Here is a 54,538-nt window from a genome sequence, read left to right as displayed (position 1 = left end):
AGCCGCGCTGCAGCGTCTGGAACAGCAGCATGTCGCCCGCGACGTGTTCGTGGATCAGGTCGAGCGCGAGCAATGGGTGGCGCAGATGGTAAAGGACGCCCATGAACACCACGACGTCGAACTTTTCGCCGAGCTCCGCGACGTCGTAGACCGAGAGCTGCCGGAAGCTGACGTCGTCGAAACCGAGGGTCTCGGCCGCGAAGCGCGCCTGGGCGAGATAGCGCTCGTCATAGTCGATGCCGACGACCCGGCCTGCGCCGCGCCGCTTCATCTCGAAGGAGTGGAAGCCGGCGTTGCAGCCGATGTCGAGCACGCTCGCGCCGTTGAGGTCATCGGGAAGCGCGTGGGCGAACCTGTTCCACTTGTCGGTCGGGTGGTTGCCGAGGAAGTGTCCCGGCGCCGTCTGGACGCCCCGGAGATCGAGATTGTGGAACCACGGCCCGAGTTCCTCGATGCGACGGCGGATATCCTCCGCTGAGAGCGGTTCGGCGTCGCTCAGGCTCATGCGTATGTCTCCCTCAGCGGGCATGTCTCGCCGGGCTCCCGGCTCAGGAGGCCGAACTCGCCAGGCCCGATGTCGATCTTCCAATAGTGCCCGAGCGGCATCCCGAGCTCGCTCAGCAGCACGGACTTGATGACGTCGGCATGGCTGACGACCACCACGATGCGCTCATCGTAGCGGGTCGCCAGCCGGCCAAGCCCCTCCAAGGCACGATGCTGAGCCTCCGCCATGGTTTCGCCGCCCGGCGCGCGGGCGTGTTCGCGATCTTCATTCCAGATCCGCCAGCGCGGATCGTGGGCGAGCTCCTCGAACCGCTTGCCCGCCCATTCGCCGACGTCGATCTCGTCGAACGCGCCGCTCACCTCGAGCGGGAGGCCGAGGTCGGCGGCGATCACTGCAGCGGTGTCCTGTGTCCTCTCGCGCGGGCTCGCCACCACCGTGACGGGGCTCCACTGGCCGGCTTCGGCGAAAGCCCTCACCTTCGGCGCGACCCGCCGTGCCTGCGCGCGGCCCTCTTCGTCGATATGGATGCCCGGCGTGCGTCCCAGCAGCCGCTCTCCGAAGCCGGCATGGCGGCCGTGCCGGACGAGGAAGAACAGTGTGGTCATGCCCCGTCCGAGCGACCGTCCACAAAGGCCGCCGCGAGCTCCGCAGCCTCGTGGTCGGTGAACTGCCGCGGCGGCGACTTCATGAACCACGCCGACGGACCCTCGAGAGGCCCTGACACGCCGCGGTCGAGAGCGATCTTGGCGCAACGCACCGCATCGATGACGATGCCGGCCGAATTCGGCGAGTCCCAGACGTCCAGCTTGAGCTCGACGGAAAGCGGCGCGCCGCCGAACGCCGTGCCTTCGAGCCGGATGTAAGCGGTCTTGCGATCGGTCAGCCACGGCACGTGGTCGCTCGGTCCGACGTGCACGTCGGACGCCGGCAGCGGCACGTCGAGCTGGCTCGTCACGGCTTGGGTCTTAGAGACCTTTTTCGACGCCAGGCGAGAGCGCTCCAGCATGTTCTTGAAGTCGGAATTGCCTCCGAAGTTGAGCTGGTAGGTGCGGTCGAGCCTGACGCCACGCTCCCGGAACAGGTTCGCCAGAGTACGGTGCACGATGGTCGCCCCGACCTGGCTCTTGATGTCGTCGCCGATCAGCGGCAGCCCCCGGTCCCTGAAGCGCTGGGCCCATGCGGGATTGGAGGCGATGAAGACCGGGACGCAGTTGACGAAGGCGCAGCCGGCTTCGAGGGCCTGCTCGGCGTAAAACTCCGTCGCGCGCTGCGAGCCGACCGGCAGATAGGAGACCAGCACGTCGGTCGCGCTCTCCCGCAGCGCGTTCGCCACCTGGACCGGCGGCGCCTCCGATTCCGGGACGTCGTCCGTGAGATACTCGCCGATCCCATCAAGCGTGGGGCCGCGCAGCACCACCGGCCCCGGCTCGGGCAGCTCGGCGAACCGCAGCGTATCGTTCGGCGCCGCGAGCAGCGCCTCGCGCAGCGGGCGGCCGACCTTTGCGGCATTGACGTCGAAGGCGGCGGAAATCGAGACGTCGTCGACATGGTAGCCGCCGAGGTCAGCGCTCATCAGGCCCGGTATGGGCTCGTTGCCGCGCGCGTCGCGATAATACGCCAATCCTTGCGCGAACGAGGACGCGCAATTCCCGACGCCCACGATGCCGACCCTAAGCGATGACAAACCCTGTCTCCCGATTCGCCGCACGAGAGCGGCGCGCCCTGAAGCGGACGCTACGTAACTGCGCTAGGTTTAGCGCTCGTCACCCGATCCGCGCTGAAACGCCGCGCGAAAGGACCGTGTTCCCAAAACCCTAGCCGGGGCGAACCTTTTTTCTAATTCCCAGCCTCATCAACGGGAACAAAGCAGCGGAAGCTGCCGTTCCAGCGCCACCCGCCACTGACCCTCGGACGGCTATGAGCTCAGCGCAGACGACCACGGATCACGACGTCATCCGCAGATGGACGGCCGGGCGAGCCGAGCCGCCGCCATCCGGAGCGCGCGAGGCCGGGTCGGCCGGAAACCTGCGCCCGAACTTCGGTCACAAGGAAGAAAGTCTCGAACGGGCCGGCTGCAACGACTTCTTCCGGAACGGGCAGGACTGAAAACATGGCGCAAACTGTTCTGATCACCGGCGGCGCCGGCTTCATCGGGCGCCACGTCGCGTCCGCGTTGATCGCGCGGGGCGACCGCGTCCGCATCCTCGACAGCCTCATCGAGCAGGTCCACGGCGAAGACCCGGCGGTGCCGCTTGCGGACGATTTCATCCGCGGCGACGTCCGCGACGCCTCGGCCATGGCGCGCGCGCTCAAGGGCGTCGACAAGGTGGTGCACCTCGCGGCCGAGGTCGGGGTCGGCCAGAGCATGTACGCAATCGACAAATACGTGGCGGTCAACGACCTCGGCACCGCCGTGCTGTTCCAGGAGCTGATCGATCAGCCGGTGCAGCGCGTCGTGGTGGCGTCCTCGATGAGCGTCTATGGCGAGGGCCTTTATCGCGACGCCGACGGCGCCCTGCTCGAGGAAGTGCAGCGCGTGAAGGGCTCCGCCGGGGCCTGGGACCCGACTGACGCTCAGGGGCGCCCGCTGATCCCGGTGCCCACGCCCGAAACGAAGCGCCCGAATGTCGGCTCGGTCTACGCTCTGACCAAATACGTCCAGGAGCGGCTGACGCTGAACGTCACCGCGGCGTACGGCATGGAAGGCGCGGCGCTGCGCCTGTTCAACGTCTATGGCCCGGGCCAGGCGCTCTCAAACCCCTATACGGGCGTCCTGGCGATCTTCGCCTCGCGCATCCTCAACGGTCAGGCGCCGCTTGTGTTCGAGGATGGCGAGCAGCGTCGCGACTTCGTGAACGTCGACGACATTTCGCGCGCGTTCCTGACCGTCCTCGACAGGCCGGAGGCCAATGGCGAGGTGTTCAATGTCGCGAGCGGCCGCGACCGCTCGATCAAGGACGTGGCCGTGTCGCTGGCGCGCGTCATGGGCCGCGAGGATCTCCAGCCGGAGATCGCCGAGAAGGCGCGCTCGGGCGATATTCGCCACTGCATCGCTGACGTCTCGAAGATCGAGCGGACCCTTGGCTTCCGGGCCGAGCGCGATTTCGAGAACTCGCTGGGCGATCTCGTCGAATGGGTCAGTCAGCAGACGCCCGTGGACCGCGTGGGCGACGCCCGGCTCGAGCTTGAGAGGCGGGGGCTGATGCGATGAGCGTCGGGTCCCGCGGCGGCGGCTCGTCCCGCGCCCCAGCGCTCGTGACCGGCGGCGCAGGCTTCATCGGATCCAATCTGGTCGATCGCATCGCGCGCGACGGCGGGCCCGTGCGCGTGCTCGACTCGCTTGCGCGGCCTGGCGTCGAGATGAATGTCGAGTGGCTGCGCCGCCGCCACCCCGAACGGGTGGAGGTGGTGATCGCCGACGTCCGCGACATGAGCGCTGTGACGGCGGCGATGCGAGACGTGACCACCGTCTACCATCTCGCTGGCCAGACCGCGGTGACGACCAGCCTCGTCGACCCGCGCGCGGATTTCGAAGTCAACGCACTGGGCACGATCAACGTGCTGGAGGCCGCGCGGCAGAACGCGCGGCGACCGGCTGTGATCTTCGCCAGCACCAACAAGGTTTATGGCGATCTGGGCGACGTCGAGCTCGTGCAGGAGCAGGACGGGTACGCGCCGGTCGACGCCGCGCTGCGGCGCTACGGCGTCGGAGAGAGCCGACCGGTCGATTTCCACACGCCCTATGGCTGCTCTAAAGGCGCGGCGGACCAGTACGTCCTGGACTATTCGCGCAGCTTCGGCCTGCCGACGGCGGTGCTGCGGATGAGCTGCATCTACGGACCCCGCCAGCTCGGCACCGAGGACCAGGGCTGGGTCGCGCATTTCGCGCGCTCGGCGCTCGAAGGCTCGCCGCTGACGATCTATGGCGACGGGTTGCAGGTGCGCGACGTTCTGCATGTCAGCGACGCGGTCGAGGCCTATGTGGCCGCCGCCGAGCGGATCGAGGCGATCTCAGGCCGCGCCTTCAATCTCGGCGGCGGTCCTGAAAACGTCGTGAGCCTCAGGGCCGTCATGGCGGCGATCATCGAGCTGACCGGCCGACCCATCGCGTCCGAACTCGCGCCGTGGCGAGCCGGCGACCAGCGCTACTACGTGTCCGACACGCGCCGCGCCGCTCAGGAGCTCGAACTGCCGCGGCCGCGCCACTGGCGCGACGGGCTTGGCGATCTCATCGAGTGGCTGTCCTCGATGCGCCGCGAAGCGCCCGCGCTCGCCGTGGCGGGAGGCGCGGCGTGACGAAGCCGCTCGCCGCCCGCCGGCTATCGGGGGCGGACCGCTGATGAGCGAAGCCTCGGAGCTCCGCCTTCTGCTGACCGCCGACGCGGTCGGGGGAGTCTGGACCCACGCGGTCGAGCTCGCCGCCGGGCTGTCGTCGGCCGGCGTCGCGACGACGCTTGCGACGCTTGGTCCGGCGCCGACCCCACGCCAGATCGCAGCCGCGGAAGTCTACCCGGGCGTGACCGTCGCGCCCACCGGCCTGCCGCTGGACTGGCTGGCGCGCTCTGCCGGCGAGATCAGCGATGCGGCCGAGGCGCTCGCCGCCTTTGCACGGGCGGCCTCAGCCGACGTCGTGCACCTCCATAGCGCAGCCTACGCCCTGGCCGATTACGGCGTTCCGGTCATCGTCAGCTGCCACTCCTGCCTTGCGACCTGGTGGGAGACGATGCGCGACGGCCCACCGGCCGCCGACTTCGAGTGGCGCGTCGCCGCGACGGCGCACGGCCATGTCGCCGCTGACCGTCTGGTCGCTCCGACCGCCGCCTTCGCCAGAGCGACCCGCGCGGCCTACGGGCTGGCGCATGAGCCGGTCGTGGTGCCGAACGGTATCGGCGCCGCGCCGCGCGACGAGCCCGTCTCTCCCGGAGCTGCGAGCGTCTTCACCGTCGGCCGGCTCTGGGACGAGGCCAAGGACGTCGCGACGCTGGACCTGGCGGCGGCGCGCATCGCCGTCCCGTTCGAGGCCGCCGGCGCGCTGGCTTCCCCGGACGGCGCTGCGGCGATCCGGCTTCAGACCATACAAGCGCTCGGCCAGCTCAGCGCGGACGAGGTCCGGGCGCGGCTCGCCCGCCGCCCTGTGTTCGCCTCGGCCGCGCGCTACGAGCCCTTCGGTCTGGCCGCGCTGGAGGCGGCGCGCGCAGGTTGCCCGCTCGTGCTCTCCGACATCCCGACGCTGCGCGAGCTCTGGAACGGAGCGGCGCTATTCGCGGCGCCGGGCGACGCCGACGGCTTCGCCGATCACATCGCCCGCCTGCTTGATGCGCCCAATGAGCGGGCCCATTTCGGCGCCCTCGCCCGGCAGCGCTCGCGCCGCTTCACCCGGGACGCGATGACCGCCGGCATGCTCCGGCTCTACCGCGAGGCGCTCTCTGCTCCCGATCACGTCGGAGCAGCGGCATGAGGATCGTCTACTTCACCCATTCGCTGCGATCCTGCTGGAACCACGGCAACGCGCATTTCGTCCGTGGCGTGCTCCGCGAACTCGCGCAAGCCGGCCATGAGGTGTCTGCGCTTGAGCCGGAAAACCCCTGGAGCGTGCAGAACCTCGTCGCGGACCATGGCGAAGCCGGCTTCGCGCCGTTCCTATCCGCCTATCCGGAGCTGTCCTTCGAAACCTATGGGGATGAACCTGACCTCGCCGCCCTCACGGAGGGGGCGGATCTCGTGCTCGTCCACGAGTGGAACGAGCCGGCGCTGGTGAACGCGCTCGGCCGCCTTCGCGCGCAGGGGGCCCGGTTCACGCTGCTGTTCCACGACACGCATCACCGGATGGCGAGCGAGCCGGATGCGATGGGCCGCTACCGACTCGACGACTATGACGGCGTGCTGGCCTTCGGGGCGAGCCTCGCGGATGCCTATCGGAGACTCGGTTGGGGCCGCCGCGCCTTCGTCTGGCATGAGGCCGCGGACACCCGCCTGTTCCACCCGCCGGCCATTGAGGGCGAGCGCGACGGGCTCGTGTGGATCGGAAACTGGGGCGATGACGAGCGCAGCGACGAGCTCCGCCGCTTTCTGCTCCGCCCTGCGGCCGCGGCCGGCCTGCGGCTGGACATCTACGGGGTCCGCTATCCCGGCGAAGCGCTGAAGGAGCTCGCCCGCCATGGCGCGAGCTATCATGGCTGGCTCGCCAACCCCCGTGCGCCGGACGTCTACGCCCGCCATCTCGCGACAGTGCACGTTCCCCGCCGGCTTTACGTGCAGAGCCTGCCGGGCATCCCCACCATCCGGGTGTTCGAGGCGCTCGCCTGCGGCGTTCCGCTGCTGTCGGCGCCCTGGGCGGACAGCGAGCGCCTGTTCGAGCCCGGTCGCGACTTTCTAGTCGCGAACGATGAAGCCGAGATGACGACCCACATGCGCGCCACGCGGAACGATCCGGAGCTTCGTCAGGAGCTCGCGCGCAATGGCCTCGCGGCCATTCGCGCCCGTCACACCTGCCGGCATCGCGCCGAGGAGCTCCTCGGCTTCGTCTCGGAACTGCGCGCGTCACAGATCGAGAGCGCCACGGTATGAAGATCGCGTTTTACGGATCGAGCCTGCTGTCGTCCTACTGGAACGGGGCGGCGACCTACTACCGGGGGGTGCTGTCCGCGCTCGCCCGCCGCGGGCACGAGATCGTTTTCTATGAGCCCGACGCGTTCGACCGGCAGTCGCATCGCGACATCGAGCCGCCGGACTGGGCGAAGGTCGTGGTATGGCCGGCGACCGAGGATGGCCTGCGCAGCGTGGTGGCGGAGGCGCCGGACGCGGACGTGGTGGTCAAGGCGAGCGGCGTCGGCGTTTTCGACGACGAACTCGTGGCGCAGACCATGCGCGCCGCCCGGCCGGACGCGCTGCGCATCTTCTGGGACGTGGACGCGCCGGCGACGCTCGCCGAAATCCGCGGCCGTCCAGGCCACCCGATCTCCGACGCGTTCGGCCAGATCGACATGGTGCTGACCTATGGCGGCGGCGACCCGGTGGTGAACGCCTATGAGGGGCTCGGCGCGCGTCGTTGCGTGCCGGTCTACAATGCGCTCGACCCGGAGAGCCATCATCCAGTCGCGCCGGATCAGCGCTTCGCCTGCGACCTCGCCTTTTTGGGCAACCGCCTGCCCGACCGTGAGGCGCGGGTAGAGACCTTCTTCCTCGAGCCCGCGGCGCGCCTTCCCGAGCGCTCGTTCCTCCTCGGTGGTTCGGGCTGGGAACATCGTGCGCTGCCGGAGAACGTGCGCCATCTCGGCCACGTCTACACACGCGACCACAACGCCTTCAACGTGACGCCCCGCGCGGTGCTCAACATCGCCCGCGACAGCATGGCGGCGACCGGCTTCTCGCCCGCGACGCGCGTGTTCGAGGCCGCCGGCGCCGGCGCCTGCCTGATCACGGACGCCTGGGAAGGGCTCGAGCTGTTCCTGACGCCGGACGAGGAGGTGCTGGTGGCCCGTGACGGAACCGACGTCGCCGAGCACATCGCCGGCCTCACGCGCGAGCGCGCCGAGGCGATCGGCCAGCGCGCGCTGCGTCGGGTGCTGGCCGAACACACCTATGAGCGCCGCGGCGACCAGGTCGACGCGCTGCTCAGGCGGGAGATCGCCGCCAAGCGGGAGAAAAACGCCGCATGAGCTCGCGTCCGCTCGACATTGTGGTGCTCGGGCTTAGCCTCTCCTCCTCCTGGGGCAATGGCCACGCCACCACGTTCCGCGCCCTGTTGAAGGCGCTCGCCGCGCGCGGCCACCGCATCCTTTTCCTCGAGCGGGACCAGCCCTGGTATGCGAGCCACCGCGACCTGACGGACCCGGATTATTGCGAGCTAGCGCTCTACGACAGCGTCGCCGAGCTCGACCGCTGGCGGGAGCGGATCGCCAACGCCGACGCCGTGATGGTCGGCTCCTACGTGCCGGACGGGACCGAGGTCGCGCGACGGGTCCGCGGCTTCGTCCGCGACGGCGCCTATCTGTTCTACGACATCGACACGCCCGTCACGCTGGCTGCGGTCGACCAGGCGCGCTGCGCCTACCTCACGCCGGACGTCATCCGGCTGTTCGACGTCTATCTGTCGTTCACCGGCGGGCCGACGCTGCGGCGGCTTGAGACCGATTACGGCGCGCGCGCGGCGCGCCCGTTCTACTGCTCGGTCGACCCGGAGGCCTTCGCGCCGCAGGACCTGCCGAAGCGATGGGACCTCAGCTATCTCGGAACCTACAGCCCCGACCGACAGCCGAAGCTGGAAAGCCTTCTTCTGGAGGTCGCGCGTCGCGCCCCGGACCTGCGGTTTGCGGTCGCCGGGTCAGGCTACCCGGCGGATCTCGCCTGGCCGGCGAACGTCGAGTGGATCCCGCACCTGGCGCCGCCGGAGCTGCCCGGCTTCTACGCGGCGAGCCGCTTCACGCTCAACCTGACGCGCGCCGACATGACGGCCGCCGGCTACAGCCCGAGCGTGCGGCTGTTCGAGGCCGCGGCGACCGGGTGCCCGGTCGTCTCCGACAATTGGGCAGGGCTCGACGAGCTTTTCCGGCCAGACCAGGAGATCGTCATCGCCGGGGACGCCGACGACGTGCTGCGCGCGGTGCGGGAGTGGCCTGCGGAACGCGTCGCCCGGCTTGCGGGCGCTGCGCGCGCCAAGGTGCTCGGCGGCCATACCGCGAGCCATCGCGCGCGGCAATTCGAGACCTATGTGCACGAGGTGCAGGCGGGTTCTGGCGAGACCGGAGTCGGCGAGGAGGCTTCGAGGGGCCTCGCGGTGGGAGCGTGACGATGTCGGAGATGCGATCGGGCGGAAAGACGGCGGTCGTCGCCGGAGGTGCGGGGTTCCTGGGCTCTCACCTCTGCGACCGGCTGATCGCGGACGGCGCCCGCGTGATCTGCATCGATAATCTGCTCACCGGCCGGATCGAGAACCTGCGCCAGTTCGAGCGCGAGCCGCGCTTCACCCTGATCGAGGCCGACGTCATCGATCCCCTGCCCCAGCGCATCGCCTCGGGCCGCGATCGGATCGACGAGATCTACAATCTCGCCTGCGCGGCGTCGCCGCCGCACTATCAGGCGGACCCTGAGCACACGATGCTGACGAGCGTCATTGGCACGCACCAGCTGCTCGGCCTCGCAGCCGGCAAGGGCGCGCGCTTCATGCTGGCATCGACCAGCGAGGTCTATGGCGACCCGGACGTCCATCCCCAGCCCGAAACCTATCGCGGCAACGTCAACCCGATCGGCCCGCGCGCCTGCTACGACGAGGGCAAGCGGGCGGCCGAGTGCCTCGCCTCGGACGCGCTGAGGGCCCGACGCGTCGACGCCCGCATCGCCCGCATCTTCAACACCTACGGCCCCAGAATGCAGCCGGACGACGGCCGCGTCGTCTCGAACGTCATCTGCCAGGCGCTCAGCGGGCGGGACATCACCGTCTATGGCTCGGGCGAGCAGACGCGCTCGTTCTGCTACGTCTCGGATCTCGTCGAGGGCTTCATCCGTCTGATGGCCTGCGACAAGGATCTGCCGGGGCCGATCAACCTCGGCAATCCGCAGGAGCTCACGGTCAACGAGCTCGTCCGCCTCGTGCTGGCCCATCTGGGCGCCGACTGCGTCGTCGTGACGAAGCCGCTTCCGGTGGACGACCCGCGCCGGCGGCGCCCGGACATCAGCCGCGCCAAGAGCTATCTGGGCTGGGCGCCGCAGGTGACGCTGGAGGCTGGGCTCGCGGAGACCTGCGCCTATTTCGCGGAACGCGCCGCCGAGTTCCGGCAGCGCCCGGCGGAGGCGGTCGTCAACGGCGCGGACGCCGTCGAAGCGGGCCTTCTCTAGAGAGAGAAAACGCGCTCGAGGAGGATGTCGCGATGTTGAAGCCGGTCTACTTCTCCGAACCGAAAGACGGCGCCCAGGTGGGCTGGTGGGCCGTGGACGAGCACGGAACGCCGGTGTTCGGCCCCTACCCGACCCGGGAAGCCGTGCTTGTGCATATCGCCGAGAAGCGCGGCGCCGATCAGATCGCGGACGACGGCCAGGGCTGACCGGCGCCGGAACGATTTCCGGCCTCGCGAATTCCTCCTCCGAAGGCGCTTGAGCGCTCAATGGAGGAGGCTGCAAATGGCCGAACAGACAAACTCGAATGAGACGCATCGCCCGCAGGTCGCCGATCTGCGAAAGACCGTGGACGATCTCACGCGCCGCGTGAGCCGCATCAACGGCCGGCCGCGGCACATGTCGCACCGCCTGTTCGAAGAGGATGACGATCTCGCCACGACGGTGCGCGCAGGCGCAACGCGGGCGCGCGACACCCTCGTTCAGCACCCCGGCCTCGCTGCGCTCGGTCTTGCGGCCGCGGCCGGCGCTGTGATCGCCATGACGATCTGCTCGAGCGACCGCCGGCGGGCCTCGGACCGCTGGTGGGGCTGATCGGCAGGAGGAAGAGCCATGCCTGCGAAATCGAAGTCGCAGCAGAAGGCCGCCGGCGCGGCCCTGTCCGCGAAGCGCGGCGACACCAAGAAGAGCGACCTGAAGGGCGCGTCGCGCTCGATGGCTGATTCGATGACGGAAAAGGAGCTCCACGAGCTCGCCTCCGGCGGCCGAAAGGGCAAGCCGGAGCACGTTTCGAAATCAGAGTAGTCGACGTCGCGCCGGCAGCGCGCCGCGTCAGCTGGACTTCAGCCTAAGGTCCCGGGAACAAATTCCCTGCTCAAGAGTTCCTCTTGTGCCTAAAAACTGGAGAGGAACCATGCCCATGCTGAAGCGCATCACGCTCGCCGCCGCCGCCACCGCCCTCATGCTTGGCGGCGCTTACGCGCAGTCCAATGACATGAAGCACGACGGTACGTCGTCCATGGACAAGGGCTCTGCGAGCGGCGACCAGAAGACCTCCCCCGGCACCACCGGCGCGATGAACGACGTCGCTCCGAACGTGCAGAAGAACCCGGACGAGGTGCAGAAGCAGCAGGCCGACCAGGACGCCCGGCGCGGCGGCGGGGCCGAGACGCCGAAGTCGTCCGACCAGCCGAAGTGATCAGAAGCGGCGCGCTCTTCGGGCGCGCCGGCCGGCAGGCGTACAAGGCGGCGGCTTCGGCGCGCCGCCTTTTTTACGTCAGGCGAATACGCCCGTGATCCAGTAGCTAGCGGCGGCGATCAGGGCGGCCGCCGGGAGCGTCAGAACCCAGGCGATGACGATGTTGCTGGCCACCGCCCAGCGCACGGCGGAGGTGCGTTTCGCCGCGCCGACGCCGACGATCGCGCCGGTGATCGTGTGAGTCGTCGACACCGGCACGCCGAGCCACGTCGCAATGAACAGCGTCAGCGCGCCGCCGGTCTCGGCGCAGAATCCCTGCATCGGAACCAGCCGGGTGATGCGCGAACCCATGGTGTGGACGATGCGCCAGCCGCCGCAGAGCGTCCCGAGCGCCATCGCGGCCTGACAGCTCAGCACCACCCAGAGCGGAATGTGGAACTCGCCGCCGAGATGGCCCTGCGAGTAGAGCAGCACCGCGATGATGCCCATGGTCTTCTGGGCGTCGTTGCCGCCATGGCCGAGCGAATAGAGCGAGGCCGAGACGAACTGCAGCCGGCGGAACTCGCGGTCCACTCCGAAGGGCGTCTGCCGCACCACCGCCCATGAGACCACCAGCACCAGCAGCAGGGCCAGCAGGAAGCCGACGAGCGGCGACAGCACGATCGCCGCGACGGTTTTGCCGAGGCCGGTCCAGACGATGACGCTGAAGCCCGCCTTCGCCAGCGCGGCCCCGACCAGCCCGCCGATCAGGGCGTGCGAGCTGCTGGACGGAATTCCAAGAATCCAGGTCAGGACGTTCCATACGATTGCGCCGATCAGGGCGCAGAAGATCACCCTGGGATCGACGATAGCGGCGTCCACGATGCCGGTGCCGATCGTCTGCGCGACATGCAGCCCGAAGAACAGGAAGGCGATGAAGTTGAAGAAGGCCGCCCAAAACACCGCGTAGCGCGGGCTCAGGACCCGAGTCGAGACGATGGTGGCGATCGAGTTGGCCGCGTCGTGCAGGCCGTTCAGGAAGTCGAAGAGCAGCGCTACTCCGATCAGTCCGATCAGGAGCGGCAGGGCGAGCGTCGCGGCCTCCGTCATCGGTCGCTCAGACGTTTTCGATCATGATGCCGCTGATCTCGTTCGCGACGTCCTCGAAGCGGTCCACGACGTCCTCGAGATGCCGATAGATCTCGCTGCCGACGAAATACTCCATCGCGTTGTCGCGGCCGGCCGACTGGAAGAGCTTTTTCAGCCCTTGGTCGTGCAGATCGTCCGAGCGCCCTTCGACGCGGGTGACCTGCTCGGTGATCTCGCTGATCCGGGTGGCGTGCTTGGCGATCGCGCTGAGCAGCGGAACCGCTTCGGCGGTCAGATTCGCGGCCTCGACGACCGTCACGCCCATCTCGCGCATCAGCGGGTCGAAGCTGCGCAGCTCATAAAGCGTGATGACCTTGGCGGTCTTGTTCATCTGGTCGATGGCGTCATCCATGGACTGGATGAGGTCCTTGATGTCGCCGCGATCGAAAGGGGTGATGAAGCTGCGCCGCACGGTCTGCAGCACCTCGCGCGCGATATCGTCCGCCTCATGCTCCCAGCGGACGATCTCGGCGCAGTAGCGGGGCACCTCGTCGCCGCCTTCCAGCAGCTTCTGCAGCGCGTGCGCGCCGGCGACCAGCGTGCGCGAATGCCGTTCAAACAGGTCGAAGAACCTGTCCTCGCGCGGCATCAGTTTCCGGAATGCGCTCAGCATCACCTTTGGCCTCTCGTCGCGTCGCCGCCAGGGCGAGAGTTGCGGATCCGGACGCCCGGCTCCGCTTGGCAGGTGAAGGAAAATGTAGGCGCTGTCCAGTGGCGGCCCAGCGCGCCGGGCGGGAAGCGTCACATTGCCGTCATGCGCTGTGGCGCCGTTACGACGGGCGGAGCGACTCAGGCGGCCGGGGCGCGCTCCCAATAGCCGACCACCATGTGGCGGTCGCGCGCCAGCTTCCACGCCGAGCGAAGATGGGCGCGGATCTCCTTCGCGGCGCCGTACTCGCAGGCGACCCAGGCGTAAGCGTCGTCGGCTTCAGGCCGGAGCGCTGACGCCACCGCCTGCGCAAGCGGCGAACCGCCGTCGGCCGGCGCGGCGGAGCGGTGCAGCCAGCGAATCTCGAAGCCGTCCGGCGCCTCCAGTCGAACCTCCTCGCTGGGCCCGCCGACCTCGATCAGGGCGGTCCCGCGGGCCCGCGCGGGCATCAGCTCCAGCGTTCGGGCGATCGCCGGCAGGGCGGTCTCGTCGCCCGCAAGCAACGTCCAGCCGGACTGCGGCGCCATCTTGCCGACAGGCCCCGCCATGCCGCACACCGCGCCCGGTTCGGCGCGGACGGCGAAGCTGGCGCCCGGCCCCGGATCGTCGTGCAGCACGAAGTCGATGTCGATCTCGCCCGCTTCGGGCCGCACGCAGCGCACGGTGTAGTAGCGAACGGCGGGCTTGCGCTCCTCCGGCGGCCAGACGATCTGCCCGTCAGCCCCCACCCGCGGCCATTCCGGCTGCGCCACTCCGTCTGGCGGGAAATACAGCCGGACGTGGATGCCCTCGCGGGAGTCGAAGCGGGCGAGATCCTCGCCCGAGAAGGTCAGGCGGCGCATCTTCGGCGTGAGCTCGACTGCCGACTTGAGGGTGAGCTCGCGAAAGTCGGCGATCCGGTCGGACGCCGCGACATTGCCGCGCCACGCGATTGTCGGCGTAAAGCCCTCACAGAACTCCTCGACATGCTCGGCCACGAAGGCGCGCAGCAGCTCGAGCGATCCCATGTCCTGCGCGGTGAGCTCCACCTTGAGGGCCGTCGCCGTGACCTCGATCGCCCCGCTGCCGACCCCGAGGTCGACAAGGGTCCGCCCGTCGACAAGCTCGCAGAGCACGTCGTGCTCCTGCATGTGCTCGATCAGCAGCGACGCCACGCGATGCGGGTCCGGCAACGTCACTTCGGTGCGTGAGATCAGAGACGCCACTATGCCCTCCGCGCTGCGTCGCGCTGACCGCGCGACAGGCCGACATCTATGACGCAAGGCGGCGACGGGGCAATCAATTCCAGCTTGATCGACTTATTCTAATTTCAGCCTGAACATAAACTTGAACTGACTGCGCCGCATGCCATGACTTGCAGGATCGCCTCTGCTTCATCGTTCGCGGCAAAGGCCGCCGAAGCCGCCCATGTCGCGATCGGCGCCCCCGGCGACTGATGCGGAAGCCGCATCGCTTCGCGTTTTCCCCGCTGTTGTCCACAGCGCTCCAAGGCGGCGCTGGCGGTCCCGAAGCTGAGGGGAATCAGCCTCCTCAGCGATCACCGCAAGCGGCCATCAACGTTTGATTCACTTCTGCCGGAACACTATATCTTGTGGCGGAAGGCCGGGCGTTCACGAGAGCTAGCGTGGATAACCCCATTTCCGACTCGACCCGTCGGCGAGACTCGCTTTAGGTTTGTCCCTCTCAGCGGGGTCGTCCAAAGGCCCCGGCGAGAGTCAGACCATCTCGGAATTCGACGGGCAGAGGCGGGCAGCCTCCCCGGACGCCGTCGCGCAAACCTTTGCGCGGGATCGCCCCCTCATGCGTTGAGCATGACGGGCCAAATGCTGCGCCGCGCGAGCGGCCCGGACGCGTCGCGGGGGCGCATCCGGTCTGAATTGGAGCTTCGGACGTCATGCGCATCGAACGTCGCTACACCAAGGCCGGCCAGTCTCCTTACGCCGAGGTTCCGTTCCGCAAGGCGACGAGCGAGATCCGCAATCCGGACGGCTCGACCGTGTTCCGCGCGGCTGACATCGACGTGCCGGAGGCGTGGAGCCAGGTCGCCGTCGACATCCTGGCGCAGAAGTATTTTCGCAAGGCGGGCGTGCCGGCGAAGCTGAAGGCGGTCGAGGAGAACACCGTCCCGTCCTGGCTGTGGCGCTCCGTCGCCGACGAGGCTGCGCTCGACGCGCTGGCGGAGTCCGAGCGGTTCGGCCCGGAGCGCGACGCCCGGCAGGTGTTCGACCGGCTCGCCGGGACCTGGACCTATTGGGGCTGGACGCACGACTATTTCGACACCGAAGAGGACGCCCGCGCCTTCTTCGACGAGCTCGCCTACATGCTGGCGACGCAGAAGGCCGCGCCGAACTCCCCGCAATGGTTCAACACCGGGCTCTACTGGGCTTACGGGGTCGACGGGCCGAGCCAGGGCCATTTCTACGCCGACCACAAGACCGGCGAGGTGCGCCCCTCCGCCTCGTCCTATGAGCGGCCGCAGCCGCACGCCTGCTTCATCCAGGGCGTCTCGGACGACCTCGTGAACGAGGGCGGCATCATGGATCTGTGGGTGCGCGAGGCGCGCCTGTTCAAATACGGCTCCGGCACCGGCTCGAACTTCTCGGGCCTGCGCGGCGAGGGCGAGCGGCTGTCCGGCGGCGGCAAGTCGTCCGGCCTGATGTCCTTCCTCAAGATCGGCGACCGCGCGGCGGGCGCGATCAAGTCCGGCGGCACCACGCGCCGCGCGGCCAAGATGGTCGTGGTCGACGCCGACCACCCCGACATTGAGAACTACGTCTCCTGGAAGGTGAAGGAGGAGCAGAAGGTCGCGGCGCTCGTCACCGGCTCGCGGATCGTCAAGAAGCACGTCCGCGCGATCCTCAAGGCCTGCGTGAACTGCGAGGGCGAGGGCGACGACTGCTTCCTGCCCGAGAAGAACCCGGCGCTGAAGCGCGAGGTGAAGCTCGCCCGCAAGGCCCAGGTCTCCGACAACATGATCCGCCGGGTGATCCAGCTCGCCCGCCAGGGCGAGACCGAGATCGACCTCGAGACCTTCACGACCGACTGGGACGGCGAGGCCTACCTCACGGTCTCGGGCCAGAACTCGAACAACTCGGTGCGCGTCACCGACGATTTCCTGCGCGCCGTGGAGAATGACGGCGACTGGACGCTGACCGCCCGCACCACCGGCAAGCCGGTGAAGACGCTGAAGGCGCGCAAGCTGTGGGACCAGATCTCCTACGCGGCCTGGGCGTGCGCAGACCCTGGCGTGCAGTTCCACACCACGGTGAACGACTGGCACACCTGCCCGGCCTCCGGGCCGATCCGGGCGTCCAATCCGTGCTCGGAATACATGTTCCTCGACGACACGGCCTGCAATCTCGCCTCGCTCAACCTGCTGCAGTTCCGCCGGGCGGATAAGTCGTTCGACGTCGAATCCTACGCCCACGCCTGCCGGCTGTGGACGGTCGTGCTCGAGATTTCGGTGCTGATGGCGCAGTTCCCGTCGCGCCAGATCGCGGAGCTGTCCTGGCGCTACCGCACGCTCGGCCTCGGCTACGCCAATATCGGCGGCCTGCTGATGTCGTCCGGCATCGGCTATGACTCTCCGCAGGCCCGCGCGCTGTGCGGCGCGCTGTCCGCGCTGATGACCGGCGTCGCCTATGCGACCTCCGCCGAGATGGCGGGCGAGCTCGGCGCCTTCGAGGGCTTCGCGCCGAACCGCGAGCACATGCTGCGCGTCATCCGCAACCACGCCCGCGCCGCCCGCGGCGAGGCGCAGGGCTATGAGGGCCTCTCCACCCTCCCCGTCCCGCTCGACATTGCCTCCTGCCCGGAAGCCGCCGTGGTGAAGGCCGCGCAGGACGCCTGGGAGCGCGCGCTCAAGCTCGGCGCCGCCCACGGCTTCCGCAACGCGCAGGTCTCGGTTGTCGCCCCGACCGGCACGATCGGCCTGGTGATGGACTGCGACACCACCGGCATCGAACCCGACTTCGCGCTGGTGAAGTTCAAGAAGCTGGCCGGCGGCGGCTACTTCAAGATCATCAACCGCGCCGTGCCGGAGGCGCTGCGCGCGCTCGGCTATTCGGAAGCCGACATCGCCGAGATCGAGGTTTACGCCGTCGGCCACGCCTCGATGCGCCAGGCGCCCGCCATCAACCCCGTGACGCTGCGCGCCAAGGGCTTTCCGGACGAGCTGATCGACACGCTGGAGGCGGCCTGCAAATCGGCCTTCGACGTCAAGTTCATCTTCAACAAGTGGACGCTCGGCGAGGACTTCCTGACCGGCGCCATGAAGGTCCCGGCCGAGAAGCTCGACGATCCGAGCTTCGACCTGCTCGCCCACCTCGGCTTCTCCAAGGCCGAGGTCGAGGCCGCCAACACGCATATCTGCGGGGCCATGACGGTCGAGGGCGCGCCGCATCTTAAGCCGGAGCACTATCCGGTGTTCGACTGCGCGAACCCGTGCGGCCGCACCGGCAAGCGCTTCCTCTCGGTCGAAAGCCACATCCGCATGATGGCGGCGGCGCAGCCCTTCATCTCGGGCGCGATCTCCAAGACCATCAACATGCCGAACGACGCGACCGTCGAGGATTGCGCCAAGGCCTATGAGCTTTCCTGGAAGCTCGCGCTGAAGGCCAACGCGCTCTACCGCGACGGCTCGAAGCTCAGCCAGCCTCTGTCGGCGCAGCTGATCGCCGACGACGAGGAGGATACCGACGAGGCCGTCGAGGCGCTGGTGGCCCAGCCGCAGGCGGCGCGCACCGCGCAGGTTATCGAGAAGATCGTCGAGCGCGTGCAGATCGTGCGCGAGCGCGAGAAGCTGCCGGGCCGCCGCAAGGGCTACGCCCAGAAGGCCATCGTGGGCGGACACAAGGTGTACCTGCACACGGGCGAGTATGACGACGGCCGCCTCGGTGAGATCTTCATCGACATGCACAAGGAAGGCGCGGCCTTCCGCTCGGTGATGAACAACTTCGCCATCGCGGTCTCGCTCGGCCTGCAGTACGGCGTGCCGCTCGAGGAGTATGTCGAGGCCTTCACCTTCACCCGCTTCGAGCCGGCCGGCTTCGTGCAGGGCAACGACACGATCAAGAACGCGACGTCGATCCTCGACTACGTGTTCCGCGAGCTCGCGGTGTCCTACCTGTCGCGCTACGACCTCGCCCATGTCGACCCGTCGGAGATCACTCCGGACTCGATCGGCAGCGGCGTCAGCCAGGACAAGGCCCCGGCGCCCGCCCCTGTCTCCAAGGGGCTCCTGCGCGGTCGGCAGCTGACGGCGGTCGTGACGCCTGCTCCTTCGGGCGAGCCGCGCGGCTCGGCCGCGGCCTCCAACGTCACCGCCATCGGCGGCAGGCCGGCTGCGACCGCGATCTCCGGCCAGACCGCGACCGCGCTCAAGCGCGAGCCGGCGCCCGAGGAGGCTCTCGGCCACCTCGCCTGGGAAGCCCCCTCGCCGGCCCCGGCCGCCAAGACCGCCGACGCCCGCCGCATGGAGGCCCGCCTCAAGGGCTACGAGGGCGAAAGCTGCTCGGAATGCGGCAACTTCACCATGGTGCGCAACGGCACCTGCCTGAAGTGCGACACGTGCGGCTCAACGAGCGGGTGCAGCTGAAAGGAACGCTGCGTAAGAACAAGATTCTGCATTCTACTTGCGCAAATCAAAAGAGGGGAGCGATGATAGTGATTCGACTATAGGAGGTCGCTATGCGCGGCTTTACTGACGAGGAAATTGAAGGTCAGACGCGCCTTGCGCGTCAGGTAGCTGGAATAGATAACCAGCTACAGCCGGATCTAATGACCGTTATCACCGCCTACAAACGCGCCGGCTCGCGGCCCTTTAATTATCAGAGATGCGGATATGACGATCTGCCCGAGGCAGAAGCGGCCTGGGACGCTAGCAAATCTATCCTCATGATGCGTCACGACGTATTTGGCCGAATGAACTCTAATGAGCCCCGCGCGCGATTTACGATTTCACACGAGTTGGGACACTTTTGGCTCAAGCACTCCGGCATACGAAATCGTTCAATCACGCCCTCGATAGCCGAGCGGTTAGTCTCCCAAATTCGTCGGGAAGAACGGGAGGCAATGCGGTTTGCACCGGCTTTCTTAGCGCCAGCTCATTTGATCGACCCCTTCGCGTCAATTGAGGAGATCATGGAGACCTTCTTGCTCAGCAAAGAGGCCGCCACAATCAGAAGCCAAGAACTACAAAGGTTATATCGGCGCAAGAACAGGATTGAGCGCCCTCTTCCTGCTTCAATTGAGGAATTTATAAGAACTACTAAATGGTAAAACAGCTGAGTATTCTGGCGATAGATAAATTAGCCTGCCCTTCCAACTAGACATAAGCATGATCAATCGGCAGCGATTTACTGATAACGCCGCCGGCAGACATGTTCGCTCATCATCGCCGGGCTTGACCCGGCGATCCATCGGGCGCGGACGCGCCCGGCATGATGGATGCCCGGGTCAAGCCCGGGCATGACGGCGTCCAACGGCCGCGCGCCCAGCATAATCTGCTCCACTCCCTAGCCCGCCACATCGACGCACCTCCTCGGAACCAATCCCCCCGCAGCCCGTTGGCGGAGTCAACGAGTCAAGGGCTGTGCATGTTGGATGTTGCGTCGCCTCACCGCGCGGTGAGGCAGTTTCGGGACTTTGTCGAGAACAGTGAGTTCCCCTGCGTCGGCGCCAAATCTGCGCTGAAGCGCGATCAGACCCGCTTCTGGCTCGGGAAAGACATCCTGAGCGGGGATGATGACGCGGATCTGCTGCGCGAGCTCTACGACTTCATCGACTGGTATGGCGAAGAAGCCCCGATGTTCGCAACCTTCGTGGCGAGCTTTGATGGTCCGCTCGGCCTGTCCGAGAAGGCGTTCGAGACGGCGCTGTGGGCGCGGCTGAACGCCCTGCACCGGCTGGACGCCAGGCGTTACGCCTGGGACAGCCGGGTGTCGAAGGATCCGAGCTCGTCCGCCTTCGCCTTCAGCCTGAAACAGGAGGCCTGCTTCGTCATCGGCCTGCATGACGGCGCGAGCCGCGCGGCGCGCCGGTTCGAGCGGCCGACGCTGGTGTTCAACCTCCACGACCAGTTCCGCAAGCTGCGCGAAGAGGGGCGCTACGACGCTTTGCAGGCCGCGATCCGCAAGCGCGATGCCGCGCTCGACGGCGGCCCGAACCCGATGCTCGCGGATTTCGGCGACAGCAGCGAGGCGCGCCAGTACAGCGGCCGCAAGGTCGGCGGCGCGTGGCGCTGCCCGTTCCATCCCGCGGCGGACAAGGACGCGGCGTGAGCATCCAGATCATCCCGCCCCGCTCCGGCGCCGCCTTCGAGCTGGCCCACGGACAGACGCTCACCGTGATCGATCCGGAAGGCGAGCAGGTCTCCGACCTCGTCGCCTTCGCGCGCGAAGATCTCGACGAGGCGATCTCCTCCGGCCGCTCGCTGGACTACGCCTCGCGGATCTTCCTCACGACGGGAGATCCGCTCTACTCCAACCGCAGCAACGTCATGTTGCGGATCGAGGAGGACACGGTCGGTCGCCATGATTTCCTGTTGACGCCGTGCAGCGCCGACACGTTCCGCATCATCTACGGTCACGAGCACCCTCACCGCGGCTGCCACGGCAATCTGGTCGCGGCGCTCGCGCCCTGGGGGATCGGCCCGGACCGCATCCCGATCGCGTTCAACGTCTTCATGCATGTCGACGTGAACGGCACGACCGGCGAACTGAAGGTGCTGCCGCCGAAAAGCAAGGCCGGCGACCGGATCGTCTTCCGGGCCGAGATGGACCTCGTCGTGGGCCTGACCGCCTGCTCGGCCGAGCAGTCCAACAACTACGCCTTCAAGCCGATCCACTACGAGATCGGCGGCTAGCCGCGCGGACGAGCGGCCTCGACGCGGACGCAGTTCGCGGCTCCTTGACCCCGCACGGTTTCTCGACCTAAGCGGTCGGACGCCGCCGCCGTATTCCCGGCCCGGCGGAACGCACCCAGCCGCAAGACGCCCATGATCCCCTGGATTCACCTGGACAGCGCGAAGGCGCCGGGCGGCGGCGAGCTCAAGCTCTCCCGGAGAGGCGACGAGTTCTCGATCAAGATCGGCGCCGCCGAGCTGATGAACAGCCGCCTCAGCGGCTCCGAGAAGGCGCTCGCAACCCTCGCTTGCGAGCGGATCAGGGATCGAGCACGACCGCGCCTGCTGATCGGCGGCCTCGGCATGGGTTTTACGCTCCGCGCGGCGCTGGAGGCGCTGCCCCCCGGCGCCTCCGTCGTGGTGGCCGAGCTGGTTCCGGCGGTCGTCGCCTGGGCCCGCGGGCCGATGGCCGAGCTGTTCGGCGACAGCCTCGACGACCCCCGGGTGACGATCGTCGAAGAGGATGTCGGCGCCGTGATCCGCGTGGCGCGCGGCGACTATGACGCCATCCTGCTCGACGTCGACAACGGGCCGGAGGCCATGACCAGCGCGGCGAATGACGGGCTGTACGGCCCCGAAGGGCTCGGGGACGCCCGTGGGGCGCTGAAAGGCGGGGGCGTGCTCGCCGTGTGGTCGCAGGGGCCGGACAGAGCGTTCGGCGGGCGGCTGTTCAAGTCGGGTTTCTCGATCGAGGAGCTCCGCGTCCGCGCCCACCGCCCCGGAAAGGGCGCGCGCCATGTGATCTGGCTCGCGACCAAGGCCCCCGAGGGCCGCGCGGGGAAGCCGAAGCCCCGGCGACGCCCGCCGCCGCGCCTCTAGGGCCGCGCGCGCTCCGCGAAGGCGGAGAGCAGGTCGCCGAACCGGTCGCCCTGCACCACCACATGGGCGCGCAGCCGGGCGCGGGCGGCCTCCTCGTCGCCAGCGAGGATAGCCTTCACGATCTGCTCGTGCTCGTCGAACGACGCCCTCAGGCGGTTCTGCACGCGCAGCTGCAGGCGGCGATAGGGGCGCAGGCGGCGGTGCAGCGCGCCGCATTGCTCGGCCAGGAAGCCGCTGTGGCTCGCCGCGTAGATCGCGTGGTGGAACTCCTCATTGTCGTAATAATAGGCGTCCGTCCCGCCGGCCTCGGCCGAGGCGCGGCAGCGCTCATGGGCTGCGCTCAGCGCCGCCCGGTCGGAAGCGGTGCAGCGGCGGGCGGCGAGCGCGCCGGCCAGCCCCTCGAGCTCAGCCATCACCTCGAACATCTCGTAGACGCGCTGCGGGCTGTGATCGACCACGACCGCCCCGCGGCGCGGCCGGAGCTCGACCGCGCCGGTGGCGCTGAGCTGCATCAGCGCCTCGCGCACCGGCGTGCGCGACACTCCGAAACGTTTGGACAGCATGACCTCGTCGAGCCGTTCGCCGGGCGCGAATTCGCCCGCCACGATGCCGTTCTCGATTTCGTCGCGCACCTTGCGCACCGCATTCTCGGCCATGCCCGGCTCCCGAATTCTCCCGCCTTGTATACACGATTGGCCATTCCTGCGCGCAAAGCGATTTGACATCGTCGACGATCGAGGGGCAGCTTTGCTCTCGAACGGTCAGAAAACATGGCCGGCGACGAGGAGGGAACGATGGGAAGAGCAGGCCTCACTCTGCTGGCCGGCGCATGCGCGGCCGCATTCATCTCGCTCGCCGCGCCGGCGGCGCTGGCCGAGACGACGCTCAAGGCGTCGCACCAGTTTCCCGGCGGCAAGGGCGACGTCCGCGACGAGATGGTCCAGATCATCGCCCGCGAGGTCGAAGCCGCGAATGTCGGCCTGAAGATCCAGATCTTCCCGGGTTCGTCGCTCTACAAGCCGAACGACCAGTGGAACGCGCTGTCGCGCGGCCTGCTCGACATGTCGTCCTTCCCGCTCGACTACGCCTCCGGCAAGGTCCCGCAGTTCTCCGCGACCCTGATGCCGGGCCTCGTCGGCAATCTCGACCGGGCGAAGCGGCTCAACGACTCCCCCTTCATGGCCGACATCAAGAAGCTGATCTCGGACAACGGCGTGGTGGTGATCGCCGACGCGTGGCTGTCCGGCGGCTTTGTCTCCAAGAAGGGCTGCATCACCTCGCCCGACAGCATCAAGGGCCAGGTGGTGCGGGCCGCCGGCCCCGCCTTCGAGCAGATGCTGGTCGCGGCCGGCGCGTCGATCTCCTCGATGCCGTCCTCCGAGATCTACACCGGCATGCAGACCGGCGTGCTGGACGCCGCCAACACCTCGTCAGCGAGCCTCGTGTCCTACCGGCTGTTCGAGCAGGCCAAGTGCCTGACGGCGCCCGGCGAGAACGCGCTGTGGTTCATGTATGAGCCGGTGCTGATGTCGAAGCGGGTGTTCGACGGCCTCAACGACGCCCAGCGCGCCGCCATCATGGCCGGGGCGCAGAAGGCGGAGGCCTTCTTCGACGCCGAGATCCGCAAGGGCGACCAGAAGATGATCGACGCCTACAAGAAGGCGAATGTCGAGGTCGTCGAGATGTCGAAGGCGGACTACGACGCCTGGCTCGCGATCGCGAAGACCTCGGCCTACGACAAGTTCGCCAAGGACGTGCCGGGCGGCGGCGAGCTGATCGAGAAGGCGCTCGCCGTCAAGTAGCCGCGCAGCCCGTCGGCGGGCGGCCGAAGCGCCGCCCGATCCCTTCATTGTCCGAGGCGCCCGCATGATCTCCGCCTATGTCTCCGCGGTCGGCGCGCTGTCCCGGCTGCTCGCCGTGGTCGCGACCCTGCTGCTGATCGCCGCGATGCTGGTGGTCTGCGAGATGATCCTGGTGCGCTACGTGTTTCGCGCGGCGACCATCTGGCAGACCGACTTCGTGATCTTCGCCGCGACCGCCTCGATCTTCCTCGGCGCGCCTTACGTGCTGCTCAAGAACGGCCATGTCGGGGTCGACGTCGTCGAGCTGCTGCTGACGCCGCGCCCGCGCCGCGCGCTTCGGGTCGTGGGCGCGCTGTGCGGCCTGGCCTTCTGCGCCGCGATGCTGGCCGCGAGCTCGATCAATCTGGAAGAGGCCTGGTCGGCCGGCTGGAAGCATTCGAGCGTCTGGGCGCCCCGGCTTTGGATTCCGCTCTCCGCCCTGCCTGTCGGCTTCGCCATGCTGTGCCTGCAATACGTCGCGCAGATCATCGTCATCCTGCGGCAGCCGCTCGAGGAGCATGCCGCCGAGCACATGGTGGCCGGCCACGCCGTCACTGCGCATGCGTTCGAGGAGACCGCGCGATGAGCCCCGTCGGCGCCGGCCTTTTGCTCGTAGGCGGCCTGTTCGCCCTGCTCGCGACCGGGATGCCGATCGCCTTCGCGCTCGGCCTTGCGGCGGTCGGCGCGCTCGTCCTGCAGGGCGGGCTGCCGATCTTCTACGTGCTGTCAGAGACGATGTTCGCCGGCATCGCGAACCTCGCTTACGTATCGATCCCGATGTTCGTGCTGATGGGCTCGGCGGTCGCCTCCTCGCCGGCCGGGGGCGACCTCTACGCCTCGCTGGACCGCTGGCTCAACCGGGTGCCCGGCGGGCTGGTGCTGTCGAACATCGGCGCCTGCGCGATCTTTTCCGGCATGACCGGCTCGTCGCCCGCGACCTGTGCGGCGATCGGCAAGATGGGCATCCCGGAGATGATGAACCGCGGCTACCCGGCCTCGGTCGCGACCGGCTCGATCGCCGCCGGCGGCACGCTCGGCATCCTGATCCCGCCCTCGGTGACGCTGATCGTCTACGGCATTTCGACCGAGACCTCGATCGGCCGACTGTTCATGGCGGGCGTGATCCCGGGGCTCATGCTCACCGCCATGTTCATGACCTGGGCGCTGATCGACGCCAAACGAAAAGGCTTCGAGTTCGAGGCGCGGGCGATGCGCTACACGCTGGCGCAGAAGCTCGAGGCGCTGCCGCGGATCGCGCCGTTCCTGCTGATCATCGCCGGCACGCTCTACGTGCTCTACGGCGGCATCGCCACGCCTTCGGAGGCGGCCGGCGCCGGCGCGCTGCTGACCCTGCTGGTGGTGGTCCTGGCCTACCGGCTGTTCCGCTTCAGGCCGATCGCCGGCATCTTCGGCTCCGCGATGCGCGAAAGCGTCATGATCATGATGATCATGGCCTCCGCAGAGCTGTTCAGCTTCGCGCTGTCGTCGCTGTTCGTGACGCAGACGGCCGCCGCCGCGATCGCCTCCATGGAGGTGAACCGCTGGGTGCTGATGGCGGTCATCAACCTGTTCCTGCTGGTCGCCGGCATGTTCCTGCCGCCGGTCGCGGTGATCGTGATGTCGGCTCCGCTGCTGTTCCCGATCGTCACGCAGGCCGGCTTCGACCCCTACTGGTTCGCCATCGTGCTGACGATCAACATGGAGGTCGGGCTGATCACGCCGCCGGTCGGGCTCAATTTGTTCGTCATCAACGCGATCGCCCCGAAGGTGCCGACCCGGGAGATCCTCTGGGGCGCGCTTCCTTACGTGCTGGTGATGTTCCTCGCGATCCTGATCCTGTGCCTGTTCCCGGAGATCGCGACCTGGCTCCCGAACCAGATGATGGGGGTGGCGACATGAGCGGCGCGTCTCTGTTCGGCGACATGCTGCAGACCATCACCGAGCGCGGCCGGCAGCTCCTGTCGTTCGCGCCATTCGGCGCCGACGCCCCGCGCCCGACGCTCGAGCAGCTCTGCGAGCGTCTCCTCGGCGGCCATGGCGAGGCTTCCGGCATGGCGCTCGCGAGCCTAATCCTGGAGCGCTGGCAGTCGCTGGACGCAGCCGAACAGGCTGCCTTCATGACGATGCTGCTCGAGCGCTTCGGCCCGGACGAGAGCCGGCTCGACGCCGCCATCGAGGCGCACCGCGCAAAACCGTCCGCCGACACGGTACGGGCGCTGCACGCGGCCGCCGAGCCGCGACGGCAGGAGATCATCCGCCGGCTGAACCTTGCGCCGGAAGGCGTCGGACAGCTCGTGCGGATGCGCGAGGCGCTGCTGAAGATGCTGCCGGAGCGGCCCGAGCTCGCCGCCGTCGACGCCGACTTCGCGCACCTCCTCGGCTCCTGGTTCAATCGCGGCTTCCTGGTCCTGAAGCCGATCGACTGGGCGACGCCCGCCAACGTGCTGGAGAAGATCATCCGCTACGAGGCGGTCCACGAGATCAAGGACTGGGAGGAGCTCCGCCGCCGGGTGCAGCCGGTGGACCGGCGCTGCTTCGCCTTCTTCCACCCGCGGCTGCCTGACGATCCGCTGATCTTCGTCGAGGTGGCGCTCACCACGTCGATCGCCTCCGCGATCGCCGACGTGCTGGACGAGAGCCGAACGCCGATCCGGGCGGAGGACGCCACCACGGCGGTGTTCTATTCGATTTCGAACTGCCAGGAGGGGCTGCGGGGCGTCTCGTTCGGCAACTTCCTGATCAAGCAGGTGGTGGCGGATCTGCGGCGCGATCTTCCGAAGCTCACGACCTTCGTGACCTTGTCGCCGATGCCGGGCTTCGCGGCCTGGCTCTCGCGGCAGCGCGCGGCGGAGCAGCCCGACCTGCTCGACGCCGCCGAACGCGCGCAGCTCGCGCCTCTTGATAGTCCCGGCTGGCATATGGATCCGGACGCCGTCGAGCAGCTGCAGCCGGCGCTCTGCCGCGCCGCCGCGACCTATCTGCTCCGCGCCAAGACGACCGGCGGCCTCGCCGCCGACCCCGTCGCGCGCTTCCACCTTGGAAACGGGGCGCGGCTCGAACGGATCAATTTTCTCGGCGACCGCTCTCCGCGGGGCCTTCGCCAGGCGCATGGCATGATGGTGAATTATCTCTACGACCTGTCCGACATCGAGAAGAACCACGAGGCCTTTGTCGGCCGCGGCGAGGTGATCGCCTCGCCTGCCGTGCAGCGCCTCGCGCCGGCGCCGCGGGCGCCGCAGCCCCGCTCCGCCCGGCCGGAGAAGGTCGCATGAGCAACTGGCTGTTCGACGCCATCCGGGCGGCTGCGCCGGACCCGTCTACGCTGTTTCTTGAGACCTCCCGCGGCGACTGGACTTACGGCGATCTGTTCGCCCGCTCGGCGAGGTTCGCGAACGCGCTCGTCACGATGGGAGTCGCGCCGGGCGAACGGGTGGCCGTACAGGTCGAGAAGAGCGCCGAAGCGCTGACGCTCTATCTCGCCTGCGTGCGCGCCGGGGCGGTCTATCTGCCGCTCAACACCGGCTACACCCCTGCCGAGCTCGACTATTTCGTCGGCGACGCCGAGCCGCGCGTGCTGGTCGTCGACCCGGCCGCCGAGCAGGCGCTCGCGCCGATCGCCGCGAGGCACGGAGCGCGGCTCGAGACGCTGTCGGCGGACGGCGGCGGCTCCCTGCTCACGGCGGCCGCTCAGGCGTCCGATTCATTCGCGGACGTCGCCCGCGGCGCCGACGATCTCGCGGCGATCCTCTACACCTCCGGCACCACCGGGCGCTCCAAGGGAGCGATGCTGAGCCACGACAACCTGCTGTCGAACGCGCTCACGCTGAAGGAGCTTTGGCGGTTCTCGCCTGAAGACCGGCTGATCCACGCGCTGCCGCTCTTCCACACCCATGGCCTGTTCGTCGCGACCAACATCGTGCTCGCGGCCGGGGCGTCGATGATCTTCATGCCGAAGTTCGACGCCGCTGCGGTGATCGCCGCGATGCCGGGCGCGACCGTGCTGATGGGCGTGCCGACCTTCTATGTGCGGCTGCTCCAGCAGCCCGGCCTGACCCGCGAGGCGACGGCCGGGATGCGCCTGTTCGTCTCCGGCTCGGCGCCGCTGCTCGCCGACACCCATCGGGCGTTCGAGGAGCGCACCGGCCAAAAAATCCTCGAACGCTACGGCATGACCGAGACCAACATGATCACCTCCAACCCCTATGAGGGCGAGCGGATCGCAGGCGCGGTCGGCTTCCCGCTGCCCGGGGTCTCGCTGAGGGTGACAGACCCCGAGAGCGGCGCGCCGCTTCCCCAAGGCGAGGTCGGGATGATCGAGGTGAAGGGGCCGAACGTCTTCAAGGGTTATTGGCGGCTGCCGGAGAAGACGCGGGCGGAGTTCCGCGACGACGGCTTCTTCATCACCGGAGATCTCGGCCGGATCGACGAGCGCGGCTATGTGTGGATCGTCGGTCGGGGCAAGGACCTCGTGATCTCCGGCGGCTACAACATCTATCCGAAGGAGGTCGAGCTGGAGATCGACCAGCTGCCCGGCGTGCTGGAAAGCGCGGTGATCGGGGTGCCTCACCCGGACTTCGGCGAGGGCGTCACCGCGGTCGTGGTCCCGGTCCGGGGCCGCGCGGTGGACGAAACCAGCGTGCTTTCGGCGCTCGAAGGCCGGCTCGCGCGCTACAAGCAGCCGAAGCGCGTGGTGTTCGTGGACGAGCTGCCGCGCAACACCATGGGCAAGGTCCAGAAGAACGTGCTGCGCGAGCGCTATGCGGGACTTTACGGCTAAGGGTCCCGCACGCCGTCAGCGCAGCAGCCAGACCTTTTCGACGGCGGGGCATTTGCCCCGCATGCCGCCGGGATCCTCGACGGTCTCGAGCAGCCTGACGTCGTAGAAGTCGCCATAGAGCGCCCTCACCTCCTGTTCGTCGACCGAGAAGGGCGGGCCGTCGGCGAGCGTCTGGTCGTAGACGAAAGACACGAGCAGCTGCGGCGCCTCGCCGGCGAGCGCCGTCACATGCGACGCATAGCGACGACGGAGGTCCTCGGGCAGCGCGACCAGCGCCGCGCGGTCGTAGACGGCGTCGACCGGGCCGAGCGCCTCGCGCGTCAGCCAGAAGATGTCGCCGGCGAAGACGTCGCTCGCCTCGGCGCTGTAGCGCCTCAGCTCTCCGACCGTCTCGACCGTCGGCTCGACGCCGAGTTCCGCGAACAGCTGCTCGACCGCGCTCTCGACGAGTTCCGCGCCCGCCACCCGATAGCCGCCTTCGAGCAGCCAGTGAATGTCGAGTGTCTTCCCGCAGAGCGGCAGGAACAGCCGCGCGCCCGGCGCCGCCTCAAGCGTGGAGAAATGCCTGAGCAGCAGCGGATTCGCCGCCGCGCGATGGAACCCGATCGCGTTGTCGCGCCACCGCCGGCGCCAGAATTCCGCTTCCACGCGCGCTCCCACCTCAAGGCAGCGCCTTCAATAGACCGGACGCGCCGCCTGAGAAACCGCCTCCCGCGTGTGCTCGGGCCGTCAAAGCGCCTTCGCCATCAGGCCGCTGGCCACCGTGTGATAGCCCGGCAACGGAGCCGCGCCCAGGCGCATCGCGCGCGGCAGTTCGATGACCAGCGAAGCGCAGCCCGAGGCGCGCGCGAGCTCCTCGCCGCGCTCGGCGATCCTGGTCAGCAGGTCCGAGCCCGGGATCTCGCCAACCACCAGATCGGAAAGGCGCATGACGCGGCCGGAGCCGGATTCGGCCGCCGCGAGGGAGGCGCCGGCTTCGACCGAATAGCGGAAGAAGGCGTGCGGGTAACCGCGCGGGTCCTCGACGAACACCACGCCGGAACGGCCGCTGCTGCCCCGAGAGGCGCGCCGCAGAAAGCGGACCCAACCGGCGTAGCTCAAGCGCGGATGCGACAGGCTGACCAACGCGAAGGCCCGCCGCGTGACGGTCGGGTCAGCGACGGTGTCCAACGCCGTGACGGCGCGCGCAGAGAACAGCTTCATCGAAGACATGACGCTTCGGCCTCGGATTGATGCGCCCACATCGTTCGGGGCGGCGCCGTCCCGCGACTTTGACGCAGATCAAACCGGCCGCCCGGCTTTGTCCTAGGACAAACGGGCGCGGCCGAAGGAGCGGCGCTGTCGAGGCGAAATCGATGGAGAACTCCTCAGCCGATGACGGGACGCCGAGCGGCTGCGGGGCGACCGCGGAGCCGGCGGCCACAGCCCGCTGCGGCCGCTCCGGGGCTCAGTCCTGCGATCGCTGCCGGGTGCGCGCGGTCAGCGTCTGCGCCTGCCTCGATCAGGATGATCTCGAGGCGCTCGACGCACTCTCCGAGAGGGCCTCGTTCGAGGCCAAGCAGACGCTCTTCATTCAGGGCGACGAAGCCGACGCGGTCTACAACGTCACTTGCGGGACGCTCCGACTGTACAAGCTGCTCACGGAAGGCCGCCGGCAGATCGTCGGCTTCCTGCTGCCGGGCGACTTCGTCGGTCTCTCGCTGAGCGAGCGTTACGGCTATTCGGCCGACGCCATCGACGACGTCGCCGCCTGCCGCTTCGATCGCGAGGCGTTCATCGCCTTCGTCGAACGCAAGCCGCACCTCCTCCGCCGCCTACATGAAGCCGCCACGCACGAGCTGACCATCGCGCAGGACCACATGGTGCTGCTCGGCCGTCGCTCCGCCGAGGAGAAGGTCGCGGCTTTTCTCGTGACGCTGCGCCGGCGCCTGACGCGGCTCGGGGCGAGCGCCGTGACCATCCCGCTGCCGATGACCCGTCTGGACATGGCCGACCATCTCGGCCTGACGCTGGAGACGGTCAGCCGCGTCATCTCCAAGCTCGCGCGCCAGAAGGTCGTGCTTATGGTGCCCGGCGGCCTCAGGATCATGGATCCGGCGCGGCTGGAGCGGCTCGGCGAGGGCTGAACCCATTCCCGCGTTGACGCAGGTCAACCCGCCGGCCGGAGATCCAGCCTACCCAAAGCCCGACTGGAGGCGGCCATGCAGGCTTCGATCACGCCCCTGAAGGGGCGCCGGAAAGATTTGGCGCCGAGCGCTCCTGCGCCGCAGCCTCTTGCGGCTGCGAGCCCTGCGGCGCGCGAGCCTCAGGCGCCCTATGAGATCGAGCTCTCCGCGTTCGGCGACCTGTTCGACCGCGCCGCGCACGCCTCGATCGCGCGGATGACGGGCGGCCTGTCGCCCGCCGCCATCGGCGCAGCCTGGCTCGACTGGTCGACCCACCTTGCGGCCTCTCCGGGCAAGCAGATCCAGCTTGGCGCCAAGGCCTGGAGGAAGGCGGCGCGTCTCGCCGCCTACGCGGCCGCGCAGCCGTTCGGCGGAGACGGAGCGCCGCCCGCCATCGAGCCGCTCCCGCAGGACCGCCGTTTCGGCGCGCCGGAGTGGCGGCGCCCCCCGTTCGACCTGCTCTGGCAGTCTTTCCTGCTGACGCAGCAATGGTGGCACAACGCGACGACCGACGTCGCCGGCGTGACCCGGCAGAACGAGCGCATCGTCGAGTTCATGGCGCGGCAAGCGCTCGACGTCTTCAGCCCCTCCAACGGGCTGCTGACCAATCCGGCCGTTCTCCAACGGACGATCGCGACCGGCGGCGCCAGCCTTGCGGCGGGCGCCCGCAACCTCGCAGAGGATCTGATGCGCGCGGCCAAGCAAGAAGGGCCGGTCGGCGCCGACGCCTTCCAGCCCGGCCGCGACGTCGCGGTCACGCCCGGCCAGGTCGTCTACCGCAATCATCTGATCGAGCTGATCCAGTACGCGCCCGCGACCGCGCAGGTGCGGCCGGAGCCGGTCCTGATCGTCCCGGCCTGGATCATGAAATACTACATCCTCGACCTGTCGCCCGCGAACTCGCTGATCCGGTTCCTCACCGAACAGGGCTTCACCGTGTTCGCGATCTCGTGGCGCAACCCTGGGCCCGAAGACCGCGATCTCGGCTTCGACGACTACCGCGCGCTCGGCGTCATGGCGGCGCTCGACGCGGTTTCGGCGATCGTCCCGGGCGCTGGAATTCACGCCGTCGGTTACTGCCTCGGCGGAACCCTGCTGTCGATCGCGGCAGCCGCCATGGCGCGCGACGGCGACGACCGCCTCGCTTCGCTTTCGCTGTTCGCCGCCCAGGCGGATTTCACGGAAGCCGGAGAGCTGACGCTGTTCATCAGCGAAAGCCAGATCAGCTTCCTTGAAGACCTGATGTGGAGCCAGGGCACCCTCGACGCCCGCCAGATGGCCGGCGCGTTCCAGCTGCTGCGCTCGAACGACCTGATCTGGTCGCGCGTCATCGGGGATTATCTGATGGGCGAGCGCCCGGCGATGACAGACCTGATGGCTTGGAACGCCGACGCCACCCGCATGCCGTACCGCATGCACTCCGAATATCTGCGGCGGCTTTTCCTCGACAACGATCTGGCCGAAGGCCGATTCCAGGTGGCCGGCAAGCCCATTGCGATCGAGGACATCGAGACGCCGATCTTCTCGGTGGCGACCGAGCGCGACCACGTCGCGCCCTGGCGCTCGGCGTTCAAGATCCACCTGCTCGCTGAAACCGACGTGACCTTCCTGCTCACCTCCGGCGGGCACAACGCCGGCATCGTCTCCGAGCCCGGCCATCCGCGCCGCTCCTACCGCGTCCTGACCAAGCGCGCGGCCGATCATTACCGCGACCCCGATTCCTGGCTCACCGCCGCCGTAGCGCATGACGGATCATGGTGGCCGGAGTGGACGGCCTGGCTTGCCGAACGGTCGGGCGCTCCGGTCGCTCCCCCGCCTTTTGGCGCGCCAGAGGCCGGCCTCGCGCCGCTCGCGCCTGCGCCCGGCCTCTACGTCATGGAGAAGTGAGCATGACCTACAACACGCGCCTTCTCGGCAAGAAGGGTCTCGTGGTCGGCGTCGCGAACGAGGATTCGATCGCAGCCGGCTGCGCCCGCGCCTTCCACGAAGCCGGCGCCCAGCTCGCCCTCACCTACCTCAACGAGACGGCGCGTCCCTTCGTGGCGCCGGTGGCGGAGATGGTGGGCGCCTGCATCTTCGAACCGCTCGACGTCGAGAAGCCGGACCAGATGACGGCGCTGTTCGCGCAGATCGAGCGCGTTTGGGGCCGGCTCGACTTCATCCTGCACTCGATCGCCTTCTGCCCGAAGGCCGACCTGCAGGGCCGCGTGACCGACTGCTCGCCGGAGGGCTTCGCACGCGCCATGGACGTGTCGGTGCACTCGCTGATCCGACTGACGCGGCGCGCCGAGCCGCTGATGGCCGAGGGCGGCGCAATCCTCACCGTGAGCTATTACGGGGCCGAGAAGGTCGTCGACCATTACAACGTGATGGGCCCGGTGAAGGCCGCTCTCGAGGCCACGGTGCGCGCGCTCGCGGTCGAGCTCGGGCCGAAGGCCATCCGGGTGAACGCGGTGTCTCCCGGTCCGGTGCGGACGCGGGCGGCCTCCGGCATCGCGCATTTCGACGAGCTGATCGACGAGGCGCGCAGGCGCGCGCCGGAACGCCGTCTCGTGGCGCTGGAAGATATCGGCGAGGTGGCGCTTGCGTTCGTCGACGACGGCGGTCGGAGCGTGACCGGAGAGATCGCCCATGTGGACGGCGGCCTTCACGCCGTCGCCTGATGGAGGGAAGCCCTCAATGACCAGCGGCCTCGCGATCGCGCCCACTGCGGAGATGATCGAAAACCGCACCTTCGGCGAGATCGAGATCGGCGACAGCGCGAGCATCGTCCACAGGGTCACGGCGCGCGACATCGAGCTGTTCGCGATCGTCTCGGGCGACGTCAATCCCGCCCATCTCGACCGCGCTTATGCGGCCGGCGACATGTTCCACCACGTCATCGCGCACGGCATGCTGGGCGCGGCGCTGATCTCGGCGGTGCTCGGCACCCGCCTTCCAGGTCCGGGCGCGATCTATCTCGCGCAGGATCTGCGCTTCCTGGCGCCAGTGAGCATCGGCGACGCCATCACGGCGACCGTGACCGTCACCGAGAAGCATGCGCCGAAGGGCGACATCACGCTGGACTGCCGCTGCGTCAACCAGACCGGCGTCGCGGTCATCACCGGAACCGCACGTGTGCGCGCCCCGACCGAAAAGGTCCTGCGGCCGCGCGTCCGGCTGCCGGAGGTCACGCTCAGCGGCCACGTGCTCTGATCCCGCGCCCTCGTTGACTCCGATCAAGGCCGCCGCCGGGTCCGCGCGCTTTCTGGCGAGCGCAGCCCAGCGTTTCGCGGGCCTGGGAGCGAAGCACATGGACGCGGCGATGACCGCCCAGCCGGACTTCAAAGCGGCCAGGCCCGCGCGGCTCGACCCGGCCTTTCGGGCGCCGGACCGTCCGTTCTGGTCGTTGCCGTCCGCCGAGGCCTTCGCGCGGGTCGGGTCTTCGCCCTCCGGACTGTCGAGCCGCGAGGCGAATCTCCGGCTGAAGCGCTTCGGCCCCAACGTCGCCCGGCCGGCGGCGCGCGCCGGCCTCCTGCGCCGGATCATCGGAAGGCTGACCCAGCCGCTCGTCGCGCTGCTGCTGATCGCGGGCTTCGTCTCCGGCGGCGTCGGGGACTTCGCGAGCAGCGCGATCATCGCGACGGTCGTCGGGCTGTCGATCGCCCTCGAGGTCTGGCAGGAGCACAAGGCGGACGTCGCGGCGGAGGCGCTCAGGCGATCGGTGGCGCTTCAGGCGAACGTGCTGCGCGACGGCGCCCTGGTCTCGATCCCCGTCGCGCGCATCGTCCCCGGCGACATGGTCGAACTGCGCCCCGGCGACATCGCCCCTGCCGACGGCTGGGTGATCGAGAGCAACTCGCTGCGGGTCGACGAGGCGGCGCTCACGGGCGAGGCTTACCCGGTCGAGAAGCGCCCTGGCCCGAGCGGGGCGGCGACGATGGCCGAGGCCTATGACGCGCTGTTCGCCGGATCGAGCGCCGTCAGCGGCTCAGGGCTGCTGCTGGTCGCGGCGACGGGCGCCGACACCGAATTCGGCAGAATGGCGCTGTCGCTCGGCGCGGACGCCCCCCGCACCGCGTTCGCGCGCGGCCTGAACGATCTCGGCCGGCTGATCCTGAAGCTCACGATCTTCCTCTGCCTATTCGTCCTGCTCGCCCAGATCGTCCTGCACCGGCCGATCATGGAGGCGTTCCTGTTCGCGCTCGCGCTCGCGGTCGGCATGACGCCCGAGCTCCTGCCGATGGTCACGACCGTCACGCTGTCGCGCGGCGCCGTGCGGATGGCCGAGCGCCGCGTGGTCTGCAAGACGCTCTCCGCGATCCACGACCTGGGCGCCATGGACGTGCTGTGCACCGACAAGACGGGGACGCTGACGGAGGCCAAGGTCGCGCTCGCCGCGGCCGTCGATCCGGACGGGCGGCCGAGCGCGGACGTGCTCAGCCTCGCCGCCGCGAACGCCCGCCCTCCGGCCGGAGGCGGCGGCGTTCTCGACCAGGCGATCCTATCCGCCGGGCCCGTCAGCCACGGCTGGTCGGTCGTAGACGAGGCGCCGTTCGACTTCGTGCGCCGGCGTTCGTCGGTTCTGGCTGAGAAGGACGGCGACAGGCTGATCATCGTGAAGGGCGCGCCCGAGGCCGTGCTCGCTGCGTGCCGCGCGGTGAGCCGGAGCGACGGCCCCCGCGCGCTCGATGATGCCGAGCGCAGCCGCGTTGCGGCCGAGGTGGACGCCGGAGCCGCGAAGGGCCTGCGCTGCCTCGCGGTTGCGACACGCGCGGCCGGAGACGGCCGCGCGATCTCGCCGGCGGACGAGCGGGATCTCGTGCTTCAGGGCCTCTGCTTCTTCGCCGATCCGGTAAAGGCGACCGCGCCGGCCGCCGCCGCCCGGCTGAAGGCGCTCGGCGTTTCCATCAAGATCCTGTCGGGGGACGCCCCGGCGGTGGTCGCGCGGGTGGCCGCGGAAATCGGGCTGCCCCGGTTGCAGGTGCTCACGGGAGACCAGGTCGCCGAACTGAGCGAGGCCGCCCTGGCGGTTCGGGTCCGCGCCGTCGATCTGTTCGCGCGGCTCGCGCCGGACCAGAAGGTCCGCGTCGTCCGGGCGCTGTCGCGCGCCGGCCATACGGTCGGCTTCCTGGGCGACGGCATCAACGACGCTCCCGCCATCAGGGCCGCGGACGCCGGCCTCTCGGTCGAGAGCGCGACTGACGTGGCGCGCGCCGCAGCCGATCTGATCATGCTCGAGTCGGACCTCGGCGTGCTGGCCGACGGCGTCGCCGAGGGGCGGCGGACCCACGCCAACATCCTGAAATACATCCGGATGGCGACCTCCTCGAACTTCGGCAACATGATCTCTATGGCGGTCGCCTCGGTCGCGCTGCCCTTCCTGCCGCTCGCTCCGGTGCAGGTCCTGCTGAACAATCTGCTCTATGACGTCAGCGAGGCCGGCATACCGTTCGACGACGTCGACGCCGAGGAGGCGCGCGCGCCGCATGGCTGGGACATCGGCCGGATCTACCGCTTCATGCTGGTCATGGGGCCGCTGTCCTCGGCCTTCGACCTTGCGGCGTTCGCCACCCTGCGGCTGGCGTTCGACGCGCCCGTCGCGGCGTTCCAGACCGCGTGGTTCGTCGAGTCGATGATCACGCAGATCCTGGTCGTCTTCGTGATCCGCACCGCCCGCCCGTTCTGGTCGGCGCGGCCGCATCGGCTGCTCGTCGCCGCCTCCCTCGGAGCGCTCGGCTGCGCGATCGCGGTGGCGCTGTCTCCGTTGGGGGCGCCCTTCGGCTTCGTGAGCCCAGGTTCGGCCGCGCTGGCGGCGATGCTGGCGATCAGCCTCTGCTACCTGGCCGCGGCGGAGATCGCGAAGCGCTTCGCGATGCAGGCGCCGAAGTCCGCCCCGCGGCGCAGGCTGCGGCGGGCTTGACGCGGATCAAGTCGCCCGCGCCGGCGCGCGCCTATCGTCACCGCTGACGCGGGCGTTCCGCGCCCTGCACGGAGCGGCGAGATGATCGACCTTGGAAAGAGCTGCCAGTTGCTCTGCGCCGGGCTCGCATTGCTGGGCGCGGGCTTCGCCGCAACGCCTTGGCTGCTGGGTTTCGCCTATGAGGAGGCCGCCACGGCGAACAGCGTCCTGTCGGGCTGCGCGCTCATTTTCGCCGGGGCGGCGGGCTGGTTCCTCGGCCCGACGCCGTTCCGCTGGCTCGCGCTCGGGATCGGCCTGTGGCTGGTGCTCGCGCCCTGGCTTCTCGGCTTCGAACCGGTGGCGAGCGCAGTCTGGGCGAATATGATCGTCGGCGCGGCGGCGATCACCCTGTCGTTTCGGGCGATCGCCGGTTGGACGCCGGACGGCGCATCGAGGCCGGACAAGGCGCGGCCGCGCCGGCGGCCCATGCGCCGCGCCTGATCTCATGCGCCTTCGGTCGGGCGCAGACGCTGAAGGGATGGCCGAGCCCGGTGGACGATCACGAGCAAGGCCAGCAGGCGACCATCGCCTTCCTGAAGAGCAGGCTCGGCGACGCGATCGATGAAATCCGCACCCATATCTCGGTGATCCTGCTTGCGCCGGATAGGGTGTGGAAGCTCAAGCGCGCGGTCGCCCTGCCCTATGTGGATCTGACGGAGGCCGGCACGCGCGTGGCGCTCTGCGAACGGGAGCTCCGCCTCAACCGAGAGACGGCCCCGTCGCTCTACCGGCGCGTGCTGCGCGTGACGCGGGGACCGCACGGGCTCGAGCTCGACGGGAACGGCGAGCCCATCGACGCGGTCGTGGAGATGGCGCGCTTCCCTGCGGAGGATCTGTTCGATCGTATCGCCGCCGAGAGCCGCCTGACGGGCGAACTCACCGCGCGGCTGGCGGAGACGATCGCGCGCTTCCATGGCGAACTCCCGCCCGTGCAGGATCGCGCCGCGTCCCGTCGGCTGGCCGCCGCGATCGAAGGCGACGAGCGCGCCCTGCGGGGCCATGCCCGCAGTCTCGGCGCGGCGGCCGTCGACGACTACTGCGCCAGATGCCGAGAGGCCTTCCGCGCGCTCGAAGACCGGCTTGACGCTCGCGGCCGGAGCGGCGCGGTCGTGCTGGGCCATGGCGACCTGCATCTTGGCAACATCTGCCTCTGGGAAGGCGCCCCGACGCTGTTCGACCGGCTCGAGTTCGACGAAGAGCTGGCGACGGTCGACCGCCTCTACGATCTCGCCTTCCTGTTGATGGACCTCGGCCGGCGCAGTCTGCCGGAGCGCGCGAATCTGCTGCTCAACCGCTACCTCGACCGAATCGACGACGAGGCTGAACTCGCGGCCCTTCCGCTGTTCATGTCGGTGCGGGCCGCCATCCGCGCCCATGTGTCCGCGTCCCAGTCGAAGCCGCACGAGGCGAGCGCGTTCCTCGCCCTGGCCGGCGATCTTCTCCAGCCCGGCGTTCCCATGCTGGTCGCGATCGGCGGCCTGTCCGGCTCCGGCAAATCGACGGTCGCGACGGCACTCGCGCCGCATGTCGGCTCGCGTCCCGGAGCGCGGGTGATCGGGACCGACCGCATGAGGAAGGCGATGTTCGGCGTTGCGCCCGAGACGCGGCTGCCGGCCGAAGCCTATGCGCGGCGCGTCACCGACGAGGTCTATGCCGGCCTCGCCCGGCGCGCCGCGGCGATCCTGAACGGCGGCTGGAGCGTCATCGTCGAAGGCACCTTCCTCTCGGCCAATGAGCGGGCGCGGGTCCAAAGCGCCGCGACGGCGGCGGGCGCGGCCTTCGTGGGGCTCTGGCTCGACGTCGATCCCGGAGCGCTGAGACGCCGCGTGGCGCAGCGCCGGGGCGACGTCTCGGACGCGGACCTGTCCGTCCTGGAGGCCCAGCTCGGCGTCGACCTCGACGCGATCTCTTGGGTCAGGATCGACGCCTCAGGGTCCGAAGAGGACGTCATCCGCCGGGCCCGGGACGCGCTCTCTCGTCCGGGTCCTGGCGGCGCCTGAACGGCTGCGCGCCGGCTAAGGACAATCCCTTAGGGGCAAGATCGGAATTTCGCTCTGCAGAGGCCCGCCTACAGTCCGGTCATCGCCCGCTGAGCAAGGGGAAGACCAATGCTGCAAGCCCGCATCGTGGAAGCTCCGGTCCGCCCTTCCGGAAATCTGCCGCTCGATCTGATCATGGGCGCCGAGCCGGTCGTGGCCGCGCCGCGCTGCGAGACCGCTCCGGCGAGCCGCTGCGCGCGGTGCCCGGTGCGAGGCCTGAGCGTCTGCGCCGCGCTTGAACTCACCGATCTGGAGCGGCTCGACGCCCTAGCCGAGACCATCACCTTCCGCGCCGGACGAACGATCTTCGTTGAAGGCGAGATCGCGGCCTCGGTCTACACCGTGAAGTCCGGCACGCTGCGCCTCTACCGCATTCTTCCCGACGGACGGCGTCAGATCGTCGGTTTCGTGACGGCGGGCGATTTCATCGGCCTGTCGCTGTCCGAGCGCTGCGCCTATTCGGCCGACGCGATCGACGACGCGGTCGTCTGCCGGTTCGACCGCGCGGCCTATGTGAACTTCGTCAGCCAGACGCCGCGGCTGCTTCGCCGCCTGCATGAAGCGACGAGCCACGAGCTGACGCTCGCGCAGGACCACATGGTGCTGCTCGGCCGGCGCTCGGCGGAGGAGAAGGTCGCGACCTTCCTGCTGTCGCTGCGCGAGCGCATGCGCCGCCTCGGCGCGAGCGTCGTGACGCTGGCGCTGCCGATGAGCCGCACCGACCTCGCCGACCATCTCGGCCTCACCATCGAGACGGTGAGCCGCGTGATCTCGAAGCTCGGCCGGGAGCGCGTCCTGCTCGTCGTGCCGAACGGCGTCCGCATCCTGAACCCCGAAGAGCTCGAGCGCCGCGCCGAGCACTGAAGCGCGCGTCTGACTGACGATCGCGCTCAGAGGAAGACCGGGGCCGCCCACCCTCTGGGATCAGCGGCCCCGCGTGATCGCAGCTTCAGACGGCGATGCTGATCTTGTCGTCGACAGCCTTCACGCCAGCCGCCGACCAGGCGGCGCGCTCCGCGATGTTGCGCTCGTACCAGCTGTGAACCTTGCCCTCGAGGCTGACCGTGCCGTCAACGACCGAGACGCGGATCGCGTTGGCGTCGAGCTCGGCGTTGCGCTTCAGCGCCTGCTCGATCTTCTGCCGGACGTCGAAGCTCTTGGCGGTGTCGGCGAGCTTGATCAGGTTGGCGACCCCGAGCACGCCGGTCAGCTTTCGCACAGCGGATTCAGCGGCCTGCCGCTGATATTGCCAGTTCACGGTGCCGGTCAGCGTCACCCAACCCTTCTCTACCCTGACCTTGACCGAGTCCGGCACCTGCGCATGCCAGGCGATGGTCTGGATGGCGCGTCTGGCGATCTCGTCGTCGGCGGTCTTCTTGTCCGACGGATAGCGAACCTCGATCTCCTGCGCGATCGCCTGGACGCCTTTGACGCGCCGCACCGCCTGCTCCACAGCCACCTTCTCGGCATAGCTGCCGACATGGCCGCTGAGCGTGACGACGCCGTCCTCGACGGCGACGCCGATATGCTCCGCATTTACGCTCGGCTCATATTCCAGCTCCTCAACGACGAGGGTCTTCAGGTATTTGTCGGTCATGACGAGCTCCTCTTCAACGGGCGCTGAATTGCGCCTAGTTCAAGCAAATGCCCTTTCATGAAGCCGGACGTTGATCTGCATCATCTCGAGACTTGGCCAGCGCCGTAGTCTGTTCTGCGTCAATCCCGTCGGGCGGAACCGATCGTGACGAGCTGCATCCACAAGTCGCCGCTTGCGGCCCTCCTCCTCGCAGCGCTGGCGAGCCTTCCCGGAGCTGGGGCGGCCGCTTCCGTGCGCCCGCAGGCGTTGACCTCGATCACGACGGACGCGGAGCAGGACTGCCGCCGCCGATGCGGCGAATGGCTGCTTCCCCAATGCAGTCCGCAAACCATGCGGCGCGGCGAGAACGCGCTCGAATGCGTCAGCCGCCTCGCCCCGATCTTCGACGCCTGCGTGGCGCGCTGCCGCAGCGAGTGAGCGCAGGCGCGGCTCCGCCCGCCCCGGGGAGTTCAGGCGGCCCCGCGGGAGGCCGCTCCGCTTCGGAAGAAGGCCGGCCAGAGACCGGCGGCGAGCGCGGCGACAAGACCGAAAAGCTCCAGCAGCAGCGGCGGCGCGGCGACCTGAAGCATGGCGCCGGCCAGCGGCGCATAGAGCGCCGCGACGATTACGATCGCGGCGACCGATGCAATGCAGAAGAAGGGCAGCCTCTGCGGCTGGAAGAACGCCTCCCCGGCGCGCGCGATGCCCGAATAGGCCAGCGCCAGATTGGCGGCCAGCAGCATCGAGAGCAGCAGACCCCGCGCCTGTTCCTCCGGAAGACCGAGCCTGAGCGCGAACCAGAAGGCCGCCAGCGTCACCGCCAGCGCCCCAAGCCCCTCGATCAGGCCGAGCAGGATTTCCCGCCGCCCGAACAGCGCGCGCGTCGGCGATCGCGGCGGCCGGCGCATGGCGTCCTTGTCGCCAGGCTCCGCCTCGAAGGCGATCGAACACACCGGGTCCACGATGAGCTCCATCAGCACGACGTGCATCGGCAGGAACGCCAGCGGCCAGCCGAACAGCAGCGGGAGCAGCGACAGGCCGGCGATCGGCACATGGATCGCCGTCACGTAGATCATCGCGCGCCTCAGGTTCTTGGCGATCCGACGCCCAAGACGAATCCCGCGGACGATCGACGCGAAACTGTCGTCGAGCAGCACGATGTCGGCCGCCTCGCGCGCGACATCCGTGCCGCGCTGTCCCATCGCGACGCCGATGTGAGCGGCGCGCAGCGCAGGCGCGTCATTGACGCCGTCGCCCGTCATGGCGACCACCTCGCCATTGTCCTTGAGCGCCTTCACCAGCGACAGTTTCTGGTCCGGCGTGACCCGTGCGTAGATCGAGACGGTGCGGACCGCTGTGTGCAGCGCCTCGGGACCCAGGCGGGCGAGCTCGCTCCCCGTCAGCACGCCGCTGGCGGCCTCGAGGCCGGCTTCGCGCGCGATCGCTTCGGCGGTGGCGGGCGCGTCGCCCGTGATCATCACGATGCGGATCCCCGCCGTGCGGCACAGCGCGACCGCTTCCGGAACCTCCGCCCGCACGGGATCCGCGAAGCCGAGCAGCCCGGCGAACCGGAACGTGAGCTCGTCGAGCTCGTCGGGCGCCTCAAACCCGGCGGCCAGCGCGGCTTCCGCCACGCCCAGCACCCGAAGCCCGCCGCGGGCCATTGCGACGGCAGCGGCCTCGGCCGCCGCGCGCGCCTCGGGCGATAGCCGGCACATCGCCATGATCGTCTCCGGCGCGCCCTTGGCGGCGATGCGGACGCCGCTCTCCGGCCGCATCCAGGCCTGGGCGAACGCCAGGCGGTCGACCCGCAGCGGATAAGTCTTCGCCAGCTCCGCGCGGTCCGCCGCCGCGGCGACGGCGAGGATCGCGCGGTCCATCGGGTCGATCGCCGGGGAGACGCAGGCGAGCGCCGCGACTACGAGCGCGGGGTCCGCAGGATCAACCCTGCGGCTCGACGCCGAAGGCGTCCACACGTCCACGAGCTGCATGCGGTTCTGCGTGAGGGTCCCGGTCTTGTCGACGCACAGCACCGAGGTGGCGCCGAGCGCCTCGACCGCAGCCGACCGCCGGGACAACACGTTGAGCCGCGACAGCCGCCACGCGCCAAGCGCCAGGAAGATCGCCAGAACCATCGGGAATTCTTCCGGCACCAGCGCGATCGACAGCGTCAGCCCGGCCAGAGCGCCCTGGAACCATTCGCCGCGCAGCGCGCCGTAGGCGACGGCCACCAGGCCGCAAAACACGAGAGCCGCGACCCCGAGCTTCGTCACCAGCCGCTGCGTCTGCGCCTGCAAGGGAGACGGCGTCGGCTCGATCAGCGCGAGAGAGGCGCCGATCCGGCCGAGCTGGGTGTCGGCCCCGGTCGCCGCCACGAGCGCGACCCCGCTGCCGCCGACCACCATGGATCCGGCGAACAGGTCCGAGGTTCCCTCCTCTCCCGGCGCCTTCAGGGCCGCCGGTACGGTCTGCCAGCCGTCCGCCGCCGGCGCCTTGGTCACCGGCGCCGACTCGCCGGTCAGCGTGGATTCGTCGACCCGCAGCGGGCCGCCTTCGACCAGCACGGCGTCCGCGGGCGTGCGATCGCCCTCGCCCGGAAGGATCGCGTCGCCGGGAACGAGTTCGCGGGCCGGCACGCGCGTGACGACCCCGTCGCGGATCGCGCGCGCCATGGGTTGAGCCAAGGCGCGCAGGCTCTCAAGCGCGCGCTCGGAGCGGACTTCCTGCACGATTACGAGGCCCACCGACAGCCCCGCCGCCAGCGCCATGAACGCGCCTTGCGCCAGATCGCCGACCGCGAGATAGAGCGCCGCGGCGGCGACCAGCAGCAGGAAGATCGGCTCACGCAACACCCCGAAGGCGATCTTCGCGACCGAGCGCGGAGCGTGGGGTATTTCGTTCGCGCCGAGCGTCCGCCGGATGCGCTCGGCCTCCTCGGTCGAAAGGCCGCGGCGAAGCGACCTCGCGCCGGCGGGAGCGCGGAGCTCGGCGGCGGCCGTCGATCTCATCGGGGACATGGCGCAGGACTCCTCGTGCCGGCGCAGCGTCGTCGGCTTGTCGCGCGAAGCCATTGATCTCGATCACGCGCGTCGAGGCCGCCGGCGGAGGAGCGCGGCGGCCTCGAACAGCTTTCATTGGCTGGACGGCGGCGGCTACTCGATCAGGCTCGCGGCCGAGGCCGCCCGGTCGAAGCTCGAGACCTCGACCACTCTGAAAACGTGGGACGTGTCCGCCTCCCGCAACGTGAGGTATTCGCCCTCGACAAAGCGGTGAATGTCGAACCTGTAGCCGACCTCGTCGTCATCGGAGCGCGACGGGTCGAAGTCGAACAGCCAGTGGGCGCCGCCCGGCCCGCCGGCGCTGCGCCTGAGCAGGCCGAACCTGGCCGGCTCTCCGGCCCAGAAGCGCATCGCGCGGCAGTGCGCCCGCTCCCTGGCCCACAGGGCCGGGTCGAGCCGCCCGTCCGGCGTCAGCGGCGCCACCAACGCATAACCATGATCCCTGCTGCCTTCCGGGTGGCCCGGCTCCCGCGCGAGCTCAAGGCGCACACGCTTCAGCCGTGCGCCGGCCTCCGGCTGGGGCTCAAGCTCGGCGGGACTCGCTGTTCTGACCGCTTTTTGCACGGTAGCTCCCCCGATCTTCACGCTGCGGCCCGGCTCGCGACGACGCGCGGCGCGGCAGAAGCGATCCTGGCGGGCGGCTCGGAGGCGAGCAGGCTTTCGGGCCGGGTCAGTTCAGCCATGCGGCCAACGTGCTCGAACCAGCAGGTTCCGGCGCGGACGTTGAACCGAACCGTCTCAAGCGCGAGCGCCAGCGGCAGGTCGACCAGCATCGACTTCGCGCAGAGCGCCATCGCCAGAGGGTCCGGCACGGCGCCCTGAGCCGTCATGTAGGTCGCAAGGGCCTCTTCCACCTGGTTCATCACACCCTCCTCTTCGTGGCTGACGAACACTGCGGCGGCGGCGCGCGCGGCGCCTTGATCCGCGTCAAAGGTCGCCCGAGCCGGAATTGACTGGGATCAAAGCCGGGCTGTCGCGCCGGTGAGATGCAGGAGAGAGAAAGTCATCAATCCACAGGAGGCTCCCATGTCATCCGCCGCCATCGAGGTCATGAGCGTCGAGGTTCAACGACCCGCTCTGTACCGCCGCATTCTCGCGCCGATCGACGGCAGCGAGCTCAGCCAGGAGGCGGTCCCGCACGCGGTGAAGCTCGCCGCCGCCACCGGCGCTTCGGTCGCGTTCCTGACGGTGCTCGAGCCGTTTCACATTCTGAGCACCTCGGCCGAAATGCTCGAAGCGACCCGCGAGGAGTATGAGCGCCACGCGGAGGCTCAGGGCGACCAGATCCTGGAGAAGGCGGCTGAAACGGCCCGGGCGCTGGGCGTCGCCTGCGTCACGGTCCGCAGATGGGGCGAACAGCCCTATCGGGACATCATCGACGTCGCGAAGGAGCTCGATTGCGATCTGATCGCGATGGCGAGCCATGGCCGCGGCGGCGTCTCGTCGCTGGTGCTGGGCTCGGTGTCCAACAAGGTGCTGGCGCATTCCAGCGTGCCTGTGCTCGTGCTGCGGAAGCCCCATCCGGAGGCGATCCGCCAGTTCGAAAAGCTTGCTGAAGCCGGTTACGTCGGCGCGGGGATCGCCTGAGATGTTCGAGACACGGGAACGCGCCGCCGAGGCGAAATTCGTCCATGAGCGTGACGCGGCCTTCCAGGCGCATGCGCATCGCGACAGGATGTTCGGACGCTGGGCCGCCAGGCTGATGGGCCTGCGAGGCCCGGCCATCGAGAACTACGCCCGCTCGCTGATGTTTTCGGACGTGGAAAGCGTCGACGACGAGGCCTTGCTGGCGCGGGTCCGATCCGATCTTGCAGAGCGGGACGTCGCCGGACCGCGAGCGGCGGAGGACCGCCTGCGGCGCAAGCTCGAGCGCCTGAACGCGCTGGCTCGGGCCGATCTCGGTGGCTGAGCCGGACGGCCGCCGCGGCCTGATCCTGAGAGCCGCTTCGGCTGTGGCCATCTTGGGCGCGCTCTCGGGATCGGGCTTCGCGCTCGAGCCCGCCGAACAGCGCGGAAAGACCTTTGCGAAGGCGAACTGCGCGCAGTGCCACGCGGTCGGCCGCGTGGGCGCCAGCCCGCTGAAGATCGCTCCGCCCCTCAGAACGCTGCACGAGCGCTATCCGGTGGAGACGCTGGCGGAGGCCTTCGCGGAGGGCATCCAGACAGGCCATCCGACGATGCCGCAGTTCCAGCTCGACAGCGATCAGATCGGCGATCTGATCGCCTATCTGAAGACGCTCGAGTGACGCCCGCCGCGGCCCGAGCGTCCGCTTGACCAGGATCAATGTGCGGCCCGGTCGTCGGACCGACGATCGCTTCACCCGAGGAACGTGGAGGCGACGATGAGCGCGATCGACAACAAAAATCCAGGCTACGCCAGCGTCATGGCGCATTTCGATCTAGGTCCGTGGGCGGAAGCGCGCGGCCGGCTCGCGCTGACGCTCGCCGAAGAGCATGGCGCGCATTTCATCGGCGTCGCGGCCGAGCAGATGATGGCGCCGATCTATCTCGAAGGCGTGCCGAACGTGGCCGAGGAGGTCGTCGACGAAGAGCGGCGACGCGCGACCGGAGATCTCGCTGCGGCCAAGCGCGCCTTCGAGAAGATCGTCGGGACGCGCAACGACGTCGAGTGGCGATCGGGCTTCGCGCAGCCCGATCAGTTCCTCATCGAGCAGGCCCGCGCCGCCGACATCGTGGTCGTCGGCCGCACGGCGACCTATGACGAGCGCGACCCCAATCTCGGCGTTTCGCCCGGCCTCGTCGCCATGGAATGCGGCCGCCCGATCCTGATCGTGCCGCCGGAGAAGGATTATCTCGCCGCCCACAAGGTCGTGGTCGCCTGGAAGGACACGCGGGAGGCGCGGCGGGCGGCGCGCGACGCGTTGCCGATCCTGCAGCGGGCGAACGAGGTCATCGTCATGACCGCTTCGGGCTCGCTTCGCGACGAGAGCGCGGAGGATGTCTGCGCCTGGCTGACGCGGCACGGCGTCAAGAGCCACCCTTCCGTGCACTCGGGCGACCTCAACTCGATCGCCGACGAGCTGCTCGATCTCGCGGGCGACGTCGGCGCCGATCTGATCGTCTCGGGCGCCTATGGCCACAGCCGGATGCGGGAGTGGTTCTTCGGCGGCGCGACGCGCGATCTGCTCGAGACCAGCCAGGCCTGCCTGCTGATGTCGCACTGAGCGGCGGCGGGGCGGCATGAGCAGCTTCGGCCTGGATCGTCTTTTCCAGCCGCGATCGGTCGCGGTCGTCGGCGCGTCCGAACGGGCAGGCTCGCTCGGACGCGCGGTGCTCGACAATCTCGAGGATGGCGGATTCACAGGGCCCGTCCACGCGGTCAACCCGAACCACGGCTCGATCCGCGGCAGGAAGGCTTTCGCCTCCCTGCGGGACATCGAGGCCGAGGTCGACCTTGCGGTCGTCTGCACGCCGCCCTCCGCGGTGCGGGACGTCATCCAGGCGGCGGCGGACAAGCGCATCGGCGCGGCGCTGATCCTGACGGCCGGGCTGTCACGAGGCGCCGGCTCGGAGTCCGAGGCGATCGCCGCGATTGCGGCGGCTGGCTCGCTCCGGCTGCTCGGGCCGAACGCCTTCGGCCTGCTCGCCCCTCACGCGCGGCTGAACGCGAGCTTCGCCGCGCGCACGCCGGCCGCAGGCGACCTCGCGCTGATCTCGCAGTCCGGCGCGATCGCGGCGGCGCTCGTCGCGCGCGCGGCGACCCGCAATCTCGGCTTCTCGGCGGTGGCCTCGCTCGGCGACGCGCTCGATGTCGACGTCGCAGACTGCCTCGACCATCTCGCCGGCGATCGCCGGACGCGCGCCATCCTGCTTTATCTCGAGGGCCTCACCGACGCGGCGAAGTTCATGTCCGCCGCCCGGGCCGCCGCGCGGGTGAAGCCCGTCGTCGTGGTCAAGGGCGGCCGCCACGCCGCCGGAGCGAAGGCGGTCGCGACCCACACCGGCGCACTGGCCGGTTCCGACGCCGCCTACAGCGCCGCGTTCCGCCGGGCGGGCCTGCTGCGCGTCTTCGATCTTGGCGGGCTGTTCACGGCGGCCGAAGCGCTCGGGCGGCGTCAGGCCGACCGCGGCGACCGGCTGGCGATCCTGACCAATGGCGGCGGCGCCGGCGTGCTCGCCGTCGATCGCCATCTCGATCTCGGCGGCACCCTGGCGACGCTGTCCGCCGGCACGCTCGCGGCGCTCGACGCCGTGCTGCCCAAGACCTGGTCGCGCGCCAATCCTGTCGACATCATCGGCGACGCCGACCCGGCGCGCTTCGCGGCCGCGACCGAGCTCCTGCTGAACGACCCCCAGGTGGACGCCCTGATCGTGCTCGACGCGCCGACCGCCCTCGCCTCCTCTTCCGGCGTGGCCGAGGCGGTGATCGCCAAGGTGCGCGACGCCCGCGCGCGCGCCGACCTGCCGAAGCCGGTGTTCGCCGCCTGGCTCGGCTGCGAGGCGGAGATCGCGGCGGCCTTCGCGGCCGCCGGCGTGCCGCATTTCGGCGCTGAGAACGAGGCCGTCGAAGCCTTTGCGGCGCTGGTGCGAAGCCGCCACGCGCAGGACGCGCTGAACGCCACTCCTGCGGCGCGCGCGCCGGAGAACCCCGCCGCAAGGGCCGCCGCCCGGGCGACCGTGCAGCGGGCGCTGCGGGAGAAGCGCAGCTGGCTCGATCCGATCGAGGCGGCCGAGGTGCTGTCGGCGTTTGGCGTGCCGGTCGCGGCCGGCGTCGCAGCCGCGGACGCCGAGGGGGCGGCGGAGGCGGCCGCGGGGCTCCTGAGGACCTGCGAAGCCGTCACGCTCAAGATCCGCTCGCGCGCGATCCAGCACAAATCGGACGTCGGCGGCGTGCGGCTCGACCTCCGGAGCGACGCGGCGGTCCGCGAGGCCGCCGTGGAGATGCTGGAGCGGGTCCGGCGCCTCCGGCCGGATGCGAACGACCTCGGCCTGCTGGTCCAGCCCATGATCAAGCGTCCGAACGCCCGCGAACTGATCGTCGGGCTCACGGATGACGCCACCTTTGGACCCATCGTGCTGTTCGGCCGCGGCGGGGTCGGGGTCGAGATCTATCGCGACACCGCGCTGGGCCTGCCGCCGCTCGACCGCGCGCTCGCCGCCGACCTGATCAGCCAGACCCAGGTGAGCCGCACCCTCGCCGCCTATCGCGACGTGCCGGCCGCCGCGCTGCCGCCGATTCAGGACGCGCTGATCGGGATCGCCGACATCGCCGCGGAGATCCCGGAGATCCTCTCGATCGACATCAATCCGCTGCTCGCGGACGAGCAGGGCGCGATCGCGGTCGACGCGCGGGTCGCGCTGGTGGACCGCGCCGCGTCGCGCGTGGTGATCCGCCCCTATCCCGCCATCTGGTCGCGCGAACTCGTCACCCGCTCGGGCGCCCGCTTTCCCTCGCGCCCCGTTCGCGCCGAGGACGAGGCGCTCATCGGACGGCTGCTCGCCCGGACTGACCCCGAGGACCTGCGGCTGCGCTTCTTCGCGCCGGTCCGGCATCTCGAGCATGGCTTCCTGACCCGGCTGGTCCATCTCGACTACGCCCGGTCGATCGCCTTCGTGGCGCTCGACGCCGATGGCGAGGCGGCGGGCGTGGTGCGGCTGCATTGCGACGCCGATCGCAAGAGCGGCGAGTTCGCCGTGCTGGTCCGCACCGACCTGAAGGGCCGCGGTCTCGGCTGGGCGCTGATGCAGCTGATGCTCGACTGGGCGCGCGCCGAGGGCGTCGAGCGGGTCGAGGGCGACGTTTTGCGCGCCAATACGGAGATGTCGGCGATGTGCCGCGAGATGGGGTTTGTGGCGAGCCCTGCGGAAGGCGACGCGACGCGCTTCGTGCTGGAGCTCGCGGGGAGGCCAGAGACGGCCTCGGATGCGGCCGCGTGACCGGCGGTGATCTACGGGACCAGAACCGCCGCGCCTTGGATGCGGCCTTCGCGCAGATCGGCGAGCGCCTCATTGGCGGCGGCGAGCGGGTAGCGCGTGGTCGTGGTCCTGACGCCCGCAGCCGGCGCGACCGCCAGGAACTCCTCGGCGTCCTTACGCGTGAGGTTCGCGACCGACATGACGCGCCGCTCGCCCCACAGCAGCCTGTAGGGCAGACGCGGCAGGTCGCTCATGTGGATTCCGCCGCAGACGACCTGGCCGCCCTTGCGGACGGCCTTCAGGGCGAGCGGCACGAGATCTCCTACAGGGGCGAAGATGATCGCCGCATCGAGCTCCTCCGGCGGAGCTTCGTCAGACGCGCCCGCCCATGCCGCGCCGAGCGACAGCGCAAGCTGCTGGGCGGCGTGGTCGCCCGCGCGGGTGAAGGCGAAGACGCTGCGGCCCTGCCAGCGGCAGACCTGCGCCAGGATGTGGGCCGCCGCCCCGAAACCATAGAGGCCGATCCGCCGCGCCTCCCCCGCCATGCGCAGCGAGCGCCAGCCGATCAGCCCGGCGCACATCAGTGGCGCGGTCGCGACAGGGTCGTCGAACCCGGGCAACGGGAATGCAAAGTCGAGCCGCGCCACCACATGGGTGGCGAAGCCGCCGTCGCGCGTGTAGCCGGTGAATTCGGGCTCGTCGCAGAGGTTTTCCGCGCCCGACGCGCAATAGGGGCAGACGCCGCACACCCCGCCGAGCCAAGGCACGCCGACCCGCTGTCCGATCCGCGCGCCGTCTCCCCCCGGCCCCACCGCCTCCACGATGCCGACGATCTCGTGGCCCGGAACGATCGGCAGCGCGCCGTCCGTCAAGTCGCCGTCGACGACGTGCAGATCGGTTCGGCAGACCGCACAGGCCTCGACCCGCACCAGCGCCTCGCCGGGGCCGGGCGCCGGCGTCGGCCGCTCGAGCATGACGAGCGGGCTGCCGCGCTCGACCAGCGTCATCGCCTTCATGCGGGAACGCTGCTCGCGCGGAACGCCCTGAGGCTCTTGCGGATCCGTCCGGAACTCAGGCCGCGGCTTCGTGAGCGACGCCATCGCGCAGCTTCCGGGTGATCGTCTCGGCCTCGGTCCCATAAGCCTTGGCGGTCTGGCTGAGGAAGTCCGACTGCTTCTCGAGCGCCTCCGCGGGCGTCTTGCAGCCGAGCAGCTCGGTCATGAAATCAGCCTGCGCCTCGAGCCGGCGGCTCGCAAAGCGCAGCGCCTCGACGAAACTCAGCGCCGGCAGAGTCATCGCCGACCGCCACGCCCCCGTGGCGAAAGACGGCATGAAGAGATCAGCCGCGCCGTTGGGCTGCTTCTGCGAATTCGTATGCGCGCCGGCCATGGAAGCCTCCTGTCGGTCTGCGAAAGTGCCAAGTAAGCGAGCCGCCCAGCCGATCGCATTGACCGAGATCAAGCTCCGAGCGGCCAGACAGGCTGCCGGCGCACGTCCCTGACGAGGCGTCGGACAGCCGCCGCCGTCAGTCGCCGGTTCGCGCCGCCGCAAGGCGCTTCTCGATATCGCCGGTGCTGAGGTGAACCAAGTCCTTGGCGATTTCGGCGGTGAGCGCCTCCTTTGCGACAGGCGTCAGGCATTGCCTGAGGACGCCGAGCACCCGCGGCGGCGCGACGACCACAAGCGTCTTGCGCTCGGCCGCGGCGAGACGCTCATCGAGGCGCGCCGCCACCCGGGCGAGAAACTCGACCTCGGCCGCTTCGTGCCGGTCGATCTCCGCGACCGCGCTGCAGCCCTCGCCCTGGCTTTCGTGAACGCGGCCCGGACGGTCGGCGCCGAGCTCGCGAGCCCGCGGATGGGGTTCAGCCATCGCGTCGATCGTCTCCAGATCGAGGAGCTCGCCATCTCCCCGGTTGCGGAAGATCAGCGCGCGGGCGCCGTCGCAGACCAGCACCCATCCCATCCAGGGAATTGTCACTCGAGCCATGCGATGTCCTCCTCGTCCGCGGCGCGCCTCGGCGCTCGGGAGGCAATCTCACGCAGCCGCAGCGGCCCGGCCTTGACCAAGGTCAATGCTGCGGCTCCGCCCTTTCAGTCGAATGCGTCGCGAGGCTGTTCGCGTGCGATCGACCGAGGATGTCGGCATGGCCAGGATTCTTCTGTTTGGCGGCGTGAACGTCGACCGCGTCTGGCGGCTGAACGCTCCTCTTCGGACCGGCGGGAACAATCTGTTCGGCGCGCATGAGAGCCGCGTCGGCGGCTGCGGCTACAACACCGGCTGCGCGCTCATCGCGCTCGGTCATCAGGTCGCGATCGTGACGGCGCTCGCGACGGACGCCGGGGGGCGGGCCTGCCGCGCCGCGCTGCAGGCGCGCGGCTTCGACACCGGCTATGTGACGCGCCGGCCCGGACCCACCACGCCCACCGAGATTCTGGTCGACCCGTTCGGCGAGCGTACGATCCTGGCGTCCGCCGAGATCGAGAAGGAGCATCTTGCGGTCCCCGGCTCCGTGAAGGCCGACCTCGCCTATGTGGCGACCCGGCGGGCGGACGCCGACATGTTGTCCGCCCTGCTCACCCGGATGGACGTCGTCGCGCAGGTTCCGCTCGATCCCGGCGAGAAGCGGCCCGCCCACGCGCTGCTTTGCGCCGCCTCGGACTTCAACGTCGCCACGCTGCGCGACCCGTTCGGTTTCGGCCGCCGCGTCGCGGGCGCGGCGCTGCGCCATCTCGTCCTGACCGACGGACCGCGTCCGGTCCGCCTCTGGGACGCCCATTCCGAGGCGGTCATCGAAGTCGACGCACTGCCGGGCTCGGCCGATTCGACCGGGGCGGGGGACGTGTTCGCGGCGGGCTTCATCGACGCCTATCTCCGCGGCGACACGCCCGCAGAGACCATCCGGCACGCCAGCGCCACGGCAGCCCTGTTCCTCGAGGACCGGGACGCCTTCATCGAGCGCGCGCGGGTGGGCGCCGCGCCCACCGCCCGGAGCGCGCCCTGCCCCACCGCTGCGCGCATGCGCGCCGAACGGAACCGCCGCCATGGATGATTTGCGCTGTGGTTCGGATGACGGGTCGTCTCGCGCCGCCGGCCCGAAACGCTTCTCCTACGAGGAGGACGTCAATGAGGCCCCGGGCATGACGGCCGCCGAACCGGTCGAGGTCGAGCGCGACCGACCGGACAGCGCTGAGGACCATGTCTCGGTGGAAGCGTTCGAGGGACGTGAGACCGACGAGGCGCCGAATTTTGAGCAGTGATCGGTCCGGAACTGGGGGCTGATCGAGGCGGGGCTCGCCGGCGGCCCGGGAGCCCCGCCTTCTGCGTCACGAGGCGGTCTTCACTTCGATCTTCTTCGGCTGCCGCGCCTCGCCGGTCTTCGGCAGGCGGACCGTCAGCACGCCGTTGCGATGATCCGCCTCGATCTGATTGGCGTCGACGTCGTCGGGGAGTTGGAAGCTCCGCCGGAACGATCCGAACGTCCGTTCGCTGACATGGACGCCGCCTTCGGTCTTCTCCGTCTCGCGCTTCTTCTCGCCCTTGATGACCAGCGTGTCGCCCGTCACCGAGACGTCGACCTGCGACGGCTCCAGGCCGGGCATCTCGGCGACCAGCTTGTACTCGTCCTTCGTCTCGGTGATGTCGATCGCAGGCGCGAAGCCGTCGGCGCCGGCGCGCTCGAACAGCCGCTCCATGGCGGGGAACTCGATGCCGGCCGCCATCCGGTCGAACAGACGGTCGATGTCACGGATGAAGTTGCGACGGCCGAAGATGCTGGGGACGGCATCGGGGGCGCGGGTTTCGACAAGTTCCTTGGACATGATCAGAGATCCCGTTTGATGGTCAGAGCGGAGCGCTCGAAAACAATGTTTCTCCCGGGGCGCAGCGAAGCTTTGACCTGCCGCAAAACCTTCCGGCGAACGGCGCAGGCGGGACAGCGGACCGCCTGGCGCCGCGGCCGGGGGCGGTCACTCCGACTGGGTCCGCATCCGGTCGAGCAGATGGTCTTTCCAGAGATAGTGGTGAAGCAGCGCGGCCCCGGCGTGGAACACGACCACGAGCGCGAGCAGGTTCGCGGCCAGTTCATGCCAGCCATTGATCTCATGGCGCGTGTCGACGTCGCCGGTCCCGAACTGCGGCACAGACCACAGGTCGAACAGGTTGAAACCGCGATAGGAGGCGTTCACCGCGCCGCTCACCACCGCGGCTGCGAGCAGCCCGTAGAGCACGTAGTGGGTGGCCTTGGCGGCGAAGTGGAGCACGCCGGCGTCGGCCGGCGGAAGCTCGCGCCCGAACCTGGCTCGCCATACGAGCCGCGCGACGAGCACCAGGGCAAGGCCCGCGCCCAGCACGACATGCGTCGCCCAGACGCCGGCGCGGAACGGGCCGCGGGGCAGCAAGTCCGTCGTCTGCCCCATGCCCCACAGCACCGCCACCAAGCCGACCGTCAGCCAGTGCAGCCAGATCGTCGTGCGGTCATAACCGATTGAGCCGTCGGCGGCTCGGTGCGGGTTCTTTTCGTGCGGCATGCCTCGTTCCTCGGATGTAGCCGGATCACGATCGCCTCTGACGGCTTGGCGCCTGGGCGGCAGGCCCACGAAGCGGGATCGTGAGATTTCAACAGCATAGGCCCGGCGCTGCAGCGCGCTCTTGATCTGTCGCAAAGCGGCGTCCGGCGACGCCGGAGCGCCGCTTTTGAAAAACCGCCTGCGGGCGCCGATATCAGCGGGACCAATGAACCCACGGAGACGGCGATGGACACGGCGAGCGAACGCGCGATCCTGGCGGGCGGATGTTTTTGGGGGATGCAGGACCTGATCCGGAAGCAGCCGGGCGTGATCTCCACCCGCGTCGGCTACACCGGCGGCGACGTGCCGAACGCCACCTACCGCAACCACGGCACGCACGCCGAGGCGATCGAGATGGTGTTCGACCCCAAGCTCACGAGCTTCAGGCGGATGCTGGAGTTCTTCTTCCAGATCCACGACCCGACCACCCGGAACCGGCAGGGCAACGATCTCGGCCTGAGCTACCGCTCAGCGATCTTCTACCTCGACGACGAGCAGAAGAGGGTGGCCGAAGAGACCATCGCCGACGTCGACGCCTCGGGGCTGTGGCCCGGCAAGGTCGTGACCGAGCTCGCGCCCGCCGGCCCGTTCTGGGAGGCCGAACCTGAACACCAGGATTATCTGGAGCGCTTCCCGGCCGGCTACACCTGCCACTTCATCCGCC

The 54,538-nt window shown here is 69.3% G+C and carries 56 protein-coding genes (2 of these 56 cut by a window edge); 38 read left to right on the top strand and 18 right to left on the bottom strand.

Translation table 11 applies throughout. The features are described 5' to 3' along the window. The 3 genes in view from VM780_RS02240 to VM780_RS02230 are tightly spaced (each overlapping or abutting the next) and all read right to left on the bottom strand, a layout consistent with a single transcriptional unit that may run on beyond the window. Positions 1-505: the 5' portion of a TIGR04290 family methyltransferase gene (locus tag VM780_RS02240; protein ID WP_325444677.1), read on the bottom strand. The gene continues 269 nt to the left of window position 1, outside the view; only the first 505 of its 774 coding nucleotides appear in the window; it begins with the start codon at positions 503-505; its stop codon lies beyond the left edge, outside the window. Further along, the gene (locus VM780_RS02235) at positions 502-1,110 is read right to left on the bottom strand and encodes a histidine phosphatase family protein (protein WP_325444675.1); all 609 of its coding nucleotides are present in this window, start codon (positions 1,108-1,110) and stop codon (positions 502-504) included. The genes VM780_RS02240 and VM780_RS02235 overlap by 4 nt, the downstream gene beginning before the upstream one ends. Beyond that, complete coding sequence (locus VM780_RS02230; protein ID WP_325444673.1) at positions 1,107-2,078, bottom strand: inositol-3-phosphate synthase; 972 nt, start codon at positions 2,076-2,078, stop codon at positions 1,107-1,109. The genes VM780_RS02235 and VM780_RS02230 overlap by 4 nt, the downstream gene beginning before the upstream one ends. Before the next feature lie 537 nt (positions 2,079-2,615). On the opposite strand from VM780_RS02230, the gene VM780_RS02225 reads away from it, so the two are divergent. The 11 genes from VM780_RS02225 to VM780_RS02175 all read left to right on the top strand — a co-directional run bounded on the left by VM780_RS02225 (position 2,616) and on the right by VM780_RS02175 (position 11,534). After that, on the top strand, positions 2,616-3,716 hold the full coding sequence (locus tag VM780_RS02225) for an NAD-dependent epimerase/dehydratase family protein (RefSeq protein ID WP_325444671.1): 1,101 nt from the start codon (positions 2,616-2,618) through the stop codon (positions 3,714-3,716). Then, positions 3,713-4,801, top strand: a complete 1,089-nt coding sequence (locus VM780_RS02220) for an NAD-dependent epimerase/dehydratase family protein (protein WP_325444669.1) — start codon at positions 3,713-3,715, stop codon at positions 4,799-4,801. The genes VM780_RS02225 and VM780_RS02220 overlap by 4 nt, the downstream gene beginning before the upstream one ends. Positions 4,802-4,844: 43 nt before the next feature. Next, the gene (locus VM780_RS02215) at positions 4,845-5,963 is read left to right on the top strand and encodes a glycosyltransferase family 4 protein (protein ID WP_325444667.1); all 1,119 of its coding nucleotides are present in this window, start codon (positions 4,845-4,847) and stop codon (positions 5,961-5,963) included. Then, the gene (locus VM780_RS02210; RefSeq protein WP_325444665.1) at positions 5,960-7,072 is read left to right on the top strand and encodes a CgeB family protein; all 1,113 of its coding nucleotides are present in this window, start codon (positions 5,960-5,962) and stop codon (positions 7,070-7,072) included. Before VM780_RS02215 ends, VM780_RS02210 begins: the two co-directional genes overlap by 4 nt. Then, a complete protein-coding gene (locus tag VM780_RS02205; protein WP_325444664.1) occupies positions 7,069-8,163 on the top strand; it encodes a CgeB family protein in 1,095 nt (364 codons plus the stop codon). The genes VM780_RS02210 and VM780_RS02205 overlap by 4 nt, the downstream gene beginning before the upstream one ends. Next, complete coding sequence (locus tag VM780_RS02200) at positions 8,160-9,293, top strand: CgeB family protein (RefSeq protein ID WP_325444662.1); 1,134 nt, start codon at positions 8,160-8,162, stop codon at positions 9,291-9,293. Before VM780_RS02205 ends, VM780_RS02200 begins: the two co-directional genes overlap by 4 nt. 11 nt (positions 9,294-9,304) lie before the next feature. Beyond that, positions 9,305-10,339 carry a UDP-glucuronic acid decarboxylase family protein gene (locus VM780_RS02195; RefSeq protein WP_414652768.1) on the top strand — a complete coding sequence of 345 codons (1,035 nt, stop codon included), beginning with the start codon at positions 9,305-9,307 and terminating at the stop codon, positions 10,337-10,339. A 32-nt stretch (positions 10,340-10,371) separates the two neighbouring features. After that, on the top strand, positions 10,372-10,545 hold the full coding sequence (locus tag VM780_RS02190) for a hypothetical protein (protein WP_325444658.1): 174 nt from the start codon (positions 10,372-10,374) through the stop codon (positions 10,543-10,545). Positions 10,546-10,621: 76 nt separating this feature from the next. Beyond that, positions 10,622-10,930 (top strand): hypothetical protein, encoded by a 309-nt coding sequence (locus tag VM780_RS02185; RefSeq protein ID WP_325444656.1) that lies wholly within the window; start codon positions 10,622-10,624, stop codon positions 10,928-10,930. An 18-nt stretch (positions 10,931-10,948) separates the two neighbouring features. Continuing rightward, entirely contained in the window at positions 10,949-11,140 is a 192-nt protein-coding gene (locus VM780_RS02180; protein WP_325444654.1) for a DUF3008 family protein, read from the top strand. A gap of 109 nt (positions 11,141-11,249) precedes the next feature. Next, positions 11,250-11,534, top strand: a complete 285-nt coding sequence (locus tag VM780_RS02175; RefSeq protein ID WP_325444652.1) for a hypothetical protein — start codon at positions 11,250-11,252, stop codon at positions 11,532-11,534. Positions 11,535-11,612: 78 nt separating this feature from the next. Here VM780_RS02175 and VM780_RS02170 read toward each other — a convergent pair whose 3' ends face one another. From VM780_RS02170 to VM780_RS02160, 3 genes are all read right to left on the bottom strand, one after another. After that, positions 11,613-12,623 (bottom strand): inorganic phosphate transporter, encoded by a 1,011-nt coding sequence (locus VM780_RS02170; RefSeq protein ID WP_325444650.1) that lies wholly within the window; start codon positions 12,621-12,623, stop codon positions 11,613-11,615. Between the two features lie 7 nt (positions 12,624-12,630). Further along, positions 12,631-13,275, bottom strand: coding sequence for a DUF47 domain-containing protein (locus tag VM780_RS02165; protein WP_325444648.1), 645 nt, complete (start codon positions 13,273-13,275; stop codon positions 12,631-12,633). Between the two features lie 176 nt (positions 13,276-13,451). Continuing rightward, the gene (locus VM780_RS02160) at positions 13,452-14,516 is read right to left on the bottom strand and encodes a siderophore-interacting protein (RefSeq protein ID WP_325444646.1); all 1,065 of its coding nucleotides are present in this window, start codon (positions 14,514-14,516) and stop codon (positions 13,452-13,454) included. A gap of 689 nt (positions 14,517-15,205) precedes the next feature. On the opposite strand from VM780_RS02160, the gene VM780_RS02155 reads away from it, so the two are divergent. From VM780_RS02155 to VM780_RS02135, 5 genes are all read left to right on the top strand, one after another. Then, positions 15,206-18,907, top strand: coding sequence for a vitamin B12-dependent ribonucleotide reductase (locus VM780_RS02155; protein WP_325444644.1), 3,702 nt, complete (start codon positions 15,206-15,208; stop codon positions 18,905-18,907). A 92-nt stretch (positions 18,908-18,999) separates the two neighbouring features. After that, positions 19,000-19,590, top strand: coding sequence for an ImmA/IrrE family metallo-endopeptidase (locus VM780_RS02150; protein ID WP_325444642.1), 591 nt, complete (start codon positions 19,000-19,002; stop codon positions 19,588-19,590). 317 nt (positions 19,591-19,907) lie between these two features. Then, a complete protein-coding gene (gene gntA, locus VM780_RS02145; RefSeq protein ID WP_325444640.1) occupies positions 19,908-20,591 on the top strand; it encodes a guanitoxin biosynthesis heme-dependent pre-guanitoxin N-hydroxylase GntA in 684 nt (227 codons plus the stop codon). Further along, complete coding sequence (locus tag VM780_RS02140; protein WP_325444638.1) at positions 20,588-21,175, top strand: urea carboxylase-associated family protein; 588 nt, start codon at positions 20,588-20,590, stop codon at positions 21,173-21,175. The genes gntA and VM780_RS02140 overlap by 4 nt, the downstream gene beginning before the upstream one ends. A 132-nt stretch (positions 21,176-21,307) precedes the next feature. After that, positions 21,308-22,033 (top strand): spermidine synthase, encoded by a 726-nt coding sequence (locus tag VM780_RS02135; RefSeq protein ID WP_325444636.1) that lies wholly within the window; start codon positions 21,308-21,310, stop codon positions 22,031-22,033. Here VM780_RS02135 and VM780_RS02130 read toward each other — a convergent pair. Beyond that, entirely contained in the window at positions 22,030-22,689 is a 660-nt protein-coding gene (locus tag VM780_RS02130) for a GntR family transcriptional regulator (protein ID WP_325444634.1), read from the bottom strand. The two genes, VM780_RS02135 and VM780_RS02130, sit on opposite strands and share 4 nt — an antisense overlap. A gap of 138 nt (positions 22,690-22,827) precedes the next feature. On the opposite strand from VM780_RS02130, the gene dctP reads away from it, so the two are divergent. From dctP to VM780_RS02105, 5 genes are all read left to right on the top strand, one after another. Further along, the gene (dctP, locus tag VM780_RS02125; protein ID WP_325444632.1) at positions 22,828-23,835 is read left to right on the top strand and encodes a TRAP transporter substrate-binding protein DctP; all 1,008 of its coding nucleotides are present in this window, start codon (positions 22,828-22,830) and stop codon (positions 23,833-23,835) included. Between the two features lie 64 nt (positions 23,836-23,899). Next, positions 23,900-24,460: a TRAP transporter small permease gene (locus VM780_RS02120; RefSeq protein ID WP_325444630.1), complete on the top strand. Its 561-nt coding sequence runs from the start codon at positions 23,900-23,902 to the stop codon at positions 24,458-24,460. Then, positions 24,457-25,773, top strand: a complete 1,317-nt coding sequence (locus VM780_RS02115; protein WP_325444628.1) for a TRAP transporter large permease — start codon at positions 24,457-24,459, stop codon at positions 25,771-25,773. The genes VM780_RS02120 and VM780_RS02115 overlap by 4 nt, the downstream gene beginning before the upstream one ends. After that, the gene (locus VM780_RS02110) at positions 25,770-27,146 is read left to right on the top strand and encodes a malonyl-CoA decarboxylase (protein ID WP_325444626.1); all 1,377 of its coding nucleotides are present in this window, start codon (positions 25,770-25,772) and stop codon (positions 27,144-27,146) included. Before VM780_RS02115 ends, VM780_RS02110 begins: the two co-directional genes overlap by 4 nt. Further along, the gene (locus VM780_RS02105) at positions 27,143-28,651 is read left to right on the top strand and encodes a malonyl-CoA synthase (RefSeq protein ID WP_325444624.1); all 1,509 of its coding nucleotides are present in this window, start codon (positions 27,143-27,145) and stop codon (positions 28,649-28,651) included. Before VM780_RS02110 ends, VM780_RS02105 begins: the two co-directional genes overlap by 4 nt. A gap of 15 nt (positions 28,652-28,666) precedes the next feature. On the opposite strand, the gene tmpT is transcribed toward VM780_RS02105, so the two are convergent. Together tmpT and VM780_RS02095 are read right to left on the bottom strand one after the other, a co-directional pair. Next, on the bottom strand, positions 28,667-29,299 hold the full coding sequence (tmpT, locus tag VM780_RS02100) for a thiopurine S-methyltransferase (RefSeq protein WP_325444622.1): 633 nt from the start codon (positions 29,297-29,299) through the stop codon (positions 28,667-28,669). Positions 29,300-29,380: 81 nt separating this feature from the next. Continuing rightward, positions 29,381-29,863 (bottom strand): hypothetical protein, encoded by a 483-nt coding sequence (locus VM780_RS02095; protein ID WP_325444620.1) that lies wholly within the window; start codon positions 29,861-29,863, stop codon positions 29,381-29,383. A gap of 143 nt (positions 29,864-30,006) precedes the next feature. Between VM780_RS02095 and VM780_RS02090 the strand changes: the two genes are divergently transcribed. The 8 genes from VM780_RS02090 to VM780_RS02055 all read left to right on the top strand — a co-directional run bounded on the left by VM780_RS02090 (position 30,007) and on the right by VM780_RS02055 (position 39,660). Then, positions 30,007-30,777 (top strand): Crp/Fnr family transcriptional regulator, encoded by a 771-nt coding sequence (locus VM780_RS02090; RefSeq protein WP_325444618.1) that lies wholly within the window; start codon positions 30,007-30,009, stop codon positions 30,775-30,777. Between the two features lie 75 nt (positions 30,778-30,852). Further along, the gene (locus VM780_RS02085; protein WP_325444616.1) at positions 30,853-32,703 is read left to right on the top strand and encodes a PHA/PHB synthase family protein; all 1,851 of its coding nucleotides are present in this window, start codon (positions 30,853-30,855) and stop codon (positions 32,701-32,703) included. A gap of 2 nt (positions 32,704-32,705) precedes the next feature. Beyond that, positions 32,706-33,479 carry an enoyl-ACP reductase FabI gene (gene fabI, locus VM780_RS02080; RefSeq protein ID WP_325444614.1) on the top strand — a complete coding sequence of 258 codons (774 nt, stop codon included), beginning with the start codon at positions 32,706-32,708 and terminating at the stop codon, positions 33,477-33,479. A gap of 16 nt (positions 33,480-33,495) precedes the next feature. Further along, positions 33,496-34,011 carry a MaoC/PaaZ C-terminal domain-containing protein gene (locus VM780_RS02075; protein ID WP_325444612.1) on the top strand — a complete coding sequence of 172 codons (516 nt, stop codon included), beginning with the start codon at positions 33,496-33,498 and terminating at the stop codon, positions 34,009-34,011. A 97-nt stretch (positions 34,012-34,108) separates the two neighbouring features. Then, positions 34,109-36,718 (top strand): magnesium-translocating P-type ATPase, encoded by a 2,610-nt coding sequence (gene mgtA / locus VM780_RS02070; RefSeq protein WP_325444610.1) that lies wholly within the window; start codon positions 34,109-34,111, stop codon positions 36,716-36,718. Positions 36,719-36,799: 81 nt separating this feature from the next. Further along, entirely contained in the window at positions 36,800-37,198 is a 399-nt protein-coding gene (locus tag VM780_RS02065) for an SPW repeat protein (protein ID WP_325444608.1), read from the top strand. Between the two features lie 50 nt (positions 37,199-37,248). Then, positions 37,249-38,757, top strand: coding sequence for an AAA family ATPase (locus VM780_RS02060; protein WP_325444607.1), 1,509 nt, complete (start codon positions 37,249-37,251; stop codon positions 38,755-38,757). 108 nt (positions 38,758-38,865) lie between these two features. Further along, entirely contained in the window at positions 38,866-39,660 is a 795-nt protein-coding gene (locus VM780_RS02055; RefSeq protein ID WP_325444605.1) for a Crp/Fnr family transcriptional regulator, read from the top strand. An 85-nt stretch (positions 39,661-39,745) separates the two neighbouring features. Here the strand turns inward: VM780_RS02055 and VM780_RS02050 are convergent, their stop codons facing one another. After that, a complete protein-coding gene (locus tag VM780_RS02050; RefSeq protein ID WP_325444603.1) occupies positions 39,746-40,393 on the bottom strand; it encodes a BON domain-containing protein in 648 nt (215 codons plus the stop codon). Between the two features lie 144 nt (positions 40,394-40,537). Here VM780_RS02050 and VM780_RS02045 point away from each other — a divergent pair, with 144 nt between their 5' ends. Further along, positions 40,538-40,810, top strand: coding sequence for a hypothetical protein (locus VM780_RS02045; RefSeq protein ID WP_325444601.1), 273 nt, complete (start codon positions 40,538-40,540; stop codon positions 40,808-40,810). A gap of 32 nt (positions 40,811-40,842) precedes the next feature. Here VM780_RS02045 and VM780_RS02040 read toward each other — a convergent pair whose 3' ends face one another. The 3 genes from VM780_RS02040 to VM780_RS02030 form a co-directional block, all read right to left on the bottom strand. Then, positions 40,843-43,389 carry a cation-translocating P-type ATPase gene (locus VM780_RS02040; protein WP_325444599.1) on the bottom strand — a complete coding sequence of 849 codons (2,547 nt, stop codon included), beginning with the start codon at positions 43,387-43,389 and terminating at the stop codon, positions 40,843-40,845. A 135-nt stretch (positions 43,390-43,524) separates the two neighbouring features. Further along, a complete protein-coding gene (locus VM780_RS02035; protein ID WP_325444597.1) occupies positions 43,525-43,995 on the bottom strand; it encodes a hypothetical protein in 471 nt (156 codons plus the stop codon). Between the two features lie 17 nt (positions 43,996-44,012). Further along, entirely contained in the window at positions 44,013-44,294 is a 282-nt protein-coding gene (locus VM780_RS02030) for a hypothetical protein (protein ID WP_325444594.1), read from the bottom strand. Positions 44,295-44,457: 163 nt separating this feature from the next. On the opposite strand from VM780_RS02030, the gene VM780_RS02025 reads away from it, so the two are divergent. The 5 genes from VM780_RS02025 (at position 44,458) to VM780_RS02005 (ending at position 49,329) form a co-directional block, all read left to right on the top strand. Continuing rightward, positions 44,458-45,018 (top strand): universal stress protein, encoded by a 561-nt coding sequence (locus tag VM780_RS02025; protein ID WP_325444592.1) that lies wholly within the window; start codon positions 44,458-44,460, stop codon positions 45,016-45,018. Position 45,019: 1 nt separating this feature from the next. Next, positions 45,020-45,340, top strand: coding sequence for a DUF1476 domain-containing protein (locus VM780_RS02020; RefSeq protein WP_325444590.1), 321 nt, complete (start codon positions 45,020-45,022; stop codon positions 45,338-45,340). Positions 45,341-45,383: 43 nt separating this feature from the next. Then, positions 45,384-45,677, top strand: a complete 294-nt coding sequence (locus VM780_RS02015; protein WP_325444588.1) for a cytochrome c — start codon at positions 45,384-45,386, stop codon at positions 45,675-45,677. A gap of 96 nt (positions 45,678-45,773) precedes the next feature. Further along, on the top strand, positions 45,774-46,616 hold the full coding sequence (locus VM780_RS02010) for a universal stress protein (protein ID WP_325444586.1): 843 nt from the start codon (positions 45,774-45,776) through the stop codon (positions 46,614-46,616). A 16-nt stretch (positions 46,617-46,632) separates the two neighbouring features. After that, the gene (locus VM780_RS02005; protein ID WP_325444584.1) at positions 46,633-49,329 is read left to right on the top strand and encodes a bifunctional acetate--CoA ligase family protein/GNAT family N-acetyltransferase; all 2,697 of its coding nucleotides are present in this window, start codon (positions 46,633-46,635) and stop codon (positions 49,327-49,329) included. 11 nt (positions 49,330-49,340) lie between these two features. Here the strand turns inward: VM780_RS02005 and VM780_RS02000 are convergent, their stop codons facing one another. The 3 genes from VM780_RS02000 to VM780_RS01990 form a co-directional block, all read right to left on the bottom strand. Then, positions 49,341-50,324, bottom strand: a complete 984-nt coding sequence (locus tag VM780_RS02000; protein ID WP_325444801.1) for a zinc-dependent alcohol dehydrogenase family protein — start codon at positions 50,322-50,324, stop codon at positions 49,341-49,343. A gap of 55 nt (positions 50,325-50,379) precedes the next feature. After that, a complete protein-coding gene (locus tag VM780_RS01995; RefSeq protein WP_325444582.1) occupies positions 50,380-50,697 on the bottom strand; it encodes a phasin family protein in 318 nt (105 codons plus the stop codon). A gap of 136 nt (positions 50,698-50,833) precedes the next feature. Next, positions 50,834-51,295 carry a host attachment family protein gene (locus tag VM780_RS01990; RefSeq protein ID WP_325444580.1) on the bottom strand — a complete coding sequence of 154 codons (462 nt, stop codon included), beginning with the start codon at positions 51,293-51,295 and terminating at the stop codon, positions 50,834-50,836. A 157-nt stretch (positions 51,296-51,452) separates the two neighbouring features. Between VM780_RS01990 and VM780_RS01985 the strand changes: the two genes are divergently transcribed. Together VM780_RS01985 and VM780_RS01980 are read left to right on the top strand one after the other, a co-directional pair. Continuing rightward, positions 51,453-52,358: a PfkB family carbohydrate kinase gene (locus VM780_RS01985; RefSeq protein WP_325444578.1), complete on the top strand. Its 906-nt coding sequence runs from the start codon at positions 51,453-51,455 to the stop codon at positions 52,356-52,358. Then, positions 52,351-52,566: a hypothetical protein gene (locus VM780_RS01980; RefSeq protein WP_325444576.1), complete on the top strand. Its 216-nt coding sequence runs from the start codon at positions 52,351-52,353 to the stop codon at positions 52,564-52,566. The genes VM780_RS01985 and VM780_RS01980 overlap by 8 nt, the downstream gene beginning before the upstream one ends. A gap of 66 nt (positions 52,567-52,632) precedes the next feature. Here VM780_RS01980 and VM780_RS01975 read toward each other — a convergent pair whose 3' ends face one another. Next, positions 52,633-53,127, bottom strand: a complete 495-nt coding sequence (locus VM780_RS01975; protein ID WP_325444574.1) for an Hsp20/alpha crystallin family protein — start codon at positions 53,125-53,127, stop codon at positions 52,633-52,635. A 147-nt stretch (positions 53,128-53,274) separates the two neighbouring features. Next, positions 53,275-53,835 carry a cytochrome b gene (locus VM780_RS01970; RefSeq protein ID WP_325444572.1) on the bottom strand — a complete coding sequence of 187 codons (561 nt, stop codon included), beginning with the start codon at positions 53,833-53,835 and terminating at the stop codon, positions 53,275-53,277. Positions 53,836-54,060: 225 nt separating this feature from the next. Between VM780_RS01970 and msrA the strand changes: the two genes are divergently transcribed. Then, positions 54,061-54,538 carry the 5' portion of a peptide-methionine (S)-S-oxide reductase MsrA gene (gene msrA / locus VM780_RS01965; RefSeq protein ID WP_325444570.1) on the top strand. 47 nt of this gene lie beyond the right edge of the window, so only the first 478 of its 525 coding nucleotides appear in the window; it begins with the start codon at positions 54,061-54,063; the stop codon falls past the right edge of the window.

This window comes from Hansschlegelia sp., assembly GCF_035538955.1.
GTDB lineage: Bacteria > Pseudomonadota > Alphaproteobacteria > Rhizobiales > Methylopilaceae > Methylopila.
This window is presented reverse-complemented; position numbering and strand designations above follow the sequence as displayed.

What these genes read in the sequence shown, in the direction of transcription:
- VM780_RS02235 (WP_325444675.1), bottom strand. Translation starts at nt 1,110, where the DNA reads ATGACCACACTGTTCTTCCTCGTCCGGCACGGCCGCCATGCCGGCTTC.
- VM780_RS02230 (WP_325444673.1), bottom strand. Translation starts at nt 2,078, where the DNA reads ATGAGCGCTGACCTCGGCGGCTACCATGTCGACGACGTCTCGATTTCC.
- VM780_RS02225 (WP_325444671.1), top strand. Translation starts at nt 2,616, where the DNA reads ATGGCGCAAACTGTTCTGATCACCGGCGGCGCCGGCTTCATCGGGCGC.
- VM780_RS02220 (WP_325444669.1), top strand. Translation starts at nt 3,713, where the DNA reads ATGAGCGTCGGGTCCCGCGGCGGCGGCTCGTCCCGCGCCCCAGCGCTC.
- VM780_RS02215 (WP_325444667.1), top strand. Translation starts at nt 4,845, where the DNA reads ATGAGCGAAGCCTCGGAGCTCCGCCTTCTGCTGACCGCCGACGCGGTC.
- VM780_RS02210 (WP_325444665.1), top strand. Translation starts at nt 5,960, where the DNA reads ATGAGGATCGTCTACTTCACCCATTCGCTGCGATCCTGCTGGAACCAC.
- VM780_RS02205 (WP_325444664.1), top strand. Translation starts at nt 7,069, where the DNA reads ATGAAGATCGCGTTTTACGGATCGAGCCTGCTGTCGTCCTACTGGAAC.
- VM780_RS02200 (WP_325444662.1), top strand. Translation starts at nt 8,160, where the DNA reads ATGAGCTCGCGTCCGCTCGACATTGTGGTGCTCGGGCTTAGCCTCTCC.
- VM780_RS02195 (WP_414652768.1), top strand. Translation starts at nt 9,305, where the DNA reads ATGCGATCGGGCGGAAAGACGGCGGTCGTCGCCGGAGGTGCGGGGTTC.
- VM780_RS02190 (WP_325444658.1), top strand. Translation starts at nt 10,372, where the DNA reads ATGTTGAAGCCGGTCTACTTCTCCGAACCGAAAGACGGCGCCCAGGTG.
- VM780_RS02185 (WP_325444656.1), top strand. Translation starts at nt 10,622, where the DNA reads ATGGCCGAACAGACAAACTCGAATGAGACGCATCGCCCGCAGGTCGCC.
- VM780_RS02180 (WP_325444654.1), top strand. Translation starts at nt 10,949, where the DNA reads ATGCCTGCGAAATCGAAGTCGCAGCAGAAGGCCGCCGGCGCGGCCCTG.
- VM780_RS02175 (WP_325444652.1), top strand. Translation starts at nt 11,250, where the DNA reads ATGCCCATGCTGAAGCGCATCACGCTCGCCGCCGCCGCCACCGCCCTC.
- VM780_RS02170 (WP_325444650.1), bottom strand. Translation starts at nt 12,623, where the DNA reads ATGACGGAGGCCGCGACGCTCGCCCTGCCGCTCCTGATCGGACTGATC.
- VM780_RS02165 (WP_325444648.1), bottom strand. Translation starts at nt 13,275, where the DNA reads ATGCTGAGCGCATTCCGGAAACTGATGCCGCGCGAGGACAGGTTCTTC.
- VM780_RS02155 (WP_325444644.1), top strand. Translation starts at nt 15,206, where the DNA reads ATGCGCATCGAACGTCGCTACACCAAGGCCGGCCAGTCTCCTTACGCC.
- VM780_RS02150 (WP_325444642.1), top strand. Translation starts at nt 19,000, where the DNA reads ATGCGCGGCTTTACTGACGAGGAAATTGAAGGTCAGACGCGCCTTGCG.
- gntA (WP_325444640.1), top strand. Translation starts at nt 19,908, where the DNA reads ATGTTGGATGTTGCGTCGCCTCACCGCGCGGTGAGGCAGTTTCGGGAC.
- VM780_RS02135 (WP_325444636.1), top strand. Translation starts at nt 21,308, where the DNA reads ATGATCCCCTGGATTCACCTGGACAGCGCGAAGGCGCCGGGCGGCGGC.
- VM780_RS02130 (WP_325444634.1), bottom strand. Translation starts at nt 22,689, where the DNA reads ATGGCCGAGAATGCGGTGCGCAAGGTGCGCGACGAAATCGAGAACGGC.
- dctP (WP_325444632.1), top strand. Translation starts at nt 22,828, where the DNA reads ATGGGAAGAGCAGGCCTCACTCTGCTGGCCGGCGCATGCGCGGCCGCA.
- VM780_RS02120 (WP_325444630.1), top strand. Translation starts at nt 23,900, where the DNA reads ATGATCTCCGCCTATGTCTCCGCGGTCGGCGCGCTGTCCCGGCTGCTC.
- VM780_RS02115 (WP_325444628.1), top strand. Translation starts at nt 24,457, where the DNA reads ATGAGCCCCGTCGGCGCCGGCCTTTTGCTCGTAGGCGGCCTGTTCGCC.
- VM780_RS02110 (WP_325444626.1), top strand. Translation starts at nt 25,770, where the DNA reads ATGAGCGGCGCGTCTCTGTTCGGCGACATGCTGCAGACCATCACCGAG.
- VM780_RS02105 (WP_325444624.1), top strand. Translation starts at nt 27,143, where the DNA reads ATGAGCAACTGGCTGTTCGACGCCATCCGGGCGGCTGCGCCGGACCCG.
- VM780_RS02095 (WP_325444620.1), bottom strand. Translation starts at nt 29,863, where the DNA reads ATGTCTTCGATGAAGCTGTTCTCTGCGCGCGCCGTCACGGCGTTGGAC.
- VM780_RS02090 (WP_325444618.1), top strand. Translation starts at nt 30,007, where the DNA reads ATGGAGAACTCCTCAGCCGATGACGGGACGCCGAGCGGCTGCGGGGCG.
- VM780_RS02085 (WP_325444616.1), top strand. Translation starts at nt 30,853, where the DNA reads ATGCAGGCTTCGATCACGCCCCTGAAGGGGCGCCGGAAAGATTTGGCG.
- fabI (WP_325444614.1), top strand. Translation starts at nt 32,706, where the DNA reads ATGACCTACAACACGCGCCTTCTCGGCAAGAAGGGTCTCGTGGTCGGC.
- VM780_RS02075 (WP_325444612.1), top strand. Translation starts at nt 33,496, where the DNA reads ATGACCAGCGGCCTCGCGATCGCGCCCACTGCGGAGATGATCGAAAAC.
- mgtA (WP_325444610.1), top strand. Translation starts at nt 34,109, where the DNA reads ATGGACGCGGCGATGACCGCCCAGCCGGACTTCAAAGCGGCCAGGCCC.
- VM780_RS02065 (WP_325444608.1), top strand. Translation starts at nt 36,800, where the DNA reads ATGATCGACCTTGGAAAGAGCTGCCAGTTGCTCTGCGCCGGGCTCGCA.
- VM780_RS02055 (WP_325444605.1), top strand. Translation starts at nt 38,866, where the DNA reads ATGCTGCAAGCCCGCATCGTGGAAGCTCCGGTCCGCCCTTCCGGAAAT.
- VM780_RS02050 (WP_325444603.1), bottom strand. Translation starts at nt 40,393, where the DNA reads ATGACCGACAAATACCTGAAGACCCTCGTCGTTGAGGAGCTGGAATAT.
- VM780_RS02040 (WP_325444599.1), bottom strand. Translation starts at nt 43,389, where the DNA reads ATGTCCCCGATGAGATCGACGGCCGCCGCCGAGCTCCGCGCTCCCGCC.
- VM780_RS02030 (WP_325444594.1), bottom strand. Translation starts at nt 44,294, where the DNA reads ATGAACCAGGTGGAAGAGGCCCTTGCGACCTACATGACGGCTCAGGGC.
- VM780_RS02025 (WP_325444592.1), top strand. Translation starts at nt 44,458, where the DNA reads ATGTCATCCGCCGCCATCGAGGTCATGAGCGTCGAGGTTCAACGACCC.
- VM780_RS02020 (WP_325444590.1), top strand. Translation starts at nt 45,020, where the DNA reads ATGTTCGAGACACGGGAACGCGCCGCCGAGGCGAAATTCGTCCATGAG.
- VM780_RS02010 (WP_325444586.1), top strand. Translation starts at nt 45,774, where the DNA reads ATGAGCGCGATCGACAACAAAAATCCAGGCTACGCCAGCGTCATGGCG.
- VM780_RS02005 (WP_325444584.1), top strand. Translation starts at nt 46,633, where the DNA reads ATGAGCAGCTTCGGCCTGGATCGTCTTTTCCAGCCGCGATCGGTCGCG.
- VM780_RS02000 (WP_325444801.1), bottom strand. Translation starts at nt 50,324, where the DNA reads ATGAAGGCGATGACGCTGGTCGAGCGCGGCAGCCCGCTCGTCATGCTC.
- VM780_RS01995 (WP_325444582.1), bottom strand. Translation starts at nt 50,697, where the DNA reads ATGGCCGGCGCGCATACGAATTCGCAGAAGCAGCCCAACGGCGCGGCT.
- VM780_RS01990 (WP_325444580.1), bottom strand. Translation starts at nt 51,295, where the DNA reads ATGGCTCGAGTGACAATTCCCTGGATGGGATGGGTGCTGGTCTGCGAC.
- VM780_RS01985 (WP_325444578.1), top strand. Translation starts at nt 51,453, where the DNA reads ATGGCCAGGATTCTTCTGTTTGGCGGCGTGAACGTCGACCGCGTCTGG.
- VM780_RS01980 (WP_325444576.1), top strand. Translation starts at nt 52,351, where the DNA reads ATGGATGATTTGCGCTGTGGTTCGGATGACGGGTCGTCTCGCGCCGCC.
- VM780_RS01975 (WP_325444574.1), bottom strand. Translation starts at nt 53,127, where the DNA reads ATGTCCAAGGAACTTGTCGAAACCCGCGCCCCCGATGCCGTCCCCAGC.
- VM780_RS01970 (WP_325444572.1), bottom strand. Translation starts at nt 53,835, where the DNA reads ATGCCGCACGAAAAGAACCCGCACCGAGCCGCCGACGGCTCAATCGGT.